Annotated in this window: 37 protein-coding genes and 1 pseudogene (2 of these 38 only partly in view); 19 read left to right on the forward strand and 19 right to left on the reverse strand. The window is 33.8% G+C overall.

The annotated features are described in order from the left end of the window. Positions 1-459, forward strand: partial view of a daunorubicin resistance protein DrrA family ABC transporter ATP-binding protein gene (locus RINTHH_RS05810; protein WP_008234061.1) — the final stretch only. It extends 561 nt beyond the left edge of the window; only the last 459 of its 1,020 coding nucleotides appear in the window; its start codon lies off the left edge, out of view; it ends in the stop codon at positions 457-459. 161 nt (positions 460-620) lie between these two features. Further along, a pseudogene (locus tag RINTHH_RS05815) lies at positions 621-1,516 on the forward strand (ABC transporter permease). Between the two features lie 609 nt (positions 1,517-2,125). On the opposite strand, the gene RINTHH_RS05820 reads toward RINTHH_RS05815, so the two are convergent. The 6 genes from RINTHH_RS05820 to RINTHH_RS10140 form a co-directional block, all read right to left on the reverse strand. Beyond that, positions 2,126-4,531: a heavy metal translocating P-type ATPase gene (locus RINTHH_RS05820; protein ID WP_008234064.1), complete on the reverse strand. Its 2,406-nt coding sequence runs from the start codon at positions 4,529-4,531 to the stop codon at positions 2,126-2,128. Between the two features lie 493 nt (positions 4,532-5,024). Next, the gene (locus RINTHH_RS05825; protein WP_008234065.1) at positions 5,025-5,300 is read right to left on the reverse strand and encodes a TM2 domain-containing protein; all 276 of its coding nucleotides are present in this window, start codon (positions 5,298-5,300) and stop codon (positions 5,025-5,027) included. A 1,026-nt stretch (positions 5,301-6,326) separates the two neighbouring features. After that, on the reverse strand, positions 6,327-7,877 hold the full coding sequence (locus RINTHH_RS05830) for a CPBP family intramembrane glutamic endopeptidase (RefSeq protein ID WP_044304725.1): 1,551 nt from the start codon (positions 7,875-7,877) through the stop codon (positions 6,327-6,329). Between the two features lie 122 nt (positions 7,878-7,999). After that, positions 8,000-8,383, reverse strand: coding sequence for a DUF423 domain-containing protein (locus RINTHH_RS05835; protein ID WP_008234117.1), 384 nt, complete (start codon positions 8,381-8,383; stop codon positions 8,000-8,002). A 547-nt stretch (positions 8,384-8,930) separates the two neighbouring features. Further along, the gene (bchM, locus tag RINTHH_RS05840) at positions 8,931-9,617 is read right to left on the reverse strand and encodes a magnesium protoporphyrin IX methyltransferase (protein ID WP_008234118.1); all 687 of its coding nucleotides are present in this window, start codon (positions 9,615-9,617) and stop codon (positions 8,931-8,933) included. A 331-nt stretch (positions 9,618-9,948) separates the two neighbouring features. Next, positions 9,949-10,143: a hypothetical protein gene (locus tag RINTHH_RS10140; protein WP_008234119.1), complete on the reverse strand. Its 195-nt coding sequence runs from the start codon at positions 10,141-10,143 to the stop codon at positions 9,949-9,951. Positions 10,144-10,995: 852 nt separating this feature from the next. On the opposite strand from RINTHH_RS10140, the gene purE reads away from it, so the two are divergent. Continuing rightward, positions 10,996-11,511, forward strand: a complete 516-nt coding sequence (purE, locus tag RINTHH_RS05850) for a 5-(carboxyamino)imidazole ribonucleotide mutase (protein ID WP_044304727.1) — start codon at positions 10,996-10,998, stop codon at positions 11,509-11,511. 933 nt (positions 11,512-12,444) lie between these two features. Then, complete coding sequence (locus RINTHH_RS05855; protein ID WP_008234123.1) at positions 12,445-13,668, forward strand: 4-hydroxy-3-methylbut-2-enyl diphosphate reductase; 1,224 nt, start codon at positions 12,445-12,447, stop codon at positions 13,666-13,668. Between the two features lie 209 nt (positions 13,669-13,877). Here the strand turns inward: RINTHH_RS05855 and fraD are convergent, their stop codons facing one another. After that, entirely contained in the window at positions 13,878-14,942 is a 1,065-nt protein-coding gene (gene fraD, locus RINTHH_RS05860; protein ID WP_008234125.1) for a septal junction protein FraD, read from the reverse strand. Between the two features lie 9 nt (positions 14,943-14,951). Further along, on the reverse strand, positions 14,952-15,515 hold the full coding sequence (fraC, locus tag RINTHH_RS11520) for a filament integrity protein FraC (protein WP_008234127.1): 564 nt from the start codon (positions 15,513-15,515) through the stop codon (positions 14,952-14,954). A 685-nt stretch (positions 15,516-16,200) separates the two neighbouring features. On the opposite strand from fraC, the gene tilS reads away from it, so the two are divergent. The 5 genes from tilS (at position 16,201) to RINTHH_RS10440 (ending at position 21,149) form a co-directional block, all read left to right on the forward strand. Then, positions 16,201-17,211, forward strand: a complete 1,011-nt coding sequence (gene tilS / locus RINTHH_RS05870; RefSeq protein ID WP_008234150.1) for a tRNA lysidine(34) synthetase TilS — start codon at positions 16,201-16,203, stop codon at positions 17,209-17,211. 1,824 nt (positions 17,212-19,035) lie between these two features. After that, positions 19,036-19,437, forward strand: a complete 402-nt coding sequence (locus RINTHH_RS05875; RefSeq protein WP_155943918.1) for a hypothetical protein — start codon at positions 19,036-19,038, stop codon at positions 19,435-19,437. A gap of 415 nt (positions 19,438-19,852) precedes the next feature. Next, positions 19,853-20,143, forward strand: a complete 291-nt coding sequence (locus tag RINTHH_RS10145) for a hypothetical protein (protein WP_008234153.1) — start codon at positions 19,853-19,855, stop codon at positions 20,141-20,143. 572 nt (positions 20,144-20,715) lie between these two features. After that, positions 20,716-20,907 carry a hypothetical protein gene (locus RINTHH_RS10150; protein WP_008234154.1) on the forward strand — a complete coding sequence of 64 codons (192 nt, stop codon included), beginning with the start codon at positions 20,716-20,718 and terminating at the stop codon, positions 20,905-20,907. Continuing rightward, positions 20,907-21,149, forward strand: coding sequence for a methyl-accepting chemotaxis protein (locus tag RINTHH_RS10440; protein WP_231291166.1), 243 nt, complete (start codon positions 20,907-20,909; stop codon positions 21,147-21,149). Before RINTHH_RS10150 ends, RINTHH_RS10440 begins: the two co-directional genes overlap by 1 nt. A 2,868-nt stretch (positions 21,150-24,017) precedes the next feature. On the opposite strand, the gene RINTHH_RS05885 is transcribed toward RINTHH_RS10440, so the two are convergent. From RINTHH_RS05885 to RINTHH_RS05895, 3 genes are all read right to left on the reverse strand, one after another. Beyond that, positions 24,018-24,281: a DUF3146 family protein gene (locus tag RINTHH_RS05885; RefSeq protein WP_008234157.1), complete on the reverse strand. Its 264-nt coding sequence runs from the start codon at positions 24,279-24,281 to the stop codon at positions 24,018-24,020. Positions 24,282-25,835: 1,554 nt separating this feature from the next. Further along, positions 25,836-26,669: an SWIM zinc finger family protein gene (locus tag RINTHH_RS05890; RefSeq protein ID WP_008234158.1), complete on the reverse strand. Its 834-nt coding sequence runs from the start codon at positions 26,667-26,669 to the stop codon at positions 25,836-25,838. Next, positions 26,666-29,917 (reverse strand): DEAD/DEAH box helicase, encoded by a 3,252-nt coding sequence (locus tag RINTHH_RS05895; protein WP_008234159.1) that lies wholly within the window; start codon positions 29,915-29,917, stop codon positions 26,666-26,668. The genes RINTHH_RS05890 and RINTHH_RS05895 overlap by 4 nt, the downstream gene beginning before the upstream one ends. Before the next feature lie 481 nt (positions 29,918-30,398). Between RINTHH_RS05895 and RINTHH_RS05900 the strand changes: the two genes are divergently transcribed. Continuing rightward, the gene (locus RINTHH_RS05900; RefSeq protein WP_008234162.1) at positions 30,399-32,549 is read left to right on the forward strand and encodes a polyribonucleotide nucleotidyltransferase; all 2,151 of its coding nucleotides are present in this window, start codon (positions 30,399-30,401) and stop codon (positions 32,547-32,549) included. Between the two features lie 1,366 nt (positions 32,550-33,915). Here the strand turns inward: RINTHH_RS05900 and RINTHH_RS05905 are convergent. Then, positions 33,916-35,787: an ABC transporter ATP-binding protein gene (locus RINTHH_RS05905; protein WP_008234164.1), complete on the reverse strand. Its 1,872-nt coding sequence runs from the start codon at positions 35,785-35,787 to the stop codon at positions 33,916-33,918. Between the two features lie 1,827 nt (positions 35,788-37,614). Here RINTHH_RS05905 and RINTHH_RS05910 point away from each other — a divergent pair. Then, a complete protein-coding gene (locus RINTHH_RS05910; protein ID WP_044304729.1) occupies positions 37,615-37,827 on the forward strand; it encodes a hypothetical protein in 213 nt (70 codons plus the stop codon). A 262-nt stretch (positions 37,828-38,089) separates the two neighbouring features. Here RINTHH_RS05910 and RINTHH_RS05915 read toward each other — a convergent pair whose 3' ends face one another. Together RINTHH_RS05915 and RINTHH_RS05920 are read right to left on the reverse strand one after the other, a co-directional pair. Then, positions 38,090-39,841 (reverse strand): ABC transporter ATP-binding protein, encoded by a 1,752-nt coding sequence (locus RINTHH_RS05915; protein ID WP_008234165.1) that lies wholly within the window; start codon positions 39,839-39,841, stop codon positions 38,090-38,092. Between the two features lie 132 nt (positions 39,842-39,973). Then, on the reverse strand, positions 39,974-40,576 hold the full coding sequence (locus tag RINTHH_RS05920) for a hypothetical protein (protein WP_008234167.1): 603 nt from the start codon (positions 40,574-40,576) through the stop codon (positions 39,974-39,976). A gap of 247 nt (positions 40,577-40,823) precedes the next feature. Here RINTHH_RS05920 and galE point away from each other — a divergent pair, with 247 nt between their 5' ends. Continuing rightward, a complete protein-coding gene (gene galE, locus RINTHH_RS05925) occupies positions 40,824-41,840 on the forward strand; it encodes a UDP-glucose 4-epimerase GalE (RefSeq protein ID WP_044304731.1) in 1,017 nt (338 codons plus the stop codon). 232 nt (positions 41,841-42,072) lie between these two features. Here the strand turns inward: galE and RINTHH_RS05930 are convergent, their stop codons facing one another. Then, positions 42,073-43,260: an AI-2E family transporter gene (locus RINTHH_RS05930; RefSeq protein ID WP_008234174.1), complete on the reverse strand. Its 1,188-nt coding sequence runs from the start codon at positions 43,258-43,260 to the stop codon at positions 42,073-42,075. 927 nt (positions 43,261-44,187) lie between these two features. Between RINTHH_RS05930 and RINTHH_RS05935 the strand changes: the two genes are divergently transcribed. After that, positions 44,188-45,582, forward strand: a complete 1,395-nt coding sequence (locus RINTHH_RS05935) for an LCP family protein (protein ID WP_008234177.1) — start codon at positions 44,188-44,190, stop codon at positions 45,580-45,582. A 201-nt stretch (positions 45,583-45,783) separates the two neighbouring features. On the opposite strand, the gene RINTHH_RS05940 is transcribed toward RINTHH_RS05935, so the two are convergent. After that, positions 45,784-46,677 (reverse strand): alpha/beta fold hydrolase, encoded by an 894-nt coding sequence (locus tag RINTHH_RS05940; RefSeq protein ID WP_008234178.1) that lies wholly within the window; start codon positions 46,675-46,677, stop codon positions 45,784-45,786. Positions 46,678-48,065: 1,388 nt separating this feature from the next. Here RINTHH_RS05940 and pyrH point away from each other — a divergent pair. Both pyrH and frr read left to right on the forward strand, forming a co-directional pair. Beyond that, positions 48,066-48,794, forward strand: coding sequence for a UMP kinase (gene pyrH, locus RINTHH_RS05945; RefSeq protein WP_008234181.1), 729 nt, complete (start codon positions 48,066-48,068; stop codon positions 48,792-48,794). Beyond that, positions 48,781-49,329 (forward strand): ribosome recycling factor, encoded by a 549-nt coding sequence (frr, locus tag RINTHH_RS05950; protein ID WP_008234183.1) that lies wholly within the window; start codon positions 48,781-48,783, stop codon positions 49,327-49,329. Before pyrH ends, frr begins: the two co-directional genes overlap by 14 nt. Before the next feature lie 991 nt (positions 49,330-50,320). Here frr and RINTHH_RS05955 read toward each other — a convergent pair. From RINTHH_RS05955 to RINTHH_RS05965, 3 genes are all read right to left on the reverse strand, one after another. Next, on the reverse strand, positions 50,321-51,502 hold the full coding sequence (locus tag RINTHH_RS05955) for a GNAT family N-acetyltransferase (RefSeq protein ID WP_008234185.1): 1,182 nt from the start codon (positions 51,500-51,502) through the stop codon (positions 50,321-50,323). Positions 51,503-51,860: 358 nt separating this feature from the next. Further along, positions 51,861-52,547: a TIGR04283 family arsenosugar biosynthesis glycosyltransferase gene (locus RINTHH_RS05960; protein ID WP_196794894.1), complete on the reverse strand. Its 687-nt coding sequence runs from the start codon at positions 52,545-52,547 to the stop codon at positions 51,861-51,863. Positions 52,548-52,722: 175 nt separating this feature from the next. Beyond that, positions 52,723-53,292: a methylmalonic aciduria and homocystinuria type D protein gene (locus RINTHH_RS05965; protein WP_008234188.1), complete on the reverse strand. Its 570-nt coding sequence runs from the start codon at positions 53,290-53,292 to the stop codon at positions 52,723-52,725. 685 nt (positions 53,293-53,977) lie between these two features. On the opposite strand from RINTHH_RS05965, the gene plsX reads away from it, so the two are divergent. The 4 genes from plsX to RINTHH_RS05985 form a co-directional block, all read left to right on the forward strand. Next, positions 53,978-55,003 (forward strand): phosphate acyltransferase PlsX, encoded by a 1,026-nt coding sequence (gene plsX, locus RINTHH_RS05970; RefSeq protein WP_008234190.1) that lies wholly within the window; start codon positions 53,978-53,980, stop codon positions 55,001-55,003. Between the two features lie 101 nt (positions 55,004-55,104). Next, positions 55,105-56,100, forward strand: a complete 996-nt coding sequence (locus RINTHH_RS05975) for a beta-ketoacyl-ACP synthase 3 (protein WP_008234192.1) — start codon at positions 55,105-55,107, stop codon at positions 56,098-56,100. Between the two features lie 138 nt (positions 56,101-56,238). Beyond that, positions 56,239-57,117: an ACP S-malonyltransferase gene (gene fabD / locus RINTHH_RS05980; protein ID WP_008234194.1), complete on the forward strand. Its 879-nt coding sequence runs from the start codon at positions 56,239-56,241 to the stop codon at positions 57,115-57,117. Between the two features lie 87 nt (positions 57,118-57,204). Continuing rightward, on the forward strand, positions 57,205-57,671 hold the 5' portion of the coding sequence (locus RINTHH_RS05985; protein WP_008234196.1) for a lysophospholipid acyltransferase family protein. It continues 172 nt past the right edge of the window; the window shows 467 of its 639 coding nt (coding positions 1-467); it begins with the start codon at positions 57,205-57,207; its stop codon lies off the right edge, out of view.

Below are 57,671 nucleotides of genomic sequence, written 5' to 3' on the forward strand. Positions count from 1 at the left end.
GTACTGATTACCAGCCATTATTTAGAAGAGGTCGATGCACTAGCTGATCGTGTAGCAATAATTGATCATGGTATGGTAATTGCTACAGGCAGGCCATCAGAATTAAAAGATAGAGTAGGTGGTGATCGTATTACTTTACGCATTCGGGAATTTTCTCCTCTAGAAGAAGCACAAAAGGCTCAACAACTGTTGCAAACTTTGCCATTTATCCAGGAAATTATCATTAATAATGCCCAAGGCAATTCTTTAAATTTGGTAGTAACTCCTGAAAGTGGTATCATGAACAGTATTACAGAGACTTTAAGTGATGCTGGGTTGCCTATGTTTGGCATAGCCCAATCCCGTCCTAGTTTAGATGATGTTTACCTTGCAGCTACGGGAAGAACTCTATTAGATGCAGAGTTAGCTGGAGTTGCGGCACGTGATGCTAAAGCAGAGAAGAAACAAAATATGAGATGAGGCAAATTAGAAGGAAAATTAGTAGAGAATCAAGGAGGTAGAAAAATAAAAAGGGGATTGCATGCTATTAGGGCAAAGTACATCCCCCGTGAGGGTTATAGAATAGGGAGAGACTAAGACGTATTAGTTTTATGATGTAATACCTCAAATTAAAAATTGACATGATTAGAACGACTGCACCTCCAAAATCAGATATTAACTGGCAAGAAATAGCATCGCCCCAAGGTTATGCTGATACAGCACCCAATTTCATCGCCGAGTTAATCCAAGAAACCCTAGCATTAACGTATCGCTTGTTCATTCAATTACGACGTCGTCCCTCTACCTTACTAGCGGGAATTATTCAACCAATAATGTGGTTAGTCCTATTTGGTGCTTTATTTCAAAACGCACCCAAGGGGATTTTTGGGTCTATGATAAGTTATAATCATTTTCTCGGGGCAGGTATAATTGTTTTCACTGCATTTGCAGGGGCATTAAATGCTGGGTTGCCAGTGATGTTTGATAGAGAATTTGGCTTTTTAAATCGTTTGCTTGTAGCTCCTTTGGCATCAAGATTTTCTATTGTTTTGTCTTCTGCCATTTTTATAATTAGTCAAAGTTTACTCCAAGCTGCTGTTATTGTAAGTGCTGCAGCACTTTTAGGTGCTGGCCTACCGAATGTATCAGGTTTAGGCGTAATAGCTTTAATTATTTTCTTTTGGCTTTAGGTGTTACTTCACTCAGTTTGGGCTTGGCTTTTACTCTCCCTGGACACATCGAGTTGATTGCAGTAATTTTTGTGACTAATTTGCCACTTTTGTTTGCCAGCACAGCCTTAGCCCCATTATCTTTTATGCCCCAGTGGTTGCAAATTATAGCTACTCTTAATCCCCTTAGTTATGCCATTGAAACTATTCGCTATCTTTATATTCATAGCAATTGGCAATTTAACAATATCGTCATGCATGCTTTTTGGGGTGATGTAACTTTTGGTGGAGCACTACTGGTACTAGCTGGTTTTGCTTTGGTATCATTGATAGTAATTCAACCACAACTACGGCGTACTTTAGCCTGATCAATATAGGATAGGATTATGACTCTACCAAACAAACTGATAATTAGTAGAATATCTTAACGAAAATTGATTATAGGGGGGCAATACTGCACCCCTTATTACTTACATGATATGAGATAAGTTCAAATCAAAAAATGTGTGTGGAAGTTTGAAATTCAAGTTCAGAACAACCAATTAGTCATAAAATTAATACCTAATTCCTTATATTTTATGGTTTTCAGTTTATTGCATACATTAGACATCAATGAGTCTAAATGTATGCAATAAAATATGAAACTCCAATAAATTTCTCTGGGATTTGAAGGTTAGAACTATACTTTAGAGATTATTTCAAAGTTTAGGTATTTTTTTAGAGACTTTCTTGCCATATGAAAATATCTGGTAGATTTCTAAATATTCTCTTCACCTGAAGTTTAATATGTTAGTTTTCAACTTGAATTGAAATTAATGAAGTAGTTACTATTTCTAGGAATTATGATTCTCATTACTTTTTTATTTTAATAATTTATTTCTTGGAGTACCATAAACATCCTTAATCTAAAATTAGATTGGATAACAAGATGCTCATAATACTACTTGATAATACCTTGGCTATAAAATCAGCAAATTCTAAGTCTTGTTAAACCTTCTCAAAAATAATGAGTTAGTTACAACACTGACTGAACTGAAAGCCATTAATCCTGCAGCACCAGTTGGACTTAGGGAAAAACCAGTAATTGGTAGTAAAATACCTGCAGCCAGGGGAATACTTAAAATATTATAGGCAAATGCCCAAAATATATTTTGCCGTATTTTGTTAAATGTAGCTCGACTCAACTGAATTGATGACACTACATCAGTCAAACGATCACTCATGAGAATGATTTCTGCTGTTTCCATTGCAATATCTGTTCCTGATTTTAAGGTAATACCTATATCTGCCTGTGATAAGGCAGGAGCATCGTTAATTCCGTCTCCAATCATAGCTACAGTGTAAGACTGTTGGAGTTTTTTAATGGTGATAGCTTTTTCAATAGCAGGAACACCAGCTATTATATCTTCAACATCCAGGCCTATTTTTTTACCGATCACATTAGCTGCTTCCTGGCGATCACCTGATAGCAATACCACCCTTAATCCCATATTCTGCAATTTTGCTACGGTATGTTGAGCATCTTTTCTCAAGATATCTCTAACAGCAATAATACCTATAAAAGAATCATCCATCGCAACTCCCACAACGGTTTTCCCTGATTTTGCTAGTAATACAGCTTGTTCCTCCGCTACTTTTGGAATAGTTATTCCTCGTTCTTGCAACCACTCCCACTTGCCTAGTAACACCAGGGAACCGTCAACAATAGCTGAGATTCCCAAACCTGGTATGGTTTTAAATTCCGTAGCACAAGGCAGGGTTAATTCTTTTTCCTTGGCTGCTGTTTGTATTGCTGTAGCTAAAGGGTGAGATGTACCTACTTCTACTGCAGCTGCTAGTTTGAGTAGAGCTGTAGGGCCCAGAGTTTCTGCTGATGTAATAGGTAAACAATCAGTAACTGTAGGTTTACCAGTAGTTAATGTACCAGTTTTATCAAAAACTACTGCACTCAGATGGTGAACTTTCTCTAACACATCACCACCTTTTATTAGTAAACCCATTTCTGCACCCATTGCCGTACCAACTAAAATTGCTGTGGGTGTTGCAAGTCCTAAGGCACAAGGACAAGCAACAACCATTACTGCAATCGCTAGTTTTAAGCTCAGTATTAACCCAGAATATTGAGAAACAATTTTTGGACTTGATATTCCTAAGGGGTATTGGTGGTGACTAAAAGTATCAACCATTTTCATTGTTGCATTATGGGTAATATCCTGCCATACATGAGTACCAAAGAAGTACCAAAAGATGAAGGTAAGAATAGATGCTGCAATTACACCATAGGAAAAGTAGCCAGCCACCATGTCTGCTAATTTTTGTGCAGGAGCTTTGCGCATTTGGGCAGCTTCTACCAAACTAATAATATGTGCCAAGTTTGTATCTTTTCCTGTATGGGTAGCTCTAATTATGATTGTTCCTGATTGATTTATTGTTCCTCCAGTAACACTATCTCCCATTAACCTTTCAGTAGGTATAGATTCTCCAGTTAACATTGATGCATCAACAATAGTTTGACCGGATACTACTTCACCATCAACAGGTATTTTCTCTCCTGGTAAAACTTGTAAGTATTCCCCCACCTTTACCTGAGATGCAGGAATTTCAACTGCCACAATGCCAGACTTTGATGCCTGGGGATCACCAATTAACCTGGCGTTCTGAGGTTGTAGTGCCAACAAATGCTTAAATGCATATGAAGCTTTTCCTCTAGCTTGTTGTTCTAAGGTTTTACCCAAAAGGATAAAACCCAAAATCATTACTGGTTCATCAAAGAAGCATTCCCAACCCATCTGCGGGAAAAATAATGCTACCAAGCTGGCAGTATAAGCTGTGAGAATTCCCAAACCCACTAAGCTATTCATATTGGGAGCATTGCGTCGCCAACTCAACCATCCATCTGCCAAAATATGACGACCTGGAAATAGTAATGCAGTAGTTGCTAAACCAAAATGGAACCAAATATTATGTAAAAAGCCCGGAGGGAAAGTGGCAAAGTGACCAATACCGGATGCTAGTAATAGTATTCCTGCGATTAAAAAGTTATGCCATGCAGATTTAACATACTGGCTTTGTCCAGTTTCTCCAGTTTCTATCCATGTTCCGTCACTAGTTCGGGGTTTACTAGGAAATCCAATTGATGTGAGCTTATTAGCCAAAACCTGAGGGTCGACCACACCTACATCTGACTCCAACACGGCAATCTCTGTAGCTAGATTTACACAAACACTTTTGACTCCTGGATATTGAGCCAATTGCTTTTCTACCGACTTTACACAACTAGCACATTTCATACCCCCAATATCCAAGACAATTTTTTCTGTAGCTTCTGTAGGTATTGTTGGCATTTGTTCTTTTGACTCATCTGTTCTACGGGCAATTTGCATAGAAAATGTTGGAATTGATAATAAAATTGCAACGCTGAATAAAAAGCGTCTCTATATTTGAGGTTAGGCTAAATTCAAAAATAAGTCAGTCATACACAACTATTAATTTTAATGAAGGATGTTAACCTATGAAATATTTATATAATTTGTTTTTCAAAGTGCCATTTTTAACCTTTTTTCCTTATATAAGCCAGATTAATCAGGTTTGTAAACTGTATAGAGATTATTGTAATTCCCTAATTTTAGGAGGTATTGATAAGTAAATTAGATATAAAATAAACCAATTAGTACTTATAAATAATATTTAGGAGAAGGAATGAAATATAGTGATATTTAATATAAAATACAATATTTCCTGATACCTTATGAAGTAAATAATATTTAGGTAATTCACATATTTAAATATTTGGTTATTGTCTGCTTTAATCATTGCACTTACGAGTAACTAGAGTTTACTAAATAATCAAGATTGTAACTAAATAAAAAATATTGTTTAGAACCAACCTTGTTTATGCATAAAATAATTATCTATAAATTCTTCATAGCTCTTACTTAGATAAATCATACCTTCAACCAAGCCAATCATCTGCATAATGAGGAAAGTAAATCCATAAGAGAAGTAACCACCCATGATAGAAATGATGAGTGTTAATATACCTTCTGCTGTATATCCTAAAATAAATTTATGAATGCCAAAACCACCAAGAATTATTGCTGTATATCCAGATAAAAGCTGTTTTGTTGCGTAGTTGAAGTTCAATTTTGTCATAATAAATATCTCCTATATATAAGCTAAACTTATTTATCAATGAAAAATACGATGAGAATAAAAATTCAATACAATAGAAAAATAAACTATTACTAGCATATCTCTGGGGTAATTTCTGTTATGTATTTACACTACAAACATGTAAATGAGAACCATAACCAACAATAAAAATGTAAATAATTTAAAATTTATTGCTTAGGAATTATGAATGGAGTAATTATCTATTAAGTAAAATAATATTTTTGCAAATCATAATCGCAGTCTTTATATGGATTATAAAAACTGTTAGGTCATTATTTTTTTTGCAAATTAAATAAATAAATTACGGACGATTGAGTTGCTAATTCATTTGATTATAGTATTACTTACCATATATTTAGTAAGAATTGAATAATGAAAATGTATTGTATGGACATAAGGTATCAAAGTTTTTTTTGTTAAAAGACTTGTACCATAGATATTTAAGTCAAAAAATAACCTGCAATACTTTCTTAATAACATTATTCTCCCTGGTATTCATGTGTAAAAAATAAAAATATTTTATTTTTTCATAGGTGTTTTTATACGCGGCACAAAGAATTGATCAACATGGGAATAGTTATAAACTATTCATTTTAAATAATCATTAACTTGTTAAATATTGAAATCAAATATAACAAAATAAAAATTTTATCAGGAAAACATTTATATTATTTTTTGTATTCAAATTTTTCCTTAGGAAAATTCATTGATACTAGATTCTCTTCGATCCACAGGATTTATCCAGGGAGTAATGATGAAATAAAACCCTAATTTCAGGTGCTTAAAGAGGAGCTGATATAATAAAGTCAAAAATTAGTTTAATTTCTAATTTTTTTACTAAATTTTTGCTCTTTAATTTTTCTATATTCATTAATTCAAAATTACTAATCTAATCCAATATCAATATTAACTGGGGAACTGAATTCCAGGAATTAACCCCGCCCCCAGGCTAAACTACTAGAGTAGGGGTATTTGCACTTGAATATGGTTTCTTAGTCTCCTGTTTTACTTGCCACTACTACCTAGAACAAATAGACTGACAAGGGTACTGCTATTCCAAATACTATGCAGTACAATTGGCGCCATAAGATTACGTGATCGTGTGTATACAAATCCTAAAACCATGCCTAGAGCAGTAAGTGGAATGATTTCTGATAGATTCAGATGAACTATAGCAAATAGCAAACTACTAACTGTAATAGCCCCCCACATAGAAAAGTAGCGAGTAAGAGAAGGCAATAAAAAACCACGAAATAGATATTCTTCAAATAATGGAGCAGCAACTCCCGCTGTGATAAAAAAGATAAAGAGAGCTACAGTGTCCTGACTATCTAATGCTAACTGTAATAATGGATTACTACCACCTTGTCCCTGAAATAATTTTTGGTTGAGTGCCGAGACAAATACAACTATAGGTCCAGCCACGCAATAACCACAGGAACCCCATAAGAACCATTTCCCTTGAAAATGCAAATGGAACCAACCTTCATGTAGGGGTAAAAAATTTTTAATGGAGAAGTATAAAACAGTCAGCACACCAAATGCTACCAAAAAATAGCTTGATATAACTAATAATGCTTGAGTTTGGATATTTATTGGATGGGTTAAAGGAAGTATGCTCAATATCAAGGGCATAATAAATTGTCCAATGAAAACTTGCCCAGTTAGGAAAAAGCCAAAAATAAATACCTGTAGTGTTATTTCACCATCCCAAGGGGTTAACCAATATAAGTCTTCATTTTGTGCCCATAGTGAATTTCTCCCCCGGATTACTCGTTGAATTATGATCACAATTAGCAAAGCGACACCAAGAATTCCTGTAATTAAAGGTGGAATACTTACTATCCCTAATTTAAATACAGCTTCCTCTGCATTTTTTTGATTGGAAAATAGTAAGTCAGATAAGTTTTCTTCTGTTTGCTGTAGTTTGTATAGTTTAGAAAGACTGGCAAAGCGGAACCAACCTGTTAAATTGTTTTCAATCAGTTTTTGAGAACCAGGTAAGATTTTTGGGGAATCACTCCAAAGTCCTGATAAAGCCAGGGCTGTCTCCCCAATATCTGGGTCAATTTCTGAAGATTCTTTTAAGTCAGCCCATATTTGTATGGCTCTATCTATATTTGCTTGTGCTGCCTGCATTATACCTAAATGTAAATCTATTCGGTCTATTACCTTTCTTTGTTGTTGTAAAGATACTTGTAGCTGCTTCTGTCGATTTTTCCCCAGCTCCAAATTACTGACTGATATGTCAGTTTGTTTTGTCAATTGCAGTTGAATTTTTTCTAAATTACCAGCAGCTGATTTTCTTACTTTTTCATACTGTTTGATAGCAGTTTCTAAAGGTTGCTTGCTCACAAAAGCTACTTTTAATGTTTTTAGATTTTTAAAAGCATTATTTTCAGGATTCCATTCCTGTGCTTGCAGTATGATATTGGTTTGATACAATTCTAAGTTTCCATGGATCTGGGGCTTTTCCCAACTATCAAATAAAGTTTGACTATAAAAAAAAACTGCCCCCAGTGTTATCAAAATTAGCAGCAACCGTTTGAATATCATTTCAATTACTTATTTTATTACTAGTGATTAGTTCTAGTTTCTCTAAAGGAGAAAACTTCTTGAAACTTTTGTTGATTATTTATACTGCTAGATAGGGGTAACCACAAGGACTACCCTTGCTGCTAACTCTTATACCAAGTACACGCAAAAAAAGCCAGACTTGCCCAACCAAGCATTAATGCCAATGCCCCTAGGGGTGCAACCCTTCCAAAATTACTTATACTAGTGATACTAAGGATATATAAGCTACCCGAGAAAATTATTATGCCAATAAGGAATAACCAACCACTCGTTATAAGAATGGCAGATGGGGATTCAGTAGAATGAATCAGTAGAGCTATAATCAATAAAACCAAAGCATGATAGGCTTGGTAGCGCACACCTATGGTAAAAGTTTCTAGTGAAATCTCACTAATTATGGGTCGTAAAACATGTGTTCCAAAAGCACCAAAAGCTATAGACAAGCCACCCAAAATTGCTCCTAAACCCAAGAAAATTTTTATCATGATGAGAAATCAGGTCTTACATGTCAAAGTAATACAATACAATTTCTTGTTCAATAAACCTGAAATTTTCATTCAATTCTTTAGCTTTGAGATTTAAATGCTTTCTAACTTTATTTAGATAGCTACTGGGATTCTAGGGTTTCATGTAATGAAAGAGTATTAACTTAGATTATTTTTCATCATGATTGCAAGTAGCTTACTATTTTCTGGTTAGTAAGGTAGGTAGTCCAAAAAACTAAGCCCTGTTTAGCATTTATTATATCCATAAATCTGTAGAGGATCTTCACCTGGGAGTTTCCAATCATGAGCATCGACTCATGTTAATCATGGTTCGATTACTTAGTCTATTTCTACAGAAAAATAACAACTTTCCCTTTCTTACAAACTAGCATTTTCCAAATGATTTTTCTGGTTATCACACAATGGCAAAGGCATTTAACATGCCCTTACATTAAACAGTCACTATTAATAAGCGGATAGCCAGGGTATAAATTTTATCTTCATAATTTTGTAAGTAGACTGCCCTACCTTAACTACAATTGTAACATTAGTCTTTTGTAGCCTCTAGCAAACGGGAAAAGTAAAAACGAGTGCGTATCATTGAATTCCTTTGTAGGGTGAAGCCATTTTTTTTCAAGACATCAATCATATCTATTTCCTTGTGCATATAAGCACGTGTGGTTTTACTTGGCCCCGGGAAGAGACTGCCAATTTTCTTCAAGATAGTCAAAAAAAAGGTTTTAGGTGCAAAGCTGAGGATAATACGTGTCTGTGCTACAGAGCAAAGGTGAGAAATCATCTTCTCCATTTTTTCCTGGGAATAGTGTATAAGAACATCCAAACAAATAACTGTATGATAGCTACCAGATATCGCTTCTAATTCTTGAACCGCAAATGTAGGATTATCATTATTTCCCAAGGTATATAAGGCTCTAGCTTTGCCCTCCTCTACCATCTTCTCAGAAATATCACTGGCATGGACTTTTGCTCCTGCTGTAGCCAAGGGGATGCTTAAACTACCTACTCCACAACCAGCGTCACAAACTGATATTTGAGTCAAGTTACCATCTTCTTTAAGCCAGTCCAACACTTCATCAATTGTTTGCTGATGTCCATTACGAATATCTAATTGAACCTTATTAATATTCCCATCCCCATAAATCCGTTTCCAGCGATCAAAACCAGTGGAGTTGAAATAATTTTTAACAATAATTTTGTCGTCAGTTACGTCCATATATAGTTAAAGCTAGAGGCCTCAAGAATTTAAAATTACCATATTTACCCAAATTTTAGAGGAAATTTTAAGGGTTAAAGGTTAGGGCAATAAGGAAGTATTTTATTTCCTCTTTCATCTCTGCATCCTTTCTTTTACTTCAATGATAATCTCTCCCAACTGAATTCCCTAGTATATTTACCAAAGTGCCAACGCAAAAAGCTGGATGGTTAGTTAATATTTATTTCTGGCAAATCAGTGGCTTGATATAGTGCATCTGTTACTAGTAATACTGCTTTCTCAATATTACTGACCCCCCATTTAACTAAATTCTTTACTCACATCAATAATATTAAAGTTGCTTTTGACAAAATTCTGTCCAAGAGCCTGTACCATTTTTGACTTGGATTTCTGAACTGCCACTAGGATAAATACCATCGGATAATCTAAAGGATGCTAATGTATCACTGACTAAAAACACCCTTTTTTCATAATTACTGGCTCGTAAAAATACATCTACACACTGCTTGGCAAACATCTTCTTCATCCGCAATTAAACTACACATAATTGTATTTTTGGTAATAGCTGCAACCAATAATCTATATTTCCCTATGATACATTTGTGCTATGTTGTTGAAGGTATGATTGACAATAGTTGTTGCTCTCATATGAAAAGCTTAGGTCGGCTCAACTTGCTTGTAAACATCCTAAACTAACTGTGATATCTAAAGAAAGCAAATAGTAAATAATTTCATCCGTGGTACCTAATATTATAGCGCTAGAGTGACTATTTTGATAATATAATGTGATCATCGAAGATGATTTTGGTATTTTTTTATCATTAGAGTTAATAAATATTGATTTTGCAGAATGTACTCCTGTTTTTTGAAATTCAAGTATGGTCCCTCCAAATGAACTCTAAAAATTATTGCTCCTTGATTTTGATGTAGGTAATTGGTAATTGTAGCTAAGGAATTATATATATTCTACAAATTAGTAGTTATTTTAGTTGGTAAAAACCCATCAACTCCTAAACTCCATATAAACTTGCAAATTTCTGTTGAAAATTGTGCATTTTCCTTGCACAGATCTAGGAATACTAAACTCAAAAACCCATTAATTGTGTAAATATATACTACCTAAGTAAGGAAAGAATTTTACCATTAATGTCCAATACTTGCAATTCAGATTGACCTTATCTACCACTTTCCCAGTTGATTGGATCTATCTTTACTATTGATTAATCTAGCATTCATAATCTTTGTAGATTTATAATTCATCCCTTTGTAAATTTTCCTTTAACAAATACCCCTGAATTTTATATATGCTGGGTGGGTAGCAATAAATTCAATTAGTTGAGATGATTACTTTTATAAACCCTAAAAAATTCACTTTATAATGTCCCCCCTAATTAGCATTGTTATGGGTAGCGATTCTGACCTATCAACAATGGGAGAAGCAGTCACAATTTGCGATGAATTTAGCATAAATTATGAAGTCACTATTATCAGTGCCCATAGAACTCCTGAGGAAATGTTAAATTATGCACAGGTCGCTCATACAAGAGGAATAAAAGTAATTATAGCTGGTGCTGGCGGTGCAGCTCATTTACCAGGAATGGTAGCATCATTAACCCCATTGCCAGTAATTGGTGTACCTGTCCCCAGTAAACATTTACAAGGTTTAGACTCATTGTACTCAATTGTACAAATGCCTACAGGCATTCCTGTCGCAACTGTAGCCATTGGCAATGCAAGAAATGCTGGACTCTTAGCAATACAGATACTTGCTACCTATCAATATGAATTACAAGAGAAAGTACAAAGTTACCGACAAAACCTTCGTATATCCACAATGGAAAAACAAGCAAAATTAGAAAAACTTGGCTACAGAGAATATTTAAAGCAAATGTGAATCAAAAAAGACATGTTAAATGATAATTAACTGGACAAACATGTAGCTAATGTTAATATGTTGAAATAACATTATTTTGTATTTGATACAATAATGCATTAGTGATACACTAATTTCCTAATTCTCTGACTTTAGTCAAATACTACCAGTATTAGCAAGAAAGACTATATATGTTTATTAACGTTATTATCTTTCTAGTAAAAATCCAAAAAATATTTTTAACCGACTGAAATTGTATTGGATATCTGAAGTATTAAACTCAATTATAGAAAAGTCAATAGGATGCAGTTGGGTACTTTATAATACAAACATCATAGTCAATTACATTTTTTCTAGATTCAGATAGAATTAATTAATATAAAGTACCTAAATGTAGTGGGCTAGATAACCTTATCATCTAATATATCAGGAGTTAATCACTGGTGGTCAAAGAGTTGACTAATTGCATTGGCGACTTTGGAAATATAAAATACTCTCTAATAAGTGACTTATGGTTGATAAATATTCTTAGAAAGAATACATACCATACGATTAGAAAAACGAAAGTATAAGTGTCAATTTATTGACCCTCTATAGATAAATATTGACTAAATTATTAAACTAGTTTTGTCTAGGTAGATGATTTAGCCAGTAGATTTCAGGGAAGTAAAATAATGATTTACTAGAAATATTGGAACGATTTTACAAGACTCAAATAGAAAATATTATTATCATGATTGATATTTGCAACCATAAAGGCTAAAGGCTTATAGACAGTCTGAGAAGAGTTTCATACGCAGAAAATATACCAGCTTTGATTTCTATATACCATTTTTTTTCTGTTATCTTGTATATACTACCTCTACTTCTACTACCTCTTCCTTACTTATATTCCCAATCATGTCCAGTACACGAGAGAATACAAAAAGAAAAAACTTTTGATAAAACAATTGCATGGATACCAAAGCTTTTAAAAGATCCCTCAATCACTCAAATAATTATCATCGTAAGGGATTTGGGCATCAAGCAGAAATTGCAACTCAATTAGAATCAGAATATCAAAGCATTTTAATACAGCAAATTCGGGAAAATAATTATACCCTTACCTGTGGTGAGATTACTATTCGTCTAGCACAATCCTTTGGTTTTTGTTGGGGAGTGGAGCGAGCTGTTGCCATGGCTTATGAAACACGAAAGCATTTTCCCACAGAAAATATTTGGATTACCAACGAAATTATCCACAATCCTTCTGTTAATGAACGTTTACGGGAAATGGAGATAGGATTTATTAAAGTCAGAGGTCGAAATAAAGACTTTTCTATAGTGAAATCTGGAGATGTAATTATCCTTCCAGCTTTTGGCGCTAGTGTTCAAGAAATGCAACTGCTTAATGATAAAGGTTGTACTATCGTTGATACCACATGTCCATGGGTTTCAAAAGTCTGGAATACAGTCGAAAAACACAAGAAATGGAAGTATACCTCAATTATTCATGGTAAATACCAGCATGAAGAAACGATTGCTACTAGTTCTTTTGCGGGTAAATATTTGATAGTACTCAATTTAGACGAGGCAGCATACGTTAACAACTATATTTTATATGGGGGCAACAAAGAGGAATTTCTAGCTAAATTTAGCCTATCTTGTTCTGATGGTTTTGATCCTGATGTAGATTTAACAAGAATAGGTATTGCTAACCAAACCACCATGCTCAAAAGCGAAACAGAGCAGATTGGTAAATTATTTGAGCATACTATGATGCAAAAGTATAGCCCAGTCAATTTAAATGAGCATTTTCAAAGTTTCAATACTATTTGCGATGCGACCCAAGAGCGACAAGATGCTATCTTTGGTCTAGTAAACCAAAAATTAGATTTAATTTTGGTTATTGGTGGATTTAATTCTTCCAATACCTCCCATTTGCAGGAAATTGCTGAGGAATATAACATCCCTTCCTACCATATTGATTGTATGGAAAGAATTAAATCAAAAACTCACATAGAGCATAGGCAACTGGATGGTAATTTAAATATCAAAGAAAATTGGCTACCTTCAGATGACGTTATTATAGGTATTACCTCAGGTGCTTCCACTCCTGATAAAGTCGTGGAAGATATTATTAAGGTTTTATTAGAATTCAAAGCTCCCGGTCTGGTATTTCAGAGTTTATCCAGTTGAATTTTTTTCAGATACAGATTATTTCCTTTATCTAAAAAGTATGGCACACCTTGATTTAAAACCATATATTTGTATTATTACACCTCAGTGATAAGCAATGAGTTTATCAAAACTTAGAATAAGGCTAAATACAATTAAAATTTACTTATTTATATCAACAAATATGCATTTTTAATGTGAAATAGTATTGCTGGATTGTTAAATGTATCTTATCTTTGAGATGGTGGTGGTTCATCAAAGAAATTATTCACTCTCTCACACTCAATACCCGCAATCTTAACGCGATTTGATGCTATTGGCTCTACTCGACAAGAACGTTTGAGATAGTACTCATATTGTTTATAAACTGCCATTCGTGGATTTTTGTATGTTTTAGAAGTAGGACCACTCCAAATGCTGAGTAAATCAAGTTTATAAGTATCAGGATTATTGGGGTTTATGTTATCCACACGTGCTTCTATCCTCCATAGGTCTTTCTCCTTGTAGTCTCCTAATTCTTTAACAATTAATTCATTACCTAATTTACTTATCTCAGAATTTCGACTCCCCGTATTTTTCAACAGTATTTCTACTTGATACCAGGGTCTTTTATCTATTCTATCGATAATAGTTAGTGCTACTTTATTTAAAATAATAGTCCCATTGTTAGGAGCCTTATTAGGGCCTGAATTTTCAATAGGGTATAGTTCTTTTACTAAAAAACTATTATCAATATCATCATTCAATAAACTAGGGTAATCCTTAACCCAACTATCAACTAAAAAATAAACTTGTAGCCAGCAACTGACTAATATTGAGCCAGCTATTAAAACAATAATTTTTTGACGTGCTTCTGGTTTGGGTATTTGGGTACTAACATTAGTCCCCGTACCCTGAAAAAATTCTGGTATTGCTGTAATCATTGCTGATATGGTAGGCCATAGTACAAATGATACTGGGTTAAATATATTTTGCTCATCACCAAAAGCAAATACACTTACTAATCCTCCTGTGACTAATGCTCCTACAGGCATAACAGTTCCAGGTATCAATACTGGCTTATCAGTAGTATACCAAGAAGTACCTAATATTAAAAATAACCAACCGCAAAGGGCAATAATGTTTTTAACAATGATTCCCTGTGCCCAATATGACATAAGTAAGGAAAATATACTCAAATAAATTAGTGTTTGCCATGAGTAAATATCTTGTGGTAGTAGCAATTTTTGGGCACTGCCTAATACGTCACTGATAAATTTGAAGGTAGTCTTAAGAAAATCTGTAATTATTTCCATTGTCCATACCTAATTTGTAAATGTTACAGACAAGCAAAGTGCTAGAACAATTGTGATTGCGCTATAACTTAACGAGTTAGCCATTAATACGCTAGTTGCAATGCTTGTACCTTGTAATGTATTTAAGTTATATCTCCTAAGAGAACGTCTTTGAGGGATAACTGCTTCCTCTGCAGGCTTTTCCTTATCTGACTTATTCCAGATAAATAACAATAATTTTAAAGTCATAGTTTTGAATAAAAAGGTTACACAAAATATAATAAAAGCAATAAATAATATTAGGTTATATGTGCTTGATAACTGAAAGTGATTAAAAAAAACGTAGCTAAGAAGTTCTGACTTATATTTAGGGGATAAATAGGGTTCTACAAAGAAAAAGATTAACCAGCCCGATATATTAGCAAAGATATTGATGGACGTGGCATAAAAAACGCTGCTTTTTTGGTCAAATTTTAACCGTGTTTTTAAAACACATGCTTCTATCGGTATTGCAAGTATGAGGAATAAGAAATCAAACAAAATGATTCCTAGGGGCATAATTGGGGAAATATCAAATGGGAGGAATGTTTGCATATGTCAATAGTGTTCATCAATATCTGGTATGGATAAGTATAAGCGTAAATAGCTATAAGTCAGTATATTAGCGGTAAAAATCAATCTAATTTACTTGAGTTGCTTGCCACCATTTTATATTTTTACATATGGTTATATATAACTTAAAATCTTTAATTTTCTTTGCCCGCAGGTGAATGTTAGTTATAATTAAGACAGATAATTGATTTAGATTACGTATAAGGTGAAATAGACTATTTTTCATCAGATTATTTCCTAATCGAACTAAGTTGTATTCTTATTTACACATCCTCAATTTTCTATAAAAGTTCTTTTAACAATGAGGAGTAATAATAAACTTCGGTATAGCTTGCGCCAAAAAAAATTCATTTGTCCAATAATTTGGAATTATTTTTATTCCTCATAAACTCCATTTATTGTTGTCTCTCAGGGTATGCAATAAATATTCATCTTGCTATTGTTGAGTAAGGTATAAGGTGTATAATTGACATTATTAAGAGCTTCTTAACTAACTGTAAGAAGATAAGCAAAGATTATTAAAACACGTTAGTTTTGGTGGATATGTAGTTAACCTGCTAGTAAATGTATTTCCCTATCTCATTGGTCAAATTGTCCTGCCGGAGAATCGGTGACAATTATGTGATGATTTTTGCTACCGTTCTGAACAAATAAGAAATAGACCCTAATGCTATTGACAACATTGCACACTAAAATCCACCAAACTATTCGTACCCGCAATTTATTTAGTAAAAATCAAAGATTATTGATAGCTGTTTCTGGGGGACAAGATTCACTGTGTTTGGTAAAGATACTGTTAGATTTACAACCTAAATGGGCATGGGATTTAGGTATTGCCCATTGTGATCATTGTTGGCGTTCAGACTCCCAGGCTAATGCGCAACATGTGGAAAAAATAGCTAAAAGCTGGCACTTATCTTTTTATCTTGCTACTACTAAACAAGAAATAAAAACGGAAGCTAATGCACGTGATTGGCGTTACCATGAATTAACCCTAATTGCTCAAACTCATAATTATGATTGCGTAGTTACAGGGCATACAGCTAGTGATCGCTCAGAAACTCTATTGTACAATCTTATACGTGGTAGTGGTATGGATGGGATGCAAGCTTTAGCCTGGCAAAGACCACTCAATGATACTATTTGCCTCGTACGTCCTTTATTAGGAATCTCCCGTTCAACTACAGAAAAATTTTGCCAACACTTAAAATTACCGATTTGGGAAGATAGTACCAACCAAGACGTAAAATATGCACGTAATCGCATACGTCAAGAACTATTACCTCATTTGAAAACCAGTTTTAATCCTAACATTGAATTTACACTCGCACAAACTGCAGAAATATTACAAGCGGAAGTCGAGTATTTACAGCAAACTAGCAAAGACTTGTATCAAAAAGTAGTATTTGTATCAAAACTATCCCCTACTTCCTGGAAAATCTATCGTTCCCAACTGCAAAACACGCCAATGGCCTTAAAAAGACGTGTTATGCGCCACGTTCTACAGAAAGCATTACCATGTTCACCCAATTTTGAACATATAGAAAAACTCACAGCATTAATTACTGCTCCTAATCTTTCTCAGACAGATCCTTTTCCTGGAGGAGCAATTGCTAAAGTTCAAGGTGATTGGATTTACTTGGTGAACTCACTTGGACGTCTTTCGACAATTGAGTAATTATAGCCCTGAGTTATAATTTATTTCTTCAGCAAGGTTCTCAAGGATTGAGATAATCCCTCAAATCCCTGATTTTAAATGTTTAAAACTTCTTAATAAAAATTGTATATTTTGCCATCTTAATTACCATGACGGAACTTGTTTGGTTCATAGTTGGTTCTAAAGTTTATTAGACACTCAAAAATTCAATTTTATTTATAGATTTATCCATCTTGCCTTTTATGATTGTAGACAGAGAAAACTTTTTAGGAACTCTAAGGCATAATTATTATCGCTATAAGTTATTGAACCATAAGTTATTGAACTAATTACTTGGTCATGATACTAAAAAGTATCTTAAATATTCATCCTGTAAATAATCTTTTACAAGATGAATAGAAATATTATGAGACTGGTCAAGAAGGGAAAAATACAGGAACATATAAAGGTAAAATTCCATATATCAGACGATTATTAAGATAATATGGCTAATGCCTGGCATAAGGATAAATGAGTATTTTTAATACATATAGTAATTTGATGTAAGTAAACCAGAATGGGTCGACAGATATTATTTAGGTGCAGTTTTGATTGTAGAAGATAATATTGTGCAAAGGCTAATAATTACATATTATGCGAAAGCAATTAGGTTAATATTAACAGTAACCTACTAGTAACCTGTTTATTATAATGTATAGTTAGCTTTAGAGGTGATTCGAAGTAACATCCATGGCTTAATGAGTACTATGTATGTTTTTATCACTCATACAGATGCTTATGAAGTCTGTCCTATCGTCCCCATAAAATAATATCCGAATATCAATAATTTTCCAGTGGTTATACGTTTTTCAATGTGATGATAATTCTGACCAATACTGGGGTGTTAAATAGAGTATAAATACTGGATTATATATAGCCAAATCATCTGAGCCAACTGAACTGCTTGGAACAATTAAACAGATCTTGTGGGGGTAAGAATAAAATTTAAGATGACTCATAAAATAGAATTTCTGGGAAATGTTATACAAAATCAATTCCGTCATTAAGTATAAATAGAAAATCCTAAAAGCCAGCTGCATCTGAGACTCTAAATTTATTCATATTAGGAGTTTGCTTTGGCAAATGGACTAAAGGAAGTTGCAGAAATAAGTAGGGATAGGACTATACATATTCCCAATGATTCTCCTTTGATTCTGGTTACTATAAACTTGCAGGGCTAAGTAGTGTGTATAGCTGATTTAGGAATCTTTCTGGGGGTAGTAATTTCATTGAATACTGATCAATATAAAATACCAGTGATTATTGTGGAAGATTAAAACGTAGTAATTGGTTGAGCTATAGATAAAATTGTTGGTACTGAATGGCTTGACATACATGTAATAGCTAGCAGCTAGTAATATACCATATACTATAGCTTCGTTTTTATGTGGAGAATGGTTATTCTTCAAAAATCAATATTTGTAATTACCCAATTCAACAGCTATTTTGCATAGTAATAGGTGGACAGAATTAAGGTAAGGGAATAGCAGATATAATCAGGTATAAACAACTACTATGAAAAAGCTTATGAGCAAGCATATAAGGCCTATGTACAGTTAAATTATGACGAGGCTGCGAGTCTCATAGACTAGGGTATTAGGTATAGTACCAAAAAATTCTAAAATTCACCTGTTGAGGGGCAAAACCCATTATCATTATATCTTGCAGTAGTTTGATATTGCTTAATCCAAGTACGGAAGAGTTATACAGCTCGGTAACGAACAGGAAATAATAGATTTAGCTCAAAATGGTTTATAAAGAATTAATAGGTGTCAAAGACAGTAATTAATAAACCCAAAACCATATTTGAAGTGCGAAATATCGATAGTTATTACACCTCGAGACAAATTATCTGCACATGATAACGTGATGCGGGGGTTTGCAAGTATTAATCATGATAACGAAGATTTATCTTCTATTCCATTTGATTTAAGTATTAATAATATCCTATTAGAAACATCTAGTATCTTTAAGACTTTAGAAGGTGATAATAATTCCGATGAAGAAATGGCAAGAGCTAGTAAAAATTTATCTGGTTTATTGACTCATGAAAGTGAGAATTTCTACTCAGAAACAAAGAACCTATATTTACAGGAAGTTCAGGGGGGAGATTTGTTAGGAAATCAGTGTATAGAAGATAGTCTGGAGGATGAGAATCTATTAATTGAGTTATTAGATATTAGTCAATCCTGGAAGGACTGCAGGTAAAAGACTCATGACAGGAGTGCTTTTTATTTATATGAGGAGGATAAACAGAACAAAACTAGCTTATCCCATCTTCAAGATATTAGCATGGATAGCAATGACAGTTTTGACTTCTAAGTATTTGAATCTGCATTCGGCCCTGAGGATTCGAATAATGATGAGGATACAAGTAACCCAATCAGTTTTGGTCTGTCTCGAGGTGAAAATATTGGGTTTCTAGACGAATTTGATGAATTTGATGATTTTAAGGACGTCTCTAGATTTTAATGTTCCTAAGAATAATTGTGAATTATCCTTGCACTCTGCTTTTCTTGGATTTTCAAGAAATTTCTACAATAGCAATTAAGGAAATGTGTTTGGTGGCCAAGAGCATAATCTTGATCATAAGTTATTCAGCATTAATGGTTTTCAATAGGGATTGCTATTATGTGTCAGTTACAGCCTACAAAAGATTGGACCAAAAAATGCCAAACAAGGGTTATTTGTAACTTTAGAGAACACCTTTTTATACAATAAACCACGGTTTATTGGTGGGCCAGTATGTGTTGCATCAACTATATTTGTTGCATCTGTAAGCCTTGCTGTAACATCTTTTATTTCTCTAGAGCAAAGGCAATCTGTCAAAAATACAGGTTGGGCAATGGCTTCAGCTGCAGATATTGCTGGTGCTATGATTAGTGGGATTTTTAGCAGTCTTATTTTGAGGTGAATTCGACATACTACTCAAGATCTACAATCACATTTTTATGCTTTAAGTCATGAGAATATAGGCGTAACAGCCACTATTTATTCAGGAGATGAACTTGGGCAACTAGCTAGTAGCTGTAATAAAATTTCACCTACTACCAATGAAGCTAATCGTAAAGCCCAAAAGCAGGAAGAAGCCAAGGAAAACTTACAAAATCAGTTAATTAGACTATCAGATGATGTGGAAGTTGTGGCTAGAGGAGATTTAACTGTATAAGCAGAGGTAACAGCAGATATCTTAGGAGTTGTTACTAATGGTTTTCATTTAACTATTCAAAATTTACGTTATATTGCTATACAAGTAAAAATTAATACTTATGAACTACCTGAGGACCCGATCAGTTCTGAAACTTTGGTTAGATCTTTATCTAGTAATGCTTTATGTCAAGTAGAGGAATTAGCAACTACTCTTAATTCTGTACAAATTATGACTAATTCAATACAAAGAGGGACATAAGCTGCTTTCCCTGATGCTTCTATGCCTCATGATGCCAACAAAATTGCTAAACAAGGTTGGAGGTAGTGGAAAAGACTATGGCAGGAATTTTAGAAATATGGGAAATGGTAACTGAAATAATCAGGAAGGTGAAAAGATTAGCAGTATCCTCTCAGGAAATTTCTATTATTGTGGCCTTGATTTCCCAAATTGCTTCTAGAATTAATCTATTGGCATTAAGATCATTGAGGCTACCAGAGGGAAAAGCCGTCAAAGTACTTGTATTATAATAGATGAAGTATTTCAGCTAGCTGATAAATCGGCCAATTCTCTTAAATTAATTGAACATATCGCGATTCGTATCCAGGGTGAGACTAAATCCATAATGACTGTTATAGAAGAAGAAAAATATCAGGTGAATAAGGGTATTAAACTTGCCGAGGAGGCGCAGCAGTCACTTGATAATATTGTTGGCTACACGAATAATATTGACCAATTGGTATATTCCATTTCCTATGACACATTAAGTTAGAGAGAGACCTCCCACATAATCCAATTAATGCAATCGATGGAATTAAATGCACGAGAAATATCACATGAAGCAGAAAGGGTATCTAGGACCTTGCAAAATTTGGTGATTGTATCTCGGGATTTAATTTCTTCTATGGAAAATTAATAACTAGGCATGTATAAAACCCAATAAAAGCTTGTAGATAATTCACATGATTTAGATGTAAAAATCGTTGTACCTATGTTTACACATCTAGAATAAAATTTTAGAATTCAGAAGTTAACGATTGTGTCGTTAGAATCATTAGAATTCATTAATATGAGTTAGAAAACGACTATTTTAAAATTTTAAATTCATAAATCTTTCTTATGATCAAGATATGATCAAAACAAAGGAATACAAGTTATTTTATTGAGTAGGCCAGAGAGTATATAAGCTATTATTGAATAAGCAATTTTGGCTCTTGAGAGTGACTTGAAGAAATTAGAACCATTGAGTAATTTATTTCAGAAAAATTATTTCCTCAAAAAAACATGGGGGATATAAAATTTTCCTATGCAGTAAGTATTACATTGAATAATACTCATTACCTGGAAAATTATTTGTAAGTTACTAAGGAGTAAAAAGTTCAGGTAGATAAGAATCCAGAAACTTTATTAATATGGTTGATATTTTAAAAGCTTTATTACACACTCTACAAGTGCTATTTACATTAACAAACAAAGTCGTAAATTACCTTACATCCGAAGCTGATATATATTTTAAGTATTTTTATACACATCTTGATAGTTTACCACAATAATATTGTGGTAAACTGGTTAATAATAGGGTTAATATTTTCACTAATAATACCAACTCTAATATTTATAGATTATTTATTTTCACTATTTATAGGGGCAAATATCTGCAAAATCCGATTTTAAAGACATTAATGGAAGTATTAAAGTTATTCAAGTAATTAAGCAATATTATAAAGTAGATAATGCTTAGAAGATTATTGCTAAAAACTATCAGAATTAGGAGAGAAGCTTGACCTGGTAAGTTGGCCTGCTTTATGCCTGGTAGCAAGGTCTACGACTACTAATTCAAAAAAAACTACTCATTATTAGATCTTAATTATACCATAAGAGGCCCAATACTAAATACTTATGAATTAATATTTCTCCTAACTTTCATACAAACGAAAGATCTAGAATTTTTGGTACTTATGGGGTAAGTATGGATGTTATTCATAGCAAAAATAATATAATTAGAGGTTTAATTAATGTTAATTCTATTATTAGAAAATAATCCAACATAACTATTTGTTTACCAATAAGTTAAAGTATCTATAAAGCTCTGTTATGTTTACATGAAAAAGAGCACATTACTTCTCCTGTCAATACATTATAAGAAATATTAGATTTTCGTATAAATCAAATTCAATATAATTTAGATGGACAAATATTTCTTATATGGAATAAAAAAATAATATTTAAGCCTCTAAAAGACTTACTAATATTTAATCATCAACTAAGTTATGCTAACAAAGTTTATAGGTGTTATCTTGATAAGATCATTATGAGTTCTGCTAATAATTTCTTAGCTTTAGGAGTAGATAAAGTTGTTAATGAACACAATAAATTATCATTAGATAATTTGCCAGAGATTATAGATATATTTCAATAAGGACTCCGAGCAGAAATAAACTGTGTTAATAATTTTTAGGAAGGACTAAGTTATCCCTTATATAATTAGAAATTACAACTATCAAGGGGTACTCCATAATCTATTACTTATCATAGATAACTCTATTCCTATGAAGTAAGTACTATCTTTAAGTTATAGTAATATCAGCCTGAAATAAGTATACAATTATCATAATAATTGGGGTTAATAACTCTATTTTACCCCTAGATTTAAGTTTTCTATAATATCGAAATACATATATGCAATGAATTATGTATAATGTCTAGTATCTAAAGAAGTTTAAAATTGGGAATATTGCTACCCTAACTTTCAGAGGTATATGTAATATTGAATGAATAGTAATTAAACTCGCTTCCAGTAGCTATTTTACCAAGCAATTTTTGTCTCTATCTACAGAATTAGTGCTAGTTTTATTTGATTGGCTATGATCAAGTTTGCTGTATAGTAGCGGAGCATTTATTTCAACACTCATGCTACTTAATTAGTGTTTTAAATGTAGTCTATAGAAAATATTTTAATTTCTTTGCTGATTAACTTAAATTTAATCTTACTATACTAATTAAATTTTGTGAAAGACTTAATTAAAAAGAATAATTATATTAGCCTAATCAATTAAAACTATTTATAAATAAGTATTACAATAATCTGAATGCTATCTATGTTGAGTCAGCAGTATAAGGGAATTTTTGAGCTCTTAATAGTTTTTAAATAGCTTTTTTAAGTACTGAGTTCCTGAAGCTATAAATGTTCCAGAAAATTTGCCTTAAACTCTAGTGAACATTTATTATTCTAGTCCTAAGTATACCTGGACTCTTACTTCGGAGTTTAATAGTCTTAAGCATAAATGGAGGTTTTCTGAGATTTTTTTATTCAGGGTATTAATATATACAGCTAGAAGGTAATTAATCAGTATTAATCAGTATTAATCAGTTTGAATGTTTAAGTTATTATCTAATATAATTGCAAGATTTAATATTCCTGTATATGCTGTTTTAAAAATAGTTTAACAGCAGTTGACAAATAACTGAGATTTAGGTAAATAAACCCCAGTATGATATTTATAAATAGTAAAGTAATTATATTAAATATTTTTAATATAATTACTCTTCTAGATTTTATAGACTTTTAAATAATATTAAATTACCCATTATGCTTTAGAGACTAAAAGAATAAAAATATTAATTTTACTTGCTATAATTACTATATTTGTGATCTGATTATAAAGGAATAATCCCCTCCTAATTCTAATTGGTAATCTTTTTGTTCTAAAAACCTACCAAGGTGTTCTTTAATTAAAGCCCGACCTTGGGATGGTTCTACAGATAATTTTCCCTGACCAAAGTGCCATTGGAATCGCCATGTGAAATCACCTGCACTAACTTCACCTTCAAGCAAGGTATATTGCCAAGATTGACGAAAAATTCTAACATGGGCAGTGGTTTCTGGTAATTTTCTTCCACTCACGATATTTGATGTCAAGGGAAAAATTGAATTTAAACTGTTTGTTGCTAGTATTAACCACCATACATCAAATTTTTGTTCCTACTTAACTATTGAATGCTAAATCTAGGGAAACTTGGATAGCTAATTATTAGATTTGTAAGAAAATTACTAAGAGTTGAAGTTAAAATTTTCTAACCTATTATTGTTTTGTGAAGCATATTTTTTTACCACCATTAAATAAACGTTTCATATCGTAGCATTAATTCAGTCTTTAATGATTACCAAGACACAAAATTTGATATTGACAAAATTTACAAAACCGAATGTTAAATTTTCCCTTAGGAAAAAATACTTTCACATTGTGAAATATAGTTAGCTCAACTATCAATTTTAATTTTTTGTTCTTTTAGTAATTCATCATCTAGTGCAATTAATTATTATATTTATAAACAAAATCATGTGGTCTTATTATTAGCTTTTTCTTAGTTTGCTCTGCTTTTAATTAATATACTCTTTTTTTCTAATACCAATTAGGTGCAACTATATTTTTGATTTCTGCCAGTTGATATATGGCAAGCGATAAGAGTAATTTTTATGGTTTTGTTGGGAAGAGTATAGTAGTAAATTCACCCTAGATTATTTCCATAGTGTCAAGTAGTACAAGTACACATGATTACCTATTACTAGGATAGTATTAAAGCAATTCCAGTTTTAAGTAAGTACCTTAATGCTAGTAAAAATATTAAATAATATACACAAAATTATTAATATTTTTTTATTTGAGATTACTGCTACAAGTCTTAGTTATAGTAGTTAACTAAGGAAATCATTTTTACGGTTTTTAATAACCTCTTAAACAAGTTGAGAATTCTTGCTAACTAAATACCTTAAAATAATCTAGGTATATAAAAACACAGAAGTTTTATTGATGGGGTATTTAATAAAATATACAATCATTTTTTATCTTCGTATTATCAAATTAATTTTGATGTATGAATCAATCAAGAGGTTTGATATTACTCAAAAATATTAGGTAGTAGAGATTAAATTTGGTTGTTTTTAGTATATTGAAAGCTAGTCTTAATATTATGATTTATTATCTGGAGTATCATATCATTCTTAGTATTTTAACTTAATTATAAGAACAATATTTTAGTTGCTAACCTTAGTATTATTTATTTTGAATGTTGTAAAATATATTCTAATTTTCATATATATACTTAATAAATGGTAGTAGAATCCGGAAGTTAGATAAACCTGGAATAAACAATTGTCCTGTAAAAGCATAATTATACAAAATATGCTTAAAAATTTAATAGTTACAAGGTAGGATAATTTTAATCATTTAAATTAAATATAGCTATATTTAATTTATTAAGTGCATTTTAATTACATAAGAATTAATTCCTTATGGTGATTGTTACAAACATATTATCAGAATTAGATTGTGATTATATTACAATAATTTAACCTTTGTAATTCTACTAGAAAAAACTACATGCTTCTCACTATCAATGATTATATTTATCCATAGATATTGCTTGATACTGACAACTATTAATTAAGTAAGCCAATCTAATCTCTTCCTGCATTCATGGCAACTAACATAGCTGTTTGACTCATGTCCTTGTACAAAGTGTAGAGGAATTTCATCACCACATCAGCTGGAGTAATATTATTAATACTTTTATTCCCATTAGGTAGAGGAATTTTTCCTAGTACGTCTAAGACTGTTTCACCTACAGATGGAGCAATTACGACTAGAGAAGATTCTAAGGGTTGATTATATTTCCAAAAATCATTAATATTCAAAGTTGTAATTCCTGCCATTTCTGATTCTGCTCTCTCTTCAGTAATTGAAGTTGTCTCAATATCTATACTGCGGAAAAGGCGTAGATTGCTAATAATTTGTTCTTTGGTACAACCCCTCAATTGGAATAGTATAAATGGATCTTCACTAAAGCAATCACTTAGTCGGTAGTATACTGCACCAATGTGTTTACAAGGATTAGCTGTATCAGGACAAGAACACTCACTATGGATATCTGATAGGGTAAATGGAAATAGAGATAAACCATTAGCAGCAAATACATCTTCAATGTTTTGTGGCATTTCTCCAGCAAGCAGTTGAGCAGCAAAAATTGCCTTACTAGCCATAGTTGCCACTACAAAACCCCATTCTTCTTCAGTAAATGTATCCAAAAATATTGACACCCTATAAGGCTCTAGTTCACTACCTTGTACTTTGGCTATAACCCTTGTACCTTTAAATTCTATGCTGAGAATTTTTCCCTGGCGGGCGTAGTTACGGGCACGTTCCAGGCGTTTTTTAAAGCGGTAGGAGTTAAGTAAATCTAACCAACGTTGAGACCACCACTCTCTGGTTGTATTTAAGCCTTCAACTTTCATTCTTCACTCTCACTACTAATAATAGCATCACGGTCTAGTACTAATAAATTACGTAACTGGTCTGTATCTAAATCTGCTAACCAATCTTCTCCTGTATTCACGATATGTTCAGCTAGCTGTTTCTTGCCTTCAAGCATGTCGTGGATTTTTTCCTCTAAAGTTCCAGTACAAATAAACTTATGAACTTGGACATTGCGTTTTTGACCTATTCTAAATACCCTATCTGTAGCCTGATTTTCTACTGCCGGATTCCACCATCTATCAAAATGGAATACATGGTTTGCTCTTGTGAGGTTGAGCCCCACACCACCAGCCCTGATAGATAGTATCATAATGGGTGGGCCTTGAGGATCATGCTGGAATCGATCAACCATTTCCTCTCTCTGATTCTTACGAGTACTACCGTATAGAAATAATATTTCCTGTCTTAAACGTTTTTTTAAATAGAGTTGTAGTAATTTACCCCATTCAGCAAACTGGGTAAATATTAAAGAAGAGTGGCCTTGCAATAGCAACTCTTCCAACAAATCCTGTAGACGTAGGAGTTTTCCAGATAGTTGTGGTTCTGTAATTTGTTTTTGTTTTAGGTATTGCCCTGGATGATTGCAGATTTGTTTAAGTTTTACTAATAAAGCTAAAACCATTCCCTGTCGTTTTAATCCTTCTGTTTCTTTAATCTCTGCAAAGGATGAGTCAACAACTTGTTGGTATAACTGAGCCTGTTCAAAACTCAATTTGCAAAATACATTTACTTCTTGCTTTTTTGGCAGGTCTTTTATTATGTCTTGGTCCGTTTTCAAACGACGTAGAATAAAAGGCTTTACTAAGGAACGAAGCTGATTTAAAGAAGCTGTATCTCCATATTTTTCTATAGGCATGACAAAGCGTCTTTGGAAGAATTGGCGATCACCTAAATAACCAGGATTGAGAAAATCTAAAATAGACCACAATTCTTGTAATCTGTTTTCAACAGGTGTACCAGTTAAAGCAACTTTGAATATCGCCTTTAACTGCCTGATGGCTTTTGACTGCTTAGCCTCTGGATTTTTAACATTTTGGGCTTCATCTAAGGCGATTATATGCCATTCTACCCCTTGCAATAATTTTAAATCTCGATGTACTAGGGAATAACTGGTAATAATCAAGTCGTGTTGATTTACTGCTTTAATAAACTCTTTACCCTTGGGACGTTTATCACCATGATGTTGTAGGGTTTTCAATTTGGGGGCAAACTTTCTTACTTCCCGTTCCCAATTACCTAAAACAGAAGTAGGACAAATTAATAATGTAGGCTTTTTTAGTAATTTCCGTTCTTGAAGATGGAGAAGAAAGGCAATCAGTTGAATTGTTTTCCCCAATCCCATGTCATCTGCCAAACAAGCACCTAAACCCCAACTTTCTAAAAATACTAACCAAGCTACTCCTCTTTCCTGATAGGGGCGTAATTCCCCTTGAAAATTAACAGGTTTAGATAATGTTTTTAAAGCCTTATCATTAACTAGGGTAGATAGTAAGTCTTTTAAAGTACCAGAAGCCTCGAAACTCACAATAGGAAGTTTTTCTAGTGTTTTGGTATCTCCACTGCTAAAACGTACAGCGTCTTCCAAAGAAAGAGACTTTTTTTGCTTCCCAGAAGCAAAAAAATCTTGTACTGTTTTTATGTCCTGTGACTTTAATTCTATCCATTCCCCATTAATTTCTACTAGGGGACTATTTAAAGCCACTAATTTATTAAACTCTTTCTCCGATAATTCTTGTCCACCGACCGTTAGTTGCCATTTAAAGGCTAATAAACCATTTAAACCAAATTTTCCTAACTTTTCCTTGGAGTTGTCAGCAGTGATTTTCAGACCTAGGTGATTAGCATATTCCTCTTGTTTATGTGATAAACTTGGGGGCAGAATTACTCCTAATCCATTATATTCAAATCTCCATGCTATAGACTTAATGAATTCATAAGCTTGCATGGAGTTGATTTGACAAGATAAAGGGTGAAACTCTTCTAAACTGGGAATTATGTCAACATATAGTCTGGAAGCCAATCCCAAACCCTGTAAGAAAGTTTCCTGGGGTTTTTTGATGGTTCTATTTTTGTAGATAAAGCTTTCCTGAGGGTTCTGCCAAATGGTTTCTGCATCAACTAAGAACTCAGGATTATCTGCTGCTTGGAGCAAATATTCTAACCTCCAATATCTTTCTTCTAGCTCCGGTGGTTTTAAACGAAAACATGTACGAAACTGATTTATACCAGCTTCTTTGAATTTTACTGGTATGGTCCAGGATTTTAGGATAGCCTCCAGTCTTTCCCATTCCATATTTTCTTCTTTGAATGTGTGATTATTGCCCGTTAGTCCCTGTAGCCACTTTTTTGCTGTTTCCGGTAAGATCGATATTGCTTTTGGGTCTAAGACATTTTGAGAACCAACCATGGATCGAATTTGACTGTCAATTATTTGACAGAGAAAATCCAATATCAATTTCTGTGGTTCAATTGGGAGATGTACTGAGAAAGGGGAAACATTTTTTTCACCTTCTCTATACCGTTGATAAGTGCGACATCCAAGGGGCATTTGTTTGACAAATTTTTCTAAACGAGTACTATCCAGTGCACTATCTAAAAGCACTTGCCACTTCACATTAGCAAAACCATCAACACCCCTTTCAATAGCTGGCAAAAATTTAGACCTAGCAATTAAATCTAAACTCCAACGAGCAATTTGAGACCAAAAAAGCAAATCTCCCCCAATGAAGTTATTTGCTGCGGTAATATTTAATGGCAGAGAACTTAAAAAACTTGTTGCCGATAAAGGTTGAACTACAAAACCCCATATTAACCAAGGCTGTAAGTATGGCATAGTTTCTGTCTTATCTTCGACAGAATAATATAGAGGCAAGACTGATAAATTCTTTCCCTTCTTTTCCTGAATAGTAGTTGGTAAAGCAATAATTTGTGGATGGACAGAGACAGATTGTATGCTGGAATTAGCATTTTCAGTTTTAGATGGAGATATCTTTGATTGTGAAATGACAAGCTCATGCTGCGCATGGAAAATACTTTTAGCTAATTTAGGATGTTCACTTTCCAGCCATGACCTCAAAGACTCAGCAGACATTAAAAAGGGGTATTTTTGTATTTCTTTTAGGTCACAATTTACCAGACTGGGTTTTAAATAACGCCAAGTTTCGGCCCAAATAAATAAACCGTTATCCCGATTGTTGATTAACCAACTGCCATGTAGGATTGCCATTTCTGAATCTAATTTAGTTTTTGACCTCTTAAAACACTGACTAAAAATATCTTTATCTCCAGTTTCCCAATAGGAAAATAGAGCACAAGGGTTAATTAATATACCCAGTAATTAATTTAAAGGCAAAGGTGAGGAAAGAAGTATTTTAATTTCTGTTTTTGAGAGTTAACTTGAGAAAATAGCGTCGGTAATTTTCGTCATGCCAGGTTAGTAATTTATTATTAACCCATGTCTTCTGTAAAACCCCATTTGTCCCCACTTATACCTTATCTTAATATTCTACGGTATATTTCAAAAGTCTACCCTAATCACCTTAACCTTAAGTTTACATAAGGTTTATCCCATTGTTTTATTTTCCGTTTTTTTGTTTCCCATAGGAAAAAGTTATTTATCTTTATGTGCAACTGCAACCAGCAATAGTACATAAATGTTAGGATTGCCACAGAGAGAGAATAGCATGCATAGAAGGAACAAGAACTGAATGGGAGAATTTGAGAAGTCAATATCCTTTGATGGAAGGGATATTCGACTGAAGATTGGTTTACTAGCTCCCCAGGCTGGAGGCTCAGTATTGATACAATCCGGGGATACAACGGTTTTAGTGTCAGCTACACGTTCATCTGCCAGAGAAGGCATTGATTTTCTACCCCTCACTGTAGATTATGAAGAAAGATTATATGCAGCTGGTAGAATTCCTGGTGGTATTATGCGGAGGGAAGGTCGTCCCCCAGAAAGAGCAATTCTCACTAGTCGTCTAATTGATCGCCCTCTGCGTCCATTATTTCCGTATTGGCTACGTGACGATTTACAAATTGTGGCATACACCTTATCAATGGATGAACAAGTACCACCAGATGTATTAGCTGTAACAGGTGCTTCCATTGCTACCCTCATTGCCCAAATTCCCTTTAATGGTCCTATGGCAGCTGTACGGGTGGGTTTAGTCGGAGATGACTTTATTATTAACCCCACATATGGAGAAACGGAAAATGGAGACTTGGATTTAGTTGTGGCCGGTTCACCTGATGGTGTAATCATGGTAGAAGCTGGTGCCAACCAATTACCAGAAAGGGATATAATCGAAGCAATTGAATTTGGCTATGAGGCTGTACAAGATCTAATTAAAGCGCAAGTAGATTTAATTGCGGAAGTTGGCTTAGAAATTGTTAAAGAAGAGGCCCCAGAAGTAGATAAATCCCTGGAAAACTTTATCAAAAATTGTGCAACTAATGAGATTAAGAAAATACTAGCTCAGTTTGACTTAGAAAAGGGCACTAGGGATAAAGCTTTAGACGTTATTAAGGACACCGTTGCTACTGCAATCCAAGAACTACCGGAAACTGATCCAATTCGAGTTGCTGCCACTGAAGATACCAAAGCTTTAGGTAATACTTTCAAAAATATTACTAAGCAGCTAATGCGTCAGCAAATTGTTGAGGATAATGTCCGAGTTGATGGCCGTCAATTAGATGCAGTTCGTGCTGTCTCCTGTCAAGTTGGCGTATTGCCAAAGCGAGTTCATGGAACTGGTTTATTTAATCGGGGATTAACTCAGGTTTTATCGACCTGTACTCTAGGTACCCCAGGAGACGCACAAAACTTACCTGATGATTTACAAACAGAACAAGCAAAGCGTTATCTACATCACTACAACTTTCCACCTTTCTCTGTAGGGGAAACCAAGCCTTTACGTGCTCCTGGACGTAGAGAGATTGGTCATGGGGCTTTGGCAGAAAGAGCATTATTGCCAGTATTACCACCAAAAGATAAGTTTCCCTATGTAATTCGTGTTGTATCTGAAGTTTTATCCTCCAATGGTTCCACTTCCATGGGTTCTGTATGTGGTTCTAGTTTATCTTTAATGGATGCAGGAGTTCCTATTTCTAAGCCTGTTAGTGGTGCAGCCATGGGATTAATCAAAGAGGGAGATGAAATCCGAGTTCTTACTGATATTCAAGGTATTGAAGATTTCTTAGGTGATATGGACTTTAAGGTTGCGGGAACAGATTCAGGAATTACTGCCCTGCAAATGGATATGAAAATCTCCGGTTTGCCTTTAGAAACGATTGCTCAAGCTATTTACCAAGCTAAAGATGCCCGTCTACACATACTGGAAAAGATGTTGGAGGTAATTGATAAACCCCGTGAAGAAATGTCTTCCTATGCTCCCAGGCTGCTTTCTATCAAGATAGACCCCGATATGATTGGTCTAGTCATAGGTCCTGGTGGTAAAACCATCAAAGGTATTACAGAAGAAACTGGTGCTAAAATCGACATTGAAGATGATGGTACAGTTACTATATCAGCTTTAGATGAAAGTAGAGCTAGAAGGGCTCGCAGTATTATCCAAGGCATGACACGTAGGCTAAATGAAGGAGATGTTTATGTTGGCCGTGTAACCCGAATTATACCCATTGGTGCATTTGTAGAATTTCTACCTGGCAAGGAAGGTATGATTCACATTTCCCAACTAGCTGACTATCGTGTAGGCAAAGTTGAAGACGAAGTAGTAGTAGGTGATGAGGTTATTATTAAAGTGCGTGAGATTGATAGTAAAGGTAGAGTAAATTTGACCCGCTTGGGTATTAACCCAGAACAAGCAGCAGCAGCTAGAGAAGCTTCTAATCGCTAAATTTATCTTTTTGCTGATTTGGTACTCCAAATCTTAAAAAATGAGTTTGGGTTACTACCATTTTAGCTTTACTATTAAGTTACAGGTATAGCTTGAAGGGCTGTACCTTTCTTGATAAAAGGCTTAGCATTGATCATCATATGTTATCAACCCACTGCAAGATTTTACTCCAAATAAAAAATCCAAGTCATACCTGATTAAATCAACCATAGATGTGCATTTTTCTCACTTTTTCGTCAATTTATAGCTTCTGGACTTTCATAAAAATCAAATTAATATAATGAGGAAAAATGCTAAACATACTGGTTATAATAATGTATTTTCAACATTGTATAAATTTTCCATAGAATTTTTCTGAGTTTAGTCTATATTATAATTAATACCCCTTTATTTTTATCTACCAATATCAAACACTTGGAAGTGTGATTTGGCTTTTTACTAAAAATACAGTTTTTGTTTTCTTATAATTCATTACCTTGAATGTGTAACTCTACAACTTTATCTATGTTGATGTACAATTAAAAGTGTAGATTTTTGGCTACGATAATTTTACAGATAAGCCCTTTCTCCAAACCAGTTATTTCTCAGGAAAAACTTAGCTATTGATAAATAGCCTTACTACATTAACTTATATATAAGTTAATAAATCTAAAGTATTTTTTGTTTTATCTATAAAAACACTAATTAAAATTAATATTAGGACCGACCTAAGAAGGTAAGTACTTTTATATAGGTGTGTTTGATTTTAATGAGGCACTGATTCTTCATTCATTTGTCTGTATCCTAATCATAAGTATTTTAATCTCAGTTTTTTAATTAAATATCTGAATTTATACTGGAAAATTTATGAATATATGGTGAGTATTTTTAAACTATACAAGATAAAATATTCACTTTTAATGAATGCAGAAAAGAATTTACTTTGGTTAAATAGCAGTTCAGTAAAAGCTAGACTCAAACAAGAAAATTAGATTTCTGGGTAATGATAATACAAAAATTATGTTATCTGCTTTGGATATTATCTTTATCTTTTTTATAAAAAATATTTTTTGATAATGTTAATTATTTATCATCAGCATAAATTCAGTAAATTTACCTAAAAAAAGAATTTTAAATCAACTATTATTTCATAATAAATTTGTTATTTATTAATATTTAGTTACTGGTTTAAAGTTTATTAATATTATTTTTGAGATTTTACTCTAGCAGGCTAATTTTATTTAAAATTACTAATAGACATATTAGTTAGAATACCAAAATTTATACATTTAAGGTATTGCTTATAGGTTAAATTTTCCTGACTTTACAATTTTATTTATATTAAATGAATACTAATATTAGGTATTGCTTGCAATCAAAAATTACTCTATTTACCTAACATTTGTAAATTGTATAAAGTGTTATAGAATCCCTCTTTTCGAATTAACTGCTCATGGTTCCCTTGTTCAATTAACTCCCCACATTTGAGAACGAAAATTCGATCTGCATTACGAATAGTAGATAGACGATGTGCAATAATAATGGCTGTTCTCTTCTGTAATAGTTTTTTTAGGGCTTGTTGAACTAAGGCTTCTGTACAAGCATCTAAACTAGCTGTGGCTTCATCTAAAACTAGAATTTGAGGATTACGAATAGCTGCACGGGCAAATGCTAAGAGTTGCTTCTGTCCACCAGAAAGGTTTGTTCCAATTTCCCGAATTGGGGTGTCATAACCTTCTGGTAGTTGTTCGATAAAGGAAACAATATTAGTATTTTCGGCTGCTTGTTTGACTTCCTCTATAGTATAACTATCTCCTAAAGTAATATTACTTTTTACATCCCCAGCAAAGAGAAACCCATCTTGAAAAATTACCGCCATATACCGACGCAGTTCAGCTTGGGGTATTTCACGGATATCTACACCATCTAACAGAATTCTTCCTTTATTTGGCTCATATAAACGGCATAGTAAATTAGTGATAGTACTTTTCCCAGCTCCTGTAGGACCAACAAAGGCAATTTTCTCCCCAGGTTTAATGATAAAGTCTAGACCCTTGATAACATAATTATTATTTTTGTAAGCAAACCAGACATTTTCAAACTGAATTTCTCCCATATGCCAATTATCATCAAATTCCATGTTGGTTACTATCTCATCAATATAGCCAAGCTGAGAGTCAAAAATTGAGAATCTAGGGTTGGCATTATCAGGGATTTGGATTGGCTCATCCAAAATGTTAATTACTCTTTCCATAGCCGTCAATCCACCTTGAAGAACTGTAAATTTTTCGGCAAACTGTTGTAACGGCTGGAATAACTTTTGGGCATAAAATACAAATGTAGATAATATTCCAAAAGTCAAGCTATTTGTTATTAATAAACTACCACCAACCCATAAGACTCCTGTAATTGCAACTATTGCAACCCATTCCAAGGTTGCAGAAATAGCAGAATCATAGAAAATAGTTGTATCTAATTCCCTCACATATCTTTGATTAGCTTTGCGAAATAACTGGGAATTAAATTGTTCTCGGCGAAACAGTTGTATAATACTAATACCAACAACATTTTCTTGAAGCAGGGAGTTGAGAATAGATAATTCTTCTCGTGACTTATAATTTGAATGGCGATACCGCTTTTGAAAGAAAATAATTACTACAGATATAGGTACTAGTATCAATAGTAGTAATAGAGCCATTTGCCATTGAATTGAGAACATAAAGCCAACAATTATAACCATGGAGAATGAGTCAGAAAAAATTCCTATTGCTCCATTTGAAAAAACATTCCCTAATATTTCCACGTCACTAGTTAGCCTAGTGATGATTTTGCCAGTGGGAGTACAATCAAAAAAACTGATGGCTAAAGACATGACATGATCAAATAAATCCTGGCGAATTTCTGCAGTAATATACTGTCCAATCACTTGGACTAAATAGGCTTGTAATCCTGTAAGCAATAGCCTTATAGTTAATATTATTAATAGGGAAAATTGTAAAATAAACAACCCCTTTAACAGAGGGAGATTTATCAAAAACCCGTAAGTTGTCGGCTCTTGAAGAATTAGGGAAATTACCTGCCCAATCAGTAGGGGTTGGAATGCATTTGCAAGTGCTATTGGCAACAGTAATAGTATAGATAACAGTAAAAGTCTTCCATGATTACGGGCATAGGGAAGTAAATACAAAAATAGCCGCCAATCATTGTTTTTTTGGAAGTTTTGTGTGTCAGTTTTTTTCACAGCAGGGGGAATAATCATCACTAGGAGATTATATGCATTTTATTTCACTTATGTATAGTAAAAATATGAAATAGTTAAGTAAAAAGGAATTGAGTAAATAATTCATACAAACCATATTCTGCTGATTAGAAAATGAATTAACTTTCTCTAGTTAGTATAGTCAAAAAATGAAAATCAGGTCTGATATTAAATAGATAATATATTGCATAGCAATATTAATAATCATAAGGTCTTAAAGAGAGTACAATTGATATAAAAAATAAATAACCCTAGAATTAGATAAGAAAAAATTAAAATCATTTATCATAGATTATTATAGGTATTATTAAATTAGGAAATATGCTAATGATTAGAGAGATAATAAATATAGATATAACCAATTTAGTCAATAGTTTCGATAGTAAAATAGTTTCAAGGCTACTCTTATATAAGAGACTAAAACAATGATAATTTCAATGAAACATCAGAAGCAGATTTACTCAAGTGGCATTACATAAGTTTGAAGTATTAAGAATGCATTTCTATTATTATTAATAATAGAACAATAAGAAACTTAATAATAATGAAAGAGTAAAAAATATGTTAATTGTTAGATGATACTAAAAAATGAATTGATATATAGTTTAGATGAATAAAATTTGTGTTTAACATTTTTATGAAGATGAACTAGTAATATTTCTATTTTGCTATATATGGCTATTAACTTGACCAAATTTATATTTGAAGGACTACATTTATTTTTTTATTGAAACTCTAAAATTGACTATTAACTTTAGTTATATAAAAATATAATATTCTCAATGATTAAGTTGAATATTGTACTCATTTAGAGAATAAATCAGGGTTAGAATATCATGCTGTCTTCCTCACTATGATATGTAAATTATAACTACGTAGAAATGGTCACTTATGTTTTAGAAAATTACTCTTATTCACGGACCAATAACAAAAAAATTCAGCCACATAAAAGCATGCTATATTAACCCAAAGTTTTTAAGTAATGAAAGTTTCCTACTTCATTTATTGAGATATCAAAGTTTTTTAATGCAAAAAACTATATATTCTACAAACTTATATATTAAACAAGATTATTGATTAAACTTTTAAACTTTTTTAGAAGCTATTACTATCTTAAGCACTCTCTCATAGTAACTTATACAGGTAACATCCGTAACATTAAGTGATAATATTTTGATTATCACAATATAGATTTTGACTTGCTATTGCTAGATTTTTAATACCTTCATTATCAATAGAATATCTACGATTAAATTTTTGTCAAACTACACTTATATCCTAGTCTAGTCTCTAATACAAGAACAGATTTTAAGCTTATTAATATCTTTAAGATTATTTACAGAAATAATCTGTATATTTAGAGCTATTTTCTAAAAATTATGTATTTAATTTAGAATTTTGTAATTCTATTTATTTGTAAGGCCTATTTTAGGATGCTAGGAAATAACATTTCCATAACTTCTTAGCAGTTAATATTAAATAATTATCAAAATATTCAAAATGTCATTTACTCTTACCAAATATGCATTTTAATTTTTTATACTTTATGAATATATTAATAGGTTTTAGCATAATTCTGTACAAAATTATTTTTCTGGATATTGCACAACCTATTTATGCTTATTACTCTAAAAGTATATTTTTGGAAAAATTTAATTTTTTTATAGAGAATACTAAGGTCATTTAATGAAAAGCCTTTAATTCTTTTTCCAATCAAAAAATATTATCAGTCTCAGGTGCTCTTGATTCAAAACTCACTTAATATTGAGTTTGGTCTTATCATTAACTTTCCAATCTTCTTTGCTACTAAATACAAAACTGTAAAAGTTGACTAGAGACATTTTAAGAAAAACCAAAAAGCAGGGGATAATTACCCAACAGATCTATTTAAGTCTTGTTGTACATCCCAAAGTTTTTCTGGGCATTGGACAAAACGACTTTTCCATGCATGTTGATTTGGTTATGCAAATGGTAAAAGTATTTATAGCTCCATGCCCAGGTCGTAAAATGCAAAAAATTAAATGGTCTGGTAATGATTAGTCTGGAAATATAATTTATTGACCATAAAATTCAGAGACTTTTTATATGTTGACTATTAAACCAAATCTAAATTAAGGCCCTTGATATAATTCCTAATGTCTTAGCAATGTTTAAAACATTATATTTGTAACATACGTAAATGAACAATGACGGTTATATTCTCAATATTTCATGGGTCAGAGTATAAAAATCTTTCCGCTATGCAACTATACAGAATCATAATTTGTATTAGAGAATACTTTTCAATCCTCTATTCCAAGTTCTAATGCAATAATTCTTCAATTTGATTCTGGCCCCATAAGGTTTTATATAAACCTGGTTGTTGCAATAATTCCATTTGCGTGCCCATTTGCACAATTTTTCCCTTATCTATGACAAAGATACGATCACAAGCAGCTGCTACTGGTAATTGATGAGTAATAAAAATAACTGTTCTTAGGCGCTTTTTTGCAAGAATATTACGTATGATCGAAGTAGCATTTTGATTATCAATACTAGAGAGAGAATCATCTAAAATCAATACTGGAGCATCGATTAACATTGCTCTGGCAAGGGATGTTCTTTGTCTTTGCCCTCCAGAAAGGGCAATGCCCTTCTCTCCAACTATAGTTTGGTACTGTTGCGGAAAGTTAATAATTTCAGAGTGTATTTGCGATTGTTGGGCAGCTTCTTCAATTTCAGTTTCCTCTCTGGTTGGATCTCCATAACAGATATTGTTTTTTATAGTAGTACTAAAAAGAAAACTATCTTGAGGAACATAAGCGATGGCACCCCTTAAATCTGACAAAGAAATTTGGGTAATATCCACTCCATCTAAAAACAGCTGTTCTGGATTAATGTCTATTAACCTAGGTAGAGAACTGGCTAATGTGGACTTCCCAGATCCAATAGGTCCTACAATGGCCACTAATTCTCCTGGATTAATAGTGAAGTTAATATTATCGAGCGCTGGAGACAAAGAATCAGGATAGGTATAACTAAGATTTTTAGCAGTAATTTTTCCTTTAACTGAACTTGGTGGTAAGCCAATCAGTTGACTTGAATTGCAAATTTTGGGCTGAACATTTAGTATACTTTCAATGCGATCAATACTTACTTCACCCCGCTGGTATGCAGTAACAGTAAATCCTAATAAAGCAGTTGGAAATATCAAACGTTCCAAATAAATTAACAAAGTAACAAAATCCCCTACTGCCAAACTTCCAGATGAAATTCTATTTCCACCCAACCAAATAATAATTAAAGAGCTAATACTCGCTAAGCCCCCTATTAGAGGGAAAAGAGTAGTATTACTTTGAGTTAGCTTCAAGTTTGCTTTCAACAAATTATGGTTTTTTTTGGCAAATTCTCTCTGCTCATTTTTCTCCTGAGCATAAATTTTTATCAGGGAAATACCACTAACATCTTCTTGGATGAGTTGGCTCATATCAGCAATACTTTCTTGTAACTTTAACTGCTGGTCACGTAGACGATTACCAAACGAATATACCAACAAAAACATGAATGGGTATATAAGCAGAGATGCTAAAGTTAAATTGACATTAATTGAGAGCATCACTGGCAGTGTTAAAGCATAGGCAAAAAAAGTATTTGCCAAAGTTAATACTGCAAAACCCAATAGTCTGCGTATATTATCTACATCACTAGTAGCTCTGCTAATTAGATTTCCAACAGAGCAAGTAGTAAAATAAGCCGGTTCCAATTTGAGTAAATGTTCAAAAATTTTTTGTTTCAACTCAAATTCCACTTTTCTGCCCACGCCAAAAATCCAAATTCTGGAAGCCATGCGAATTAACCACATTGCTGAAGTCAGTGAAATAATTAACAACACATAATGTAATAATTGTTGATAAGTGAGATCCTCTGATAGCTTGTTTACTACCGAGCGGATTAGTAAAGGTATATAAACTCCTAATCCATTGACAGCTAATAAAGCGATTATACCGAGGGTTGCTTCTTTCCAGTGGGGGCGTAAATAAGCAACTAATTTAGCTAGTCGTCTAGTTGTCGCCATACCAAATTTCCGTGGATTTTCATACCATACTAAAAGGTAAGTACTATTTTCTCAGCATCAGTAGAAAAATCCAAATTAAGCTCAGTTATAGAAAACTATTATATTCAGATTCACTATTTATATTCCTAGTATCTAAGAACTACCACGAAGAAAAAAGTATATTTGCTGTAAGTAGTTTTCCCATACTCTGGTTGTCAATGAGAGAGTTGCTGCATTAGGAACAAAGTCTTCCAATCGCAAACCTCTTCTAGAAATATTTCGGGGCGTTTGCAACAAGTAGGATGGAACTTTTGAGATTCTAATAGTAGAAATATTAAAGGTATTGAATATATCTTGTTGCTGACTAGCAATAAATTGCTTATCCATTGTTGCAACAGGTGATCTTACTAAGAAGTAAGCGACTGCCGGCGTGCTAGATACCAGTAAAATCGTTAGTGCCCAGGCAATTAAAAATCCTCCTGGTGCTTCTATAGCTCCATTTCTTAACTTCTGGGCAGCAAAAACTAAAAATAGTATCGATGCTCCTAAAGGTTTAAGCGGGAAAGAAATTACATTCCATAGTGAAACTACAGCAGGTTCCCCAGGAATTAAAAACGAAAGAGCTAAAATTACAAATAAAGCAACCAAAATTAGTCGCCCTACATAATTGCTAGATGGATAAAACCTCCGAAATAAAGACAAAGCAATGGTAACAATCAGTAACCATAGCAGTACTCGACTTAACAGTACAAACATAAGTTAATTCTCAAATCTTTTGACGTAGTTAGCCTATAACCCTGGGGCAATTCATTTGAGCTTCGGAATGTAATTTTACTTTTACCTGACATCAAATTTCTCACACCCTATACATTAAAGACTACCGTCGTAGTGATCTTAGGGCAATTTTTCTCCCCTAACTAATGCTTGATAATTTTCCAGATTGATGGTTTTCAAGTAAATTAATCTCAATGGAGAGAAAGTAACAATTGTAAACGTAAAACTTATGTCATCAGTAAAAACTAGCATTTTGGTTACTGGAGGGGCAGGATACATTGGTGCCCATACAGTTCTTGCTCTAAAAAATTCCGGATATGAGGTAATAGTGCTGGATAATTTGGTCCATGGGCATCAGGATCTGGTAAAAAATGTTTTACAAGTAGAAATGGTTGTGGGTGATATAAGTGACCGTTCCTTATTAGATAATTTGCTTCAGACTTTTAACATCGATGCAGTTATACATTTTTCTGCCTATGCTTATGTGGGAGAATCAATGAAGGAACCAGCAAAGTACTATCAAAATAATGTAGCTGCTACCTTAAATTTGCTAGAGGCAATGCTTGGTGCTGGTATTAATAAGTTTATTTTTTCTTCTACCTGTGCTATCTATGGTGTGCCAGATATCGTTCCAATTATTGAAGGGCACTCCCAAAATCCCATTAACCCATATGGAATGACTAAATTAGTGGTAGAAAGAATCCTGAATGACTTTGATATCGCATATAATTTGAAATCTGTCTGTTTCCGTTATTTCAATGCTGCTGGAGCTGATCCAGAAGGACGTTTAGGAGAAGACCACAATCCAGAAACTCATCTGATTCCCTTGGTGCTATTTACAGCCCTAGGAATAAGAGAATCCATACGTATATTTGGCAGCAACTATCCCACGCAAGATGGAACTTGTGTGCGCGACTATATTCACGTCAGCGATTTAGCCGATGCTCATATTTTAGGATTGGAATATTTACTCAAAGGTGGTAAAAGTGAGACGTTTAACCTTGGGAATGGCAATGGTTTCTCCGTTAATGAAGTGATTGAAACAGCTAAAAAAGTTACAGGTAAGGAGATTAAAGTTGTAAAATCTGGTCGCCGTCCTGGTGATCCTTCAATATTAGTTGGTAGTGCTACTAAAGCCAAAAATATTTTGGGTTGGCAGCCGCAATATTCTTCTTTACAAGATATTATTAGTCATGCATGGCAATGGCATCAAAAACGCCACACATCAAAGCCACAATTGTTTTAGATTAATAGTCTACTTAGTTTTTGCAATGCAATTTTATATGCTCCCAAACAGGAGGCTTTAAAAAGTCACAGTCTGGTAGTGTAAAGACTCTGATAATTTGGTTTACAACATCAAATTAGAACTAACAAGTATACCACATGATGGTTTGAATTATCAGGGTTGGGTAATTTAATAGCAAATTTTTAAGATGGTGGATTATAATATCTTTTTCCAATATCCAGGCTCTTTAATTCTAGCTGGAGGTTGCTTCTGAAACATTTACTGAACTTCTTGGTTCAGCGACAGATAAATCTTGTAGTCCTGGGAGAGAGGTTAACTGATTATTACAGTTAATTATACTACTCTGATCGTTTTCATTATTGAGGTAGGTAAGACGTACAGCAATCAAAGCTGTCTTAATTACTACAGCAGTAGGAACAGAAACAATTACTCCCAAAATACCACCTACTCTGGCACCTGCGAGCACAGAAATAAGAACCCAGACAGGATTTAAACCAGTAAAACTACCAAGAATTCTAGGGGCTATTAAGTTTTCTAGAATTTGTTGAATAATAATTGCTGCCATTAATACACGTATACCCATCCAAAAATCCTGGAGAGCAACTAAAGATGTGGTAATAGCAATACCAACAGAACCTCCAAATGGGATTAAGGCCATTATCCCAATGGTTAGGCCAAACAGCAATCCAAAAGGAACCTTAAGCCATAAAAATATAGAAACCAGAGCCGATGCCATGCAAACAGCTAAAATTAACTGACTTATAAAAAAATTCTGAAAACTCAGACGAACAGTCTGGGAAAAAGGGTCACGAAACTTTCCTGGTAGCCACTGTACTAAACTTTGCCAAAGATCATCCCCATGTTGAAGTAGGTAAAAAGTTAGTACCATCGTTAATAGAAAGTCCAGAAGACTGGTAAATGTAACTACAGCAAGATTTAATACTTGTCCAGCGATCAATTGTAATTGACTTTTAACGCGGTCATTGATTTGTGCGACAAGGACATCAAGATTAATAGGTAGGCCTAAAATCTCTCCTCTTTCATTTAACTTCATTAATTGTGAGCGGCCAGAATCAATCAATTCTGGTAACCGTACTACCAACTGTTGAGCTTCAGTCAAAGCTAAAGGGAATAATGTTAATCCCAAAGCCGACAAAATTGACAATGCTAGTAAAAACACCAAAATTGCCACTTGTCGGCGTTTTGCACCTTGACGTTCCATGAAGCTTACAGGATAGTTAAGTAGAAATGCTAACACGGAAGCACCAACTAAAATGGCAATTAGCGAATGAAAGTAATCAAAAATCACATAAATTGCCCAGCCGTTGATAACTAGAGAAGGAACAAACAATGCGCCCATGCTAATTTTTGCTGTGGGAGTGAGGATTTGCCACCACTCGAAGAGCTTGTCTGTCTGCATTTGTATTCAGAATAGGGGATAAAAATAAATTAGATTGTGACTCAGCTGACATGCAGCTAAAGTGTATAAAACAAACAAAAACTTCAAATTATTCTATTGTAATTCTGGCTGTATTTATCCTTGTTATTACCATGTGAGAATAACTAAGGCGAATAGAATATAGGATTTATACTTTTATAAAGTGCCTATAAGGGCTTTGCAACTGGACTTAAGCTTTTTTGCCCAGACCCTATAAACAAATTACAGTCAATTATCTCTAATAAAACTAAAGTCTTAATCCTACAAGCCTAAAATTAAAAGTCACGATAAAACATATGAGAAACATTAACTCCATTTATCAATTCCTTAATTCATATCATTGGGTTTTTCTATATCTGTGGAATTCGTGCCCTTGTCAATAAAATCTTGAACAATTAACCATTAGCCAACCATTTATTACTTTTGGTAAGAGGTTAAAGGTTCACTGATATTAAGCTTTTAAGTAGGTCGGCTGAAACTTTCAAAGTGTTTATACTATATCTAATTCTCCTAAATGGTTTTCTCACTCCTGATTATCTTATGGTCGCTGATTCGCTCAACGATAAATATTTTCAAAACCGGTATTTTAGCTTACCCTAATTTAGTAATTTCTCAGTAATGTTTACAATTATACTTTTACCAAAATTAAATTTATGAAGTCATAAATTTAGCCAAATTTGGTTTAATATTGCCATACTTATCAAATATGTAAATTTTAGTAATGAAAATGGGACACGTTTTAAAATAGGCAAACTCAAAGATAAAATAGTGTCTCAAAACAAATGTATTGTTATTAGTAAAAAAGTAGAACAATTATCAGCGTCAAATAAAACACAGCTATGATAACTTGATTTATTCACTTTTAGTTAACAGATTAATCCCAATTCACACTTAAGTGTAAGGGATCAAGTGATTATAAATAGAAACTCAGTAAACAATTCTGATACGATCAAAGTGTCACTTACTAACAATAAACATAGTCGAAACAGTCAAAATTACCAGCCAGGCCAATGGCTGTGGTTCGGGTTAGGTGTTGCTGGCATTGCCCTGTTATCTGCTGCTACAGGAGCATTGCTTGCAGTATCCCTAACCAGTAAACCATTAATGCAGACAAGCCTCAGTGCTGATGAAGCTGCAGTATTTGACGGAAATCGTATTTCTGGGAGTGGGCTGGGTTTTTCCGAATTAACTCGTCCTGTAAATATACTGGTCATGGGTATGAGTGTCCTAACTTCAGATGTAAGATACTCATCAGAAAAAACACAAAAACTGGGCTATTTGTCTCAACTGAATTCCTTTGATGGTCTTGCAGATGTCATACTTCTACTTAGATTCGATCCACAAAACAAAAAACTAGTTGTACTCTCTATCCCAAGAGATACTCGTGTTTTGATAGAAGGATACGGTATGAAGAAAATTAATTCTGCTAATCGTGAAGGTGGACCTGCTTTAACAGCAAGGACAGTAAGCAATCTTCTTAATGGAGTGACTATTGATCGCTATGTTCGAATTAATGTTTTGGGAGTTGGTAAACTGATTAATGCTTTGGGGGGTATAATAGTTAATGTGCCCAAAGATATGAAGTATCAGGATAATTCCCAGCACTTATATATTAACTTAAAAGCTGGAAGACAGCATCTTAATGGAAATCAAGCATTACAGCTATTGCGTTACCGTCGAGATGCACTCGGTGATATTGGCCGTATTCAACGACAACAAATAGTAATGCGTGCTTTAATCGAACAAAGCCTGAATCCTGTTACTCTTACGCGACTACCTCAAATTCTCAATGTAATTAAGGAAAATATTGATACCAATCTCACCCTAGAAGAAATATTAACGTTGTTAGGATTTGGTGCTAGAACTGATCGTTCTAATATGCAAATGTTAATGCTTCCTGGGTATTTTAGTAATCCAAGGGAATATAATGCCAGTTACTGGTTACCAAAGCACAGAAAAATACCGGCAATGATGAGCTGGTATTTTCGGAGTGAATCTAACAAAATCCCACAAATAACGCATCCAGAAACTTTAAAAATTGCTATTCAGAATCAAACAGGTAGTAAAAATATCAACTTCCGCCCTTTAATTGAAAGGTTACAAAAAGCCGGCTATAGTAGGATTTACTTTGCAAAAAGCTTCGGACTACCTCTGGGTATGACTCGCATTGTAGCCCAACAAGGGGATAGAAATAGTGCAAAATTGGTTCGTAATACTTTGCAACTAGGAGAAGTTAGGGTAGAAAGTACAGGCAATCTCAATTCCGATGTCAGTATACAAGTTGGTCAGGATTATTTAGAATAAGTGAAATTTTGGAATAACCAAGTTGAGTTCTAATAAGAATTTAAAGTATTTATAGTCCTACATGAGCTAGAAGAACCACTTGCATATCCACAATTCACAAAAATAGTGTTTACTCTTACAACAGGGAGCTTAACTTGGTTATTCTAACATACATAGAAGTAACAAATTGTATTGAAATCTGGTGTGTTTATTAAACCCTATCTATGAACCCTGAACCCAGTCTTGTAAAATTGGATTCACTAATTCAGGAACTTCATCTTGAGGACAATGTCCGACTCCATCTAGGGAAATAAATTTTTTTACTTGGGCAAATTCTGCTAATTTCCTACCTAAATGGATGGGCTCCCAAGGATCAGCGGATCCCCATAATATAATTGCTGGGCACTTTAATTGCGGTAGTAAATCTTCTGCCAAAGGACCACTAGAATAACCTGTAAAAGCAATAAATACATCTGCAGCTCCATACTCTCTTGCTGGTGAAGCAATTATTTCTACTAACTCATCTGTAACTGCTTCACGATGTATATAAGCCTGGAACAAAATATTTCTGATTGTTGAGGGATTAGCAATTTTTTTGAAGAAAAATTTACCTAAAGGCTTAAAAGTTAAGAATTTTTGTAATAATGGTGTTCCTATTCTCCAAAAAAGAGGTAAATCCTTGCGTTTATGGTCATGCATTAGTCTTAGGGAACAATTGATTAAAGCTACTCCTAAAACTAAATCAGGATTATTTACTGCTGCTTGCATCGCTACAATACAGCCAATTGAATTACCTACTAAAAATACAGGGACTCTAATAACCTCTCGGCAAAAATCAGTAATCTGTTGTCCCCATGTATCAAAGGTATAATTCAACTTATTCCCAGGCTGGGGTTTATCAGAAGCACCAAATCCTAGTAAGTCAATGGCATAAACTCGACTGTTTTTGGCTAGAACAGGTATATTTTTACGCCAATGTTTCCAGGAAGCTCCAAAGCCATGAACCATAAGTATAGATGGTCCTGTGATCCCTTGATTTTGATAACAAATATTAAACCCTTGCCAATTCCAAGTTTTTGCAGAACTTAGAAAACTAGTAGGAATAGAGGAAGCCATAATATATTCAAAGTCGTTGATTTATTAATTTTTAAAGACCAGACTTAAACAGAAGTAGAATTTACTTGGTAATTAGAACTCCAGGCATATACATAATTGTTACATCAGCTATAAAACTAAATCAATGAATATAATTTGTGTTTTGTAGGGAAAATTTTTTTGAGTTGTTATATATTAAAGAAGTTAATGTCTTTAAGCTATTGAGATATTTAAATAGTCATTACAAGAGTTGCCTATAGAATAATTCTGTAATTAGTGATAAGAGTTACTCCTGAAAAAAACTAAAATTTTTCTTCATAAGAAAATTGTCTTTTAAGCATATATAGACACATGTATAAAATTTGAATGAAAATAATATAGGGAAATACTGCCATTATAGATATTGATGCACAACAAATTAAGTAGTCATTAGCACTAATATTCTTCTGCTTTCTATCAAACTCAGTAGATTACCTTATCATTTTACATTCGCTGTCATGGATTTTACCATTGGAATAGCTTGAAAAGCCTTTATCTCTATACCATATGCTAATACAAAACAGTTGTCCCTGGTACAAGGGAAGAGTACTTCACCTTTAGATATTTTACATCCAAAGATTATGTTCTTAAGGTAACCCAGCTCTTATATTGACTAAATTTCCACTAATTCCAATTAAATTTCAATCTTTAATATAAATGATGGAAGATAATTAACATCTAGCCAATAGATATCATAAAAAATATATATATTATAAAGAACTAAAAATGATTACAATATGAAATTTTGTGCTTAAAAATAGATATTTATAGCATATACATATTACGAACTAAATTAGGTATAATTTGCTTTTTGTAGTTATATATTATTTTCCACATCATACCAATTCTTAGATAATTTGTCTATTTTACCCCAAGTATTAATCCTGTACTTTTTATAAAAATGTTGAATATTTTTAACCCATTAGTTTTATCATTACAGACTATATGGATTATGACTTCAACCTTATATTTCCCTTGGTATATTATTTGTTTATGTTAAAAGTCTAATTTAGACTACAAAAAATATCATCCTTTATGATCACAATTTTCTTTCTTAAATTGACTCTATACAAATACCCAAAATATAATATTTTCAAATAATAATTCTTATATTTGTACATTGTATATTAAATTTATCCTTGTAAGAATATGGGATTTCCATTTAATTAGCTTTTCTAGTATTTGTGCCAAATTAATGATAGTTTTTTCGATTGTAAAGGATTGGTAATTGTTTCAAAGAACCTCAGCCTTTAACAGTTGGCTGCCATTTCTTTAAGGCAGCCACTTTAATTCTTTTAGAGACATATAGGCACCCTCACTGCTATCTTAAATTGGAGGCAATTTCAAATTTTCTGATCGAGCTAAACTTCATGAGAACACATTACCGACGGATTTTACTGAAATTGAGTGGTGAAGCTTTAATGGGGAATATGAGTTATGGAATTGACTCAGAGGTGGTCAAAAAAATAGCTGGAGAGGTAGCAGAAGTCATAGCTACCGGTGTGCAAATGGCAATCGTGGTTGGTGGAGGTAATATTTTTCGTGGGATGAAGGCAGCATCAGCAGGTATGGATAGAGCAACTGCTGATTATATTGGTATGATCGCCACGGTTATGAATGCCCTAACTCTACAGGAGTCCCTAGAAAGAATAGGCGTCCAAACTAGAGTCCAAACGGCAATTGCCATGCAAGAGGTAGCTGAACCTTATATCCGCCGTCGAGCAATTCGCCATTTGGAAAAAACCCGGGTGGTCATTTTCGGTGCAGGCTCAGGAAATCCATTTTTTACTACTGATACCACTGCAGCTTTGCGAGCAGCAGAAATTGATGCGGAGGTAATTTTTAAGGCAACTAAAGTAGATGGCATATATGATGCTGATCCAGAAATTTATAAGGATGCTAAACGCTATCAAAGTTTGACCTATGCCCACGTTTTAGCTCAAGATTTAAGGGTTATGGATAGTACGGCAATTGCCCTATGCAAAGAAAATAATATTCCCATTCTTGTCTTTGACCTAACAGTGCATGGTAATATTCATCGTGCGGTTATGGGAGAAGCGATCGGCACCCTTGTTGGAGGTTCCTGTGAAATTATCTGAAGCTGAAATTACTATGAAAAAGACTATTGAAGCAACTCAACGGTCTTTCAACACTATTCGCACGGGTCGTGCCAATGCCAGTCTTTTAGACAAGGTAATGGTGGATTATTACGGTGCACCTACGCCTTTAAAGTCATTAACAAATATTAGTACTCCTGATGCAAGTACAATCATTATTCAACCCTATGATAGGGGAATCATGAATCTGGTTGAAAAGGCAATTTCCATGTCAGATGTTGGTTTAACCCCCAGCAACGATGGTTCTGTGATTAGGTTAAATATCCCCCCCCTGACTAGTGATCGCCGTAAAGAGTTAGTGAAATTAGCTGCCAAGTATGCTGAAGAAGGTAAGGTTAGTATTCGTAATATTCGACGTGATACAATGGAGTATATTCGCAAACAAGAAAAAAATTCCGAAATATCTAAGGATGAATCCCGAGATAAACAAGACAATCTGCAAAAATTGACAAGCAAGTATACTGCCAAAATAGATGAATTGCTGATAGAAAAAGAAAAAGATATTACCACTGTTTAATTATTTGTCTAGCAGAATAAAGGTTTGGGTTAAATCCTTAGTTTTTTTATCCTAATCTAGGAGATTTGAAGTCTATCTATAAAAATATAAGCTGTTATGAATTTAAACCTCGTGACAGTTTTTTATTTTTTCATAAAAGACTAGCTATTCCATAAACTATCAAGCTTAAATTCCAATAAAAAGAAATATACAAACATGAAAAATACATCTAAAATATGGGTCTAAGTAAAAAGTGTTTAAGAAAATTATGGTTACTTTGATCCATAATAATCAGTTATTTTTTCTTTCGTTTACAAAATCTCTGAATTATATGAAGACATCTTTTAAAGATAAAGTTTATTACTAATAAATAATCTTTTCTACTTATTATTTTTGCCTTCTCACATGTGGATAACACTATACTTATTTATATATATATCTTAATTAAGTAGGAATTAAATATCCAAGCACATGTTATTGACCATTTTTAATTTTGTATGGTCATTACATTTGTATTAGTGCTTTTCTTAATAGAAAGTCCCTAGGATATCAGAAAGATATTAGATAAATATGATGATAAATCTAGCTTAAATAATATAAATATTTATTCAGTATTATGGTCATGTAATAACGATAAAAAGCCATATGTAGCCCATGCTCTTCTAGTAGAGAAGGTAGATTATGTGTTTAACTACTTCACAGCAGAAGTAGTCTGTAATAATCTTCCCGGGAATACAAATACTTTGAAGCAAGACCCAGGTAATAACTAATAAGGCGAGATGATGATATAGCTCGGAAAAAAAGAATTCGCTGGAGCAGCCTATCATTTTCCCAGCATTGTCTAAAAGGCTATGAAAATCAACTCTACACCCCAAATTATATATAGTAATTTATAGTTAAAATATGGAAATATTGCCGGATATACTAAGAGTTACTTAGTACCTGAAGTAGGTGGATAAGTAAACAAAAAGGCAATTAATGTATTGTTTAATTGAGAACAAGCTGGGTATTATTAACCATCAAAATTTTTACTAAAGGGTAAGTTTGAGTTTATTTCTATTATTTCCTGTTGTTCCAACTCATTAACTTTGCGAATCTGAGCACAGAGTATATCATGTAAATAATTATTATAAAAACGATGTAAACTATGGTTGGGTTTTGCCGGAAATCCTCTGCGTTTTTTATGCTTACCACCTGCACCAGGATCAAAAATTTGTATTTTATTGGTAATTGCCCACTCAATTGGTGCATAGTAACAAACATCAAAATGTAGATTATTTATATCTTCACAACTACCCCAGTAACGCCCATAGAGGTACTCACTCTTGTATAAGCAAAAAGACATCCCTATAGGTTTATGCTTATTATTTTCATCATAGGCTGCTATTAGTATTACCCTATGACGATAGTTATATAGAAGCTCAAAAAATCTTTTGGTTAGATACTTACTACCCCACCCACCAAACTTATCACATGTGTCAGCATAGAAATCATACATTAACCTTAATAGGTCATTAGTAATATGATCACCAGTTAGAAATTGCATTTGTATGCCTTTCTCTACTATAGCCTTACGTTCGCGTTTGATATTTCGGCGCTGGCTTGAATTGAATATTGATAGATAATCATTGAATCTGTTGAATCCTAAATTCTTCCAGATATAGCTGTGATGTAACCAAGAGGCAAAACCCTGAATTTCTATTAGTGGTTTCCATTCAGGGTCAACAAATAAAAAATGGCAGCCACTTAATTGATATTTGATGCAGAAACGATCAATTTCATACAACATCATTGCTGTAATTTCTGCTTCATCTTCTGCTGGTGAAATTAAGAAACGATAACCTTCTACTGGTGTAAAAGGAGTCATTCCCAAAAGTTTGGGATAGTAATTGATCTCCAATAGTTCTGCTAAATCAGCCCATTGATGGTCAAAAACAAACTCACCATAACTATGACCCTTAAGGTATAATGGAGCTGCAGCAATTAGGTTATGCCCCTGCCATATGACTAGGTGATTGGGTAACCAGCCATACTTTGCAAGCACGCTACTGGAAATTTCTAAGTTATTCAACCACTCCCACTCTAGAAATGGAGTTTTTAGAGGAACTGCTAATTCATCCCATGCAGATTGGGGAATTTCAGCAATTTTCTGTGACCAAGTGACAGAGTAATTGGACTTGACTTTTTCCACCATTGCAGTTCATTTTAAGTAATATGTTAGGTTGTATAGGCATTGGTGTTGATTCAAGCTATGGATAGCTTCATCTAATGGTACTTTGATATTGCTTGAAAATACCGTCATTGCATTCTAATCAAAATAGTAGCAAGTACCAATAAGGATTTTGCCTGAAAATATACTTAGTTTTTTTAAACATCTGTGAATAATTGTAAGAATATCGCAAAACTTTCCATCTCGTCCATAGATAAAGTCCTCAATCCAATAGATAATATTATTCCCATCTATTAGATTCGATAAAAAGAAATAATTCACTAGGAATACAGTGTCCAAATATACCCTAATTATTAGGCCTTCAATTTGACTTAAAATTAAACTAATTTTTCCAACTATACCAATTGCGAATCCGAATAGGGGAAATACCAAGAGAGTAAGCAATAATAATAACTTGGTTCATTAAAGTCGTTTGCCAAACTCCCATTTTTAACCAACGCCTTGCGGATGTTACTACTGGTACTTGCAATGTGACAATTGAACCTCGGCATTTTAAATGGCAGATCAACTCAAAATCTTCCATTATTGGTATATTTGGAAACCCACCAACAGCCTGAAAAACTCCCCTTTTTATAAATATTGCTTGATCTCCATAGGGCATTTGCCAAAGTTGTGATCGCCAACTTACTCCTCTCTCAACCAAACGTAAACTTGGCAATTCTGAATCTATTTTCAGACTGAATGCTCCTGCAACTACACCTGGCTTTACCAAGGTTTGACGAATCATAGTATCAAATTTAGGAGGCAAATGAGTGTCTGCATGAAGAAACAACAGAATGTCCCCAGTTGAAGCTAAAGCTCCTGTATTCATTTGGATTGCGCGTCCGGGGGGAGAAATAATTAGTGGCAATCCTAAGTTTTGTATTAACTCAATAGTTCCATCACCAGAACCACCATCAACAACTATTAATTCTACATTTTGGCTATCTTTGATGGTAGTAAGAGTTGACTTTATGTGTTCTACCTCATTGAGGGTAGGAATAATAATAGAAATCTTCACTGTTTTGATACCAATATGGTAACACACTCAAATGATAATCCTGTCATTCTAATGAGTAAAATCATTATATTAATACAGCATTATGCTAATAAAGCATCATTACACAATGAGTGGGCTTGTATAATTGGAAGTGCTGATGTTTAATTTGTCTTGGGTTTCTCAAATCAAATCACGCCTGTAAATTTTATGTAATTGTCATATTATTAACTTGTCTCCAATGGTATTCGGGAGCAATGCTTTTAATCACTAAATCAATAAGTATGGGTTCAGCTGTTGAAATTAAAATGCTTGGATAGATGCAAGTTCCCCATTTAGGATGGATTAACATACGACACTTATTACGAATAATAGGATAATGAAGCAGGGCTTTTACAGTGGCAATATCATCATGAGGAATATCACCAGGATGAGAAAGTAAAGGATAGCCAGTACAAGGATCTACTATATCGCTTGGGTAACCATGATAATTTAGACTAACAGCTAGTTCAAAACCAAAATGTATGAAAATTCCCCTAAGTTTTTGTTTTTCACTCTCTATCTGTGGAGTAATTTCCATAATTGGAAAGTGTGATTGTTGCAAAATAATTACCACCCATAGTATTGGCTGATTTTGCCAATCTGGAAAAATGCGGTTGCGGTTTCTTTGAACATATTGACTGGGGGGATGAATAGTAATCTGAATTCCTTTTCCCTCTCTGCCAACAAAGTTAATTTGGCCGACATCTGCGTTTGAGCGAGCTACGGGATAATCCACTACTATTGCTATTTTGTAAATTGTTTTAATCTAATTTTAATCTAAATTATAAGGTTTATGGCTACTCTAATATTGTTGTGCTTTTTCCCTTCAAGATAATGATCCATAATATATATGGCTTCGCAAAATCTACTGCAAACCATCCTCTATTTTCCAAGTTCATAGTAAATGCACCTATCAACAGCATATCTAAATAATGCTATTGCTATAATTGAGGAGGGAATATTACTTGAGCCATATGTAACTAATGATTTTTTTGTAAAACTAACACCTGAAATAATTTCCAAAAAAAACAAATCGCAGATAAAACGAGTACAGATTACACTAGATAAATAGATTTTTTTGTTGACTTGGTTATCAGTTAATTATTAATCTGATCAGATAAGTATCTTCCTTTCGTAAGTTTTACTATAAAATACCAGTTGGTAAAATCTGGTGTGATCTCATCCTTGAGGTAACCCTTAAAACTTATAGCAAATGCATTAGCTATTTATTGCTGACTGAAAACAGATGGTATTAAATTGGGCCATAAATCTTATGATGAGAGTCAATTCATGTTATTTTGGGCTAGCTAGATACTTTATGCCGTAAATTTAGCTCATCAAAAAAGTTAGCATTTAAGCAAGCTAATGATGAAAAATTAGGGCATCTTGTAAAATTTGTAAGGTTCTTTGAGCTAGGAACAATGGGATCGACTTGCGTACGTATTGCAGTTGATGCAATGGGAGGGGATTACGCCCCCGGTGAAGTCGTTGCTGGCGCACTGCGGGCAAAAGAAGAGTTAGATGTGGAAGTTTTGTTGGTAGGAGATCCCCAGGAGATTGAAGCTAGCCTGCCAGCAAATGCAAGCTTGAATCATGTGGAAATTGTACCTGCTGAAGACACAATTTTCATGTATGAGGATGCTCTTATAGGTGTAAGACGCAAACCAAAGGCTTCAATTAATGTGGCTATGAGTTTAGTTAAGCAGGGTCAAGCAGAAGCTGTAGTTTCTGCTGGACACTCTGGGGCAGTCATGGGAGCAGCCCTATTGCGTTTGGGAAGACTAACAGGGATTGATCGTCCAGCAATTGGGGCTATATTCCCTACCATGATTGCTAGTAAGCAGGTACTGGTTCTAGATGTGGGGGCAAATGTAGACTGTCGTCCTAAATTTCTAGAGCAATTTGCCATGTTGGGTTCAGCTTACAGTCAATATGTATTAGGTGTTCCCAAACCCAAAGTGGGTTTATTAAACATTGGAGAAGAAGATTGTAAGGGTAATGATGCTGCTGTGCGTACTTATCAGATGCTCAAAGAAAATAGTCATATTAACTTTGTTGGTAATGCGGAAGGTAGGGATGTACTTTCTGGCGATTTTGATGTAATTGTATGTGATGGGTTTGTCGGCAACGTGTTGCTGAAATTTGCTGAGGCTTTAGGTAATATTGTTCTTCAAATTCTGAAGGAAGAGTTACCCCACGGGTGGCGAGGTCAAATCGGTACAGCAGTTTTAAAACCCAATCTTAAAAATATTAAACAACGCATAGATCATGCAGAACATGGGGGTGCTTTACTTTTAGGCGTAAATGGGATTTGTGTGATTGGTCATGGTAGCTCCCAAGCACCTTCTATTTTTAATGCTATTAGAATGGCAAAGGAAGCTGTAGATCATCAGGTTTTACAAAGAATTCAATCCCAATACCAGAGTCTACAACATGAGAGTGGCTAGAAGGAATGAGTTCATAGTTAACGGATTCGCACATGTAAGTAATATCCTTAACTACTGACAACTTTCTAATAACTTATAGCCAATAACTTTGGAGGCTAGGCGTGCAGAATTTAGGAATAGCAATTACAGGAAGTGGCTCAGCAATACCTAAAACTTCTCTTGATAATCAGGGGATAATGAATTTCGTGGATACTTGTGATGAGTGGGTTACCACCAGAACTGGTATTCGCCAACGACATTTAGCTAGTTGTAATGATTCATTAACCCAACTTGCCTCAGTATCAGCAAAAAATGCGATTGCTATGGCAGGAATTACACCCCAAGAGATTGATTTGATTCTTCTGGCAACTTCTACCCCCGATGATTTGTTTGGTAGTGCTTGTCAAATTCAAGGAAGAATAGGAGCAACTAGAGCTGTAGCCTTTGATTTGACTGCTGCTTGCTCCGGTTTTATATTTGGTATGGTAACAGCTGCCCAATACATTAGAACAGGAGTATTTCAAAATGCCTTGTTAATTGGGGCGGATATTCTCTCTCGTTGGGTAGATTGGGAAGATAGACGTACTTGTGTGCTATTTGGCGATGGTGCGGGAGCCATAGTTTTACAGTCTAATCAGAGTGACCGCTTATTAAGCTTTGAACTAAGAAGTGATGGTACACAAAATGACAGTCTAAATCTTGCATATGTACCCCAATGCCGGAATCTAACAGATAATATTACTGTCAGTACGGGGAATTTCCAAAGTATTTCTATGAATGGAAAAGAAGTATATAAGTTTGCTGTGCAAAAAGTGCCAGAAATTATTGATAAAGCCCTATTCCGTGCCAATTTAACAGTAGAAGACATTGATTGGTTACTTTTACATCAGGCAAACCAGCGTATTCTTGATGCTGTTGCCCAACGGCTAAAAGTGCCTGAGCATAAAGTGATTAGCAACTTAGCTTCTTATGGTAATACTTCTGCTGCTTCCATACCTATAGCATTAGATGAGGCAATAAGACAAGGAAAAATCCAGCCTAATCATGTGATTGCCGCGTCTGGTTTTGGTGCTGGATTAACTTGGGGCTCTGTGATTTTCCAATGGGCAAGAGGCTAAATTAAATGTCGAGGTAACAGGGTTAATCTTTGTATGTATCCTAGAACCAAGGAGTTAGAGTGTAAATATTCAATATTCAATCTCAAATCCTAAACTAATCCAATATCCAAATAATATCTAAAATACAATTTTTTTTGAATGACTAAGACTGCATGGGTTTTTCCTGGACAAGGTTCCCAAAATCAGGGAATGGGAGACGATTTAAGAGCCCACCCATTGGCAAAAGAAAAATTTGCTTGGGCTAAGAATATTTTGGGTTGGTCTTTAATTGATATATGCCATAATAAACCTGATAAGCTATTAGAAACCCTCTACACACAGCCTTGCCTCTATATAGTAGAAACTATTCTTGCTGACTTGATCAGGCAAAAGCAGCAACCAGATTTAGTTGCTGGCCATAGTTTAGGAGAATACGTTGCTTTGTATGTTGCTGGAGTATTCGAATGGTCAACGGGACTTCAGTTAGTGAAGTCCCGTGCCGAACTAATGAATAGTGCTTCTGGAGGAATGATGGCAGCTTTAATTAAATTTGATAGGAAACAATTAGAAAATGCCATTGCTAATAACCCCGAGGTGTTTCTCGCTAATGATAACAGTCCTAATCAAGTTGTTATTTCTGGTACTCCCAAAGCAGTAAAATTAGTGATCTCACAGGTTAAAAGTAAAAGGACAATTCCCTTAAAAGTTTCTGGTGCATTTCACTCCAATATTATGAAACCGGCTTCCCAGAAATTCAAGGATATATTAACATCAGTAGAATTTCTAGATGCTAATATACCCGTATTATCTAATACTGAACCAACTCCGTCAGTATCAGCCAAGATATTAAAACAGCGTCTTATGAAACAGATGACTAGTGTAGTGCGTTGGCGTGAGATAGCCTTAGCTCTTCCAGAAGAAGGAGTTGAAAAGGTTATAGAAATTGGGCCGGGAAATGTTTTAACTGGCTTAATTAAACGCACTTGTCCTAATTTAATTCTGGAAAATATTCAGAGTATATCTGATATTGAAAATTGATATTTAAGACTTAGAGAGAATTTTTTTATTTTACTTCTCTTACTTGGTAGTTAAATTTTTTCTTGCTATCCTCTATTTATCCAAAATATGTTCCAAAGCCGCGAACCGCTTATTAGTCTTATGCTTTACTACGCCTTTAAATGGTTTGTAGTTAGTCCTGTTTTACATACCTACTTTCGGGGTAGAATTTATGGCATGGAAAATGTACCTCGAACAGGGCCTTTGGTAATAGTTAGTAATCATGCGAGTAATTTTGATCCACCTATTCTTTCTAGTTGTGTCTGCCGTCCTGTAGCATATATGGCAAAAAAAGAACTTTTTCAGATCCCCATATTAGGGCAGGCTATCGAGTTATATGGAGCTTATCCAGTAAGTAGAGGTGCAGCTGATCGCAATGCTATTCGTTCAGCCTTAAAATACTTAGAAGGTGGTTGGGCTATAGGGTTATTTTTACAGGGTACCCGCACTCCTAATGGGAAAATTACAGATCCAAAAAGAGGTGCAGTCTTAATTTCTGCTAAGGCAAAGGCTCCTCTCTTGCCTGTATGCTTGTG

The organism is Richelia intracellularis HH01 (assembly GCF_000350105.1).
Taxonomy (GTDB): Bacteria; Cyanobacteriota; Cyanobacteriia; order Cyanobacteriales; family Nostocaceae; genus Richelia; species Richelia intracellularis.

What these genes read in the sequence shown, in the direction of transcription:
- RINTHH_RS10140 (WP_008234119.1), bottom strand. Translation starts at nt 10,143, where the DNA reads ATGAAGAAGATGTTTGCCAAGCAGTGTGTAGATGTATTTTTACGAGCC.
- pyrH (WP_008234181.1), top strand. Translation starts at nt 48,066, where the DNA reads ATGAGAACACATTACCGACGGATTTTACTGAAATTGAGTGGTGAAGCT.
- RINTHH_RS05830 (WP_044304725.1), bottom strand. Translation starts at nt 7,877, where the DNA reads ATGATATTCAAACGGTTGCTGCTAATTTTGATAACACTGGGGGCAGTT.
- RINTHH_RS05890 (WP_008234158.1), bottom strand. Translation starts at nt 26,669, where the DNA reads ATGAAAGTTGAAGGCTTAAATACAACCAGAGAGTGGTGGTCTCAACGT.
- RINTHH_RS05940 (WP_008234178.1), bottom strand. Translation starts at nt 46,677, where the DNA reads ATGGCTTCCTCTATTCCTACTAGTTTTCTAAGTTCTGCAAAAACTTGG.
- RINTHH_RS05915 (WP_008234165.1), bottom strand. Translation starts at nt 39,841, where the DNA reads ATGGCGACAACTAGACGACTAGCTAAATTAGTTGCTTATTTACGCCCC.
- RINTHH_RS05900 (WP_008234162.1), top strand. Translation starts at nt 30,399, where the DNA reads ATGGGAGAATTTGAGAAGTCAATATCCTTTGATGGAAGGGATATTCGA.
- plsX (WP_008234190.1), top strand. Translation starts at nt 53,978, where the DNA reads ATGGGATCGACTTGCGTACGTATTGCAGTTGATGCAATGGGAGGGGAT.
- fabD (WP_008234194.1), top strand. Translation starts at nt 56,239, where the DNA reads ATGACTAAGACTGCATGGGTTTTTCCTGGACAAGGTTCCCAAAATCAG.
- RINTHH_RS05825 (WP_008234065.1), bottom strand. Translation starts at nt 5,300, where the DNA reads ATGACAAAATTGAACTTCAACTACGCAACAAAACAGCTTTTATCTGGA.
- bchM (WP_008234118.1), bottom strand. Translation starts at nt 9,617, where the DNA reads ATGGACGTAACTGACGACAAAATTATTGTTAAAAATTATTTCAACTCC.
- RINTHH_RS05920 (WP_008234167.1), bottom strand. Translation starts at nt 40,576, where the DNA reads ATGTTTGTACTGTTAAGTCGAGTACTGCTATGGTTACTGATTGTTACC.
- RINTHH_RS05820 (WP_008234064.1), bottom strand. Translation starts at nt 4,531, where the DNA reads ATGCAAATTGCCCGTAGAACAGATGAGTCAAAAGAACAAATGCCAACA.
- RINTHH_RS05835 (WP_008234117.1), bottom strand. Translation starts at nt 8,383, where the DNA reads ATGATAAAAATTTTCTTGGGTTTAGGAGCAATTTTGGGTGGCTTGTCT.
- RINTHH_RS05905 (WP_008234164.1), bottom strand. Translation starts at nt 35,787, where the DNA reads ATGATTATTCCCCCTGCTGTGAAAAAAACTGACACACAAAACTTCCAA.
- RINTHH_RS10150 (WP_008234154.1), top strand. Translation starts at nt 20,716, where the DNA reads ATGGCAGGAATTTTAGAAATATGGGAAATGGTAACTGAAATAATCAGG.
- RINTHH_RS05955 (WP_008234185.1), bottom strand. Translation starts at nt 51,502, where the DNA reads ATGGTGGAAAAAGTCAAGTCCAATTACTCTGTCACTTGGTCACAGAAA.
- purE (WP_044304727.1), top strand. Translation starts at nt 10,996, where the DNA reads ATGTCCCCCCTAATTAGCATTGTTATGGGTAGCGATTCTGACCTATCA.
- RINTHH_RS05895 (WP_008234159.1), bottom strand. Translation starts at nt 29,917, where the DNA reads ATGGCAATCCTACATGGCAGTTGGTTAATCAACAATCGGGATAACGGT.
- fraD (WP_008234125.1), bottom strand. Translation starts at nt 14,942, where the DNA reads ATGGAAATAATTACAGATTTTCTTAAGACTACCTTCAAATTTATCAGT.
- RINTHH_RS05855 (WP_008234123.1), top strand. Translation starts at nt 12,445, where the DNA reads ATGGATACCAAAGCTTTTAAAAGATCCCTCAATCACTCAAATAATTAT.
- RINTHH_RS05930 (WP_008234174.1), bottom strand. Translation starts at nt 43,260, where the DNA reads ATGCAGACAGACAAGCTCTTCGAGTGGTGGCAAATCCTCACTCCCACA.
- galE (WP_044304731.1), top strand. Translation starts at nt 40,824, where the DNA reads ATGTCATCAGTAAAAACTAGCATTTTGGTTACTGGAGGGGCAGGATAC.
- fraC (WP_008234127.1), bottom strand. Translation starts at nt 15,515, where the DNA reads ATGCAAACATTCCTCCCATTTGATATTTCCCCAATTATGCCCCTAGGA.
- tilS (WP_008234150.1), top strand. Translation starts at nt 16,201, where the DNA reads ATGCTATTGACAACATTGCACACTAAAATCCACCAAACTATTCGTACC.